The following is a 46,832-nucleotide window of genomic DNA, read 5'->3' as shown; positions in this document are numbered from 1 at the left end:
AGGTAAAACGGTGGCAGAGCGCCTGTTGCAGCCCAGCATCCGGACGTTTCTTCCTTTACCAGACAACTACGAGATTGTAGAAATTAACACGCCCAGGGGTATTGCTAACCGCAGCATCGCCAAAATTTCCCTTCGCGAAAAATACAACCTCAACCTGATTACCATAAAGCGCGCCTTCGAAGAAATACTGGACGGAAAAGCAACACAAGTAGAGCACATTATAGGTGTACCCAAAGCCGAAACCATCATCTACCCCTCCGACATCCTCATTCTGATAGGCAAAAAGCACGACATCAAACGCTTTATCGAGATTAACAGGTGAGCCAAACCCTTGCCAACCCTTGACACAGAATTGCCTCAAAACCTTTGGAAGGGCTTTTTCATTGGAATAATTGCTGGTTGTTGATTGGTGGTTGTTAAATGGTTCAATTGTTAAATGGTTGTTTCTGATAGTTTTTGGATGACTGAAGCAGCCCTTGACCATTTACAGTTAAAATTCCTACGGAAGGCCAAAATCATTAGAATAATTTCACAGCAAAAAGAGCTAATCTTAAACAATGTATTGCGTCAGGTAGCTACAGAGCGAACACCTTTGCCAGGTGCACCGATTGAAAATAAACTGTCGGGGGAAGGGGCACTCGATTTTTATTTTCTTGATTTTTTTGTTCCTTTTTGTATTAAAACAAACAGAACAAAGAAGCCAGCTATGAAATAATAACCTGCTACTATCACAGCAACAAAAGCAGCTATGCAAACTTAGGCTATAACGCCAGGAGCCTTTGCTGCTGCCTCTCGTTCAAAAGATTAAAAAAAACCAGCTACACAAGGGCACAAAAATTACCTAATAAGTGTCTATAAATAAATAAGCTCAGGAAACAGGTATCTTTCAGCTTTAAAAGATAAAAATTCTTACAGCTGATAGCATGATACTTGTGCGGTTTTACTTACATTTGTAGCTATATGCCTAAACCTAAAACTATTTGCTGTCATGTAAGGCATCTGCTGATGTCTCTTACACTGCTCTGGGCGCTTACGCTCAACGGGCAGGAAGTGATAGCGTTTAGCACTACGGCGAAGGCAAAAGCACCTGTAGCAACTACCAAACTGGCCACAACTCCTGATAAAGAGTCTAAAACGGTGGTGAAGCAGAAGGTGTCGCTGGAGGCAACTACCTCTTTTGTTGCCCTTAACCTGCACCAGGCTATTATTCCGGCTCCGGTGCAGTCGTTTGCAGCCCCTGCCGACGAAGAAATGAAATCATCCGGCCTTGCCCCTCCCGGCAACGGTTTTGTAGCGCAACTTTTTCCTGTTACCATTCAGCCTAACGCCCCTTAGTTAGACTGCCACCTACCCCTATTTCCTGATTTTCCGTGTACTGCGGAACAACTATGCCCCTGTTTGTAGTTTACAAGCACAGCTGGCCTGGTAATCTATCTAGTAATCTTATACTTACCCATACTTAAATTTCTTATTTACCAATGCGGAACAAAAATTTAATCATTGTCCTGACAATACTGGTATCGGCGCTCTGCCTCTACTACTTGTCGTTTTCGCTGATCTCGCGCAATGTTCAGAAAGATGCGGAGGCTTTTGCCACCGATGCACAAGGCAACATAGACTTGGCCAGACAGCAGACTTACCTGGACTCGATCTGGAAAGAGCCTGTGTTTATGAATTACACCTACGAGCAAATCAGCAGCAAAGAGCTTGGCCTTGGCCTCGACCTGAAAGGCGGCATGCACGTGGTGCTGGAGGTATCTCCGGTAGAAATCATTAAATCACTTTCTGGCAACAGCAAAGACCCCAACTTTGTGAAAGCCCTTGCCCGTGCGCAGGAACTACAGAAAAACAGCCAGCAAAGCTTTACCACCCTTTTCGGCGAAGCTTATCGCGAAGTTGACCCTAATGGTCGTTTGAGCCGTATTTTCTCTAACTCCGCTAACCGTGGCCGCATCAGCTACGAATCGTCTAACGCCGAAGTATTAAACGTAATAGACAAAGAGGTGGAAGATGCCATTGAACGCTCCTTTAACATTCTGCGTACCCGTATCGATAAATTCGGAGTAAACCAGCCAAATATTCAGCGCCTGAAAGGCAGCGGCCGTATCCAGATAGAATTGCCTGGTGTAGATAACCCGGATCGTGTGCGTAAACTGCTTTCGGGCATGGCCAACCTGGAATTCTGGGAAGTTTGGACTCCGGAAGAGTTTTCTCCTTACTTTGCTAAACTAAACGATTACTTAACGCAGCAGGAAAAAGCCGGTAAACTGAACATAGGCTCTACTGCTACTTCTAAGCAAGACGCACTCGCTAAAGCCGCCTCTCCTGAAGCAACAGTTGCACCTCAGGCAGAAGACGTGCTGGCACAAGCTGCCGCCACTGATACCACCACTGGCACTACCGACACAACTGCCCTGGCTCAGACTACTCCTGCAGCCGATGGCCTTGACTCACTTGCTGCTGAGCAAAGTAGCGTGCTGGCTCGCCTGTTTACCATGATGCCCGGCGGCTTAGGCGCCAACGTACGCGACACGGCTAAAATCAACGACCTCCTGACAAAAGCAGAAGTTCGTTCTATTTTCCCTTCTAACATGAAATTCCTGTGGAGCGTGAAGCCTGTTACAGGCGACAATCGCCAGGAGTTCGTGGAGTTCTATGCCATTAAAAAAGGCCGTGACGGAAAAGCCCCGCTCGGTGGCGATGCCATTAACGATGCCCGTCAGGATTTCGACCAAGGCGGCCGCCCGGAAATTACCATGAACATGAACCCTGCCGGTGCCAAGCAATGGGCTCGCCTGACAGGTGCCAATGTAGAGCGCCAAATTGCTATTGTTCTGGACGATAACGTATATTCTGCTCCGGTTGTAAAAGGCGAAATTACAGGTGGTAACTCTTCAATCAGCGGTAATTTTACGGTAGAAGAAGCACAAGACTTAGCTAATATTCTGAAAGCAGGTAAAATGCCAGCTCCTACACGCATCGTAGAAGAAGCCATTGTGGGTCCTTCTCTCGGTCAGGAAGCTATTAACCAAGGCCTGACCTCTACTTTAGCAGGTTTGCTGCTGGTGGTTATCTTTATGGTGGCTTACTACAGCCGTGGCGGTCTTATTGCTGACCTTGCCCTTGTGTTCAACATCTTCTTTATTCTGGGTGTACTGGCGCAGTTTAACGCAGCACTCACACTGCCTGGTATTGCCGGTATTGTGCTTACGCTGGGTATGGCCGTAGATGCGAACGTACTCATATTTGAACGTATGCGCGAAGAAGCCCGCAAAGGCCTGAGCATGCGCGAAGTAATCAACAAAGGCTACGACAAAGCGTTCATGACCATTTTGGATGCCAACGTTACTACTTTCCTTGTTGGCTTTATCCTGTACTACTTCGGTTCAGGCCCGGTTAAAGGCTTTGCTATCACCCTGATGATCGGTATCGTAACGTCTTTCTTTACAGCTGTATTTATCTCCAGGCTGTTTGTAGAAGCTACTTTCAAAAAAGGTGGAAAACTGGCTTTCTCTACGGCACTTACCGACAAACTTTTCAACAACATCAAGTTTGATGCTATGAAGTACAGAAAAGCAGCCTATAGTTTCTCACTTGCTGTATTGCTGTTAGGTATTGTAGCACTGGTAGTAAATGGCGGCCCTAACCTGGGCGTTGACTTTAAAGGTGGCCGTTCTTATGTAGTAGAATTCGATTCAGCAGTTCCGGCTTCTGACATCCGGTCTTCGCTGGTAGACAATTTCCAATCGGCTGGTACTGAGGTAAAAACTTTTGGAGCCTCTAACCGTGTGAAAGTTATTACAAGCTGGCTGGCAGACGACGAAAGCACTGAAGCTGACGAGAAAGTAAAAACGGCCCTGGTGCAAGGCCTGGAACAATATAACAACCTGAACCCCGAAATCCTGAGCTCCTCTAAAGTAGGCGCAACTATGGCAGACGATATTCAGAAAACAGCGCTTATTGCGGTGTTGCTGTCACTGGTAGGCATCTTCCTGTACGTGATGCTGCGTTTCAGAAAATGGCAGTTCAGTTTGGGCGGTGTGGTTGCCTTGTTGCACGATGCCCTCATGATTATAGCTATATTTGCTATTCTGGATATGTTCGGTATTTCGTATGAAATGGACCAGGTGTTTATTGCAGCCGTTCTGACTGTTATCGGTTTCTCCATCAACGATACCGTGGTAATATTTGACCGTGTGCGTGAATACATGGATGATAACCCACGATCACCGCTGAGAGATCTGGTTAACCCGGCCCTGATCAGCACCTTCAGCCGTACCATCATTACCTCCGCTACTGTATTCCTAGTAGTATTTGTATTGTTCATCTTCGGTGGTGAAGTACTGCGCGGCTTCTCACTGGCCATGATCATTGGTGTGCTGTTCGGTACTTACTCTTCCTTGTTCATTGCTACTCCAGTAGTAGTAGATACCATGAAAGAGAAGAAAGAACCAGCTGCATCGCTAAAGACAACGCCTCAGGCTCAGACAACAGCTCGTTAATTTCGATACTGCCTCACCAGGCAGTTCAACCTTACTACAAAAGGCAAGACCGGTTATCCGCTAAGGGTAGCCGGTCTTTTTTATAGCCCCCTACCCTTGACCTTTTCAAGCACAAAATGCTTCGGAAGGGCTTTTTCATTAGAATAATTTAGTTGCTGATTGTTAGTTGTTAGATGGTTGATTTGGGTAAATTCCAAATGAGTGGATGATAAAAATTTCAAACTCATAACCTTTAACTCTTAACTAATCAAAAAGTATCTCTGCCGCGAGCTTCCAGCTCGTGGTATTAAATGGAGCGAGTTTTCAACTCGCGTGGACCAGACTTTCAAATTAAAATCAGGATTTCCGGCAGGCATGCGTTGCCAAGATTCAGGAGAAGGTATTTTCTTCCATACATCAGGATGTATACACATGGCCTTTGTGCCTGCCTCCGCGAGTTGAAAACTCGCCATCATAAAAACCATGAGCTGGAAGCTCGCGGCAGCGACCAATTGACCAGCAACGTAAATTTAAAGATGCCTGGTTTTAACCACTCTCTCTACTGTTAGAAGTCTTCACAATAAAAAAGGTCCTGCCCCCGAAAGCGGGCAGGACCTTTTTTTATCAATAATATCTGTGTTTAAATGGTAATACCATCTGCCACTACTTCTCTTACTTCTGGTACCATACGCTTCAGCAGGTTTTCGATACCGGCTTTCAGGGTAACGGTGGCAGAGGGGCAGCCGCTGCACGAACCCTGCAGGTATACAGTTACCACACCATCGTGGTAAGACTTAAACGTGATGTTACCACCATCCTGCTCAACCGCAGGTCGTACATAGTTTTCGAGCAGATCGATAATCTTCTGAGATAATTCGGCATCTTCGGGGGTCGTATCTGCTCCGGCTGTTGCCTCTGTTTTAGCAACCGGCATCTCCGTAAAGATAGGGCCACCTGCCTCTACATAAGACTTCAGGAAGGCGCGCAGCTCCGGAATAAGCTTTACCCACTCTATAGAAGTACTTTTAGTGATGGTTACAAAGTTGCTGGCAATAAACACACGCGATACATAGTCGAAGTTAAAAAGCTCCTGCGCTAACGGTGAGTTCATGGCACTTTCGAGGTTCGGATAGTCTACGCTTTGGCCGTCAGGCAAAAACGCCACGTTCATCACAAACTTCATTGATTCTGGGTTTGGGTTAGCTTCAGCGTAAACTGAAACTACCTTTTCTTTATTTTCTATCATAGAATACGCTGTTTATATTAAAACTTTTCGAATGGTTTTAAAGTTTCCAAAATTACTTAATATTTATGAGAACTCCCATACCCCCCTTTCCTGCACATGTTTAAACACTAGATTGGGAGCATTATGTCTGCTTAACCGTAGCTATTTAGACTAGAAAATGTAACTTTGCGCAACTGTTAAATTTTTGTTTAGCTATAACACCACCTATTTAACATGCTCCAACAAATTACTATTCTGGCGCAGGCGCATCCTGCAGTGCCTGGTTTCCTGATTATCCCGTTCCTGATCCTCATCGGCATGATCGCCAGCGGGCCGATTCTGTTTGGCCATTTCTGGGAGCATAACTATAAAACAGTGGCTGTTACACTGGGGCTAACCGTGCTGGCTTATTACCTGTTTGTGCTGCACGATGTGCACATGCCTATACATACGTTCTTTGAATATGCCTCATTTGCCGTATTGCTGAGTTCGCTTTACATAGCAGCAGGCGGTATTTACATTAACATAAACGCCAATGCCACACCGCTTATGAATGTGGCACTTGTGGCAGTGGGAGCGGTGCTGGCGAACCTGGTGGGTACCACAGGTGCTTCTTTGCTCCTGATCAGGCCATTTATTCGCCTGAACGTGCATCGCATTAAACCGTACCAGATTATATTTTTCATTTTTATAGTGAGTAATGCAGGTGGCCTCTTAACACCTCTCGGCGACCCGCCCTTGTTTATCGGTTTCCTGAAAGGTGTTCCGTTTTTCTGGACACTGCAGCACCTGTTTATGCCCTGGATCTTATCAATAACCCTGCTTTGCCTGGTTTTCTTCCTGCTTGACCGACGTAACAAAGAAACTTTTGTTCCTCGACCTGAAGTGGTAGCAAAGAACGAAGCCAAAACGGAGTTCTACATCAGCGGCAAGCGCAACCTGGCCTGGCTTGCTGTTATTATCGGTGCTATTTTCCTGGACCCAAACGTAATAGAGGAGCTGCCGCATATTTACTATGATGGCAACAGGTTCTCTTTTTTACGTGAGATCATACAGTTAACGGCAGCTTTTTTCTGCTTCAGGTTCTCGAACAAAACCGCTCTGGCTGGCAACAAATTTAATTTCCACCCTATTCTGGAGGTAGTATTCCTTTTCTTTGGTATCTTCTTTTCTATGATGCCGGCATTGCAGCTTTCTGCCGAAATTGCATCTTCGCCACAGTTTGCACAGTACATTACACCAACATTCCTCTACTGGGCTACTGGTTCCTTATCTGGTTTCCTCGATAATGCTCCGACATATGCCAACTTCCTGTCGCTGGCTATGGCTAAATACGACATGGCTCAGAACAGCGTGGTGGAGGTAAGGCAGTTTGCCACAGGCACTGGTGTAGACCCAACAACACTGGTATTGCTGGAAGCCATCTCGCTGGCGGCCGTACTTTTCGGTGCGTTCACCTACATTGGTAACGGGCCAAACTTTATGGTAAAAGCCATTGCAGAAAGTGCTGGTATAAAAATGCCTTCTTTCTTCGCCTATATTCTGCGTTTCTCTATTCCGTTCCTGCTGCCTGTGCTTATACTCGTATGGTACCTGGTGGTGCATGTGCGCATATTCTAACCAGAGCAACAGCAAAGGCTGACATCAACAGGGCCGGATTCATCAGAGAATCCGGCCCTGTTTTTTTACAGAGAAAACCTGTGCAAGCGGTGATAAATTATTCAAATGAAAAAGCCCTTCCGAAGGCAAAAAGCATCCGGAAGGGCCAAGGGTAAATCAGCTTCAGCTTGAAATCAGCGGGCTTTAAGCAAGCTTGTTGGCCTTCTGGCGCATCAGGAAATCAGCTATAACCAGGGCAGCCATGGCATCTACAATAGGTACGGCTCTTGGCAACACACATGGGTCGTGGCGGCCTTTGCCTTTCAGAGTTATCTCCTGGCCTTCGTCGTTAATGGTTTGCTGCGGCTGCAGAATGGTAGCTACCGGCTTAAAGGCCACGTTAAAGTAGATATCCTGCCCGTTAGAGATGCCACCTTGTATGCCGCCAGAGCGGTTGGTTTTGGTGCGCACGCTACCAGCCTCATCGGTATAAAACTGGTCGTTGTGCTCAGAGCCTCTCATTTTAACGCCTTCAAAACCACTTCCGTACTCAAAACCTTTTACGGCATTTATGCTGAGCATGGCTTTTCCGAGTTCTGCGTGTAGCTTATCAAACACAGGTTCACCCAGGCCGGCAGGCACTCCTTTTATAACACAACTCACCACCCCACCAATGGTGTCGAGGCTGTCGCGGGCATCTTCAATCAGCTTAATCATTTCGGAAGCGGTGCTGCTATCCGGGCAACGCACAATGTTAGAGTCTATCAGGTTCAGGTCCAGTTCTGTATACTCCTGCTGCATCTTTATGTTCCCCACCTGCGATACATAAGCGGCTACCGTAATGCCATAGTGCTGCAGCATTTTAGCAGCCAGAGCACCTGCCGCCACACGTGCCACAGTTTCGCGGGCAGAGCTGCGGCCACCGCCCCGGTAATCGCGGGTGCCGTATTTGGCGGTGTAGGTATAATCGGCGTGCGAAGGCCGGAAGGCATGCTCAATGTGAGAGTAGTCGTGGCTTGCCTGGTCTTTGTTGTTAACAACCATGGCAATAGGTGTACCCTGTGTTTTGCCCTCGAAAATACCGGACAGTATGGTTACCTTATCTTCTTCTTTGCGGGGTGTGGTGATGTTTGACTGGCCAGGGCGGCGGCGATCCAGGGCATGCTGGATCTCTTCGGGGGTAATGTCGATACCAGCAGGGCAGCCGTCAACAATTACTCCTACTGCGGCGCCATGCGATTCTCCGAAAGTCGTTATCCGGAAAAGCTTACCGTAAGAATTGCTCATTATTCCTTATTTCTTAAAAAATACAACTGCCGATACAACCAGTAGTACCAGCAACACAATATTAGTGTAGCGCTTAATTTTGTCTACATAATGTAAACTTACCAAAGTATTTTCTTCATTCTCAATGATATTATAAAAAGCGCCCAAATTTCTTGACAAAATCAGATCGTCGCTGTCGCTTTCGCCGGTTATGCGCACAATCATTTGCGGCCTTAGCGTATCGTAGGCAGCCGTTTCGGGGTTAAAAAACACCCACTCAAAGGCATCGCTCAGGCTGTAATAGCCGGGTTGCCGCGCTACTGCCGGGTAAATAAAGGTTTTGATGCCTGTTATGCGGCCATCGCGCCTGGTTATACTCTGGTTCAAGTCAGAAGGGTAAAACTCCAAACCATCTATGGCGGCAGGTACAGGAGGCATAATAGCCGTCAGGTTGCCTTCTCCTTCAATTTCGAACTGGTACTTCAGGCTTTTGTTAACTGCCAGGTTGCTTTTTGAGATACTCTCGTGTAGAGTATAGCTCCCAACCGGCACTACATCGCGCAGGGGGTGTGGCGGCAGTTCCTTTACCAATATGTTGCGTTCGCGGGCTCTAAACGTTTTGTAGCCTTCTAACCTGTCGTCGGTAAGCAGGTTTGGGTTTTTGGCCACCTTGTATTTAATCATTTTCAGGAATAGCGCCGGAAAAACGAGCGGCTCCTTGGTGAGCGGGTACAAAACTGCTTCGTAAAGCTTAAACCGCAGAAACGGCTTATCTGAAATAGTAACCTGCTCCGGCGTAATTTCTCCTATCTCAAAAGTCTCTTCCCACACGTTTGGCTGTTTCAGCTGTTTCAGGATGCCCGTTAGCTGGCTGGCAAAGTCGTGGAAATCGAGCAGGCGCTGGTCTTCATTTGCCAGGTAAAAATAAAGCACCACGCCCACTCCTTCTCCCACAAATATTTCTTTTTTGCTAGTGTAGAGCGTCAGAAAGGCATTGTCTTCCATGTCCACAAATTCCTGTTCTGCTGCTATATCTTCATCGGCTTCTGCATCGGTTGTAGCCAGGTCGGGTGGAGCAGGACTTTGTGGGCCACCTGCTGCCATAGGCAACACCTGTATAAGTGTTCCTTTGGCTTGCTCTGTTTGCCCGTTCACTTTCATGGCAAATGGTTTCAGCTCAAATTCGCCTTCCTCAAAAGCTGCGTAATTCTGCGTAATAGTTAAAATGACAGTGGTTTTACCACCTACTATAATTGTTTTGGTAGATGAGAACTTCGTGCTTTTCTTAAATCCTTCTATGTCAGGAAAGGCTGAGATATCTTTCAGCTCCTGATCCTGCAGCTTCACTGAGATAGTAAAATACTGATTTATAGGCAGCTTACTTTTGCCAAGCTCTATGCTCACCTGCTGCGCCGCAGCAAAACCTACGCACGCGAAAAAAAAGAAAGCAAAGACAACTAAAAATCGCATATGCTATTTGTGGACCTGAATAAGCCGTGGTTAGTAAACACAGGAACAGCAAAGATAACAGATTATTGTACTCCCAAAGCCGGAAACTCTGTTTACTGCAACTCAGAACTGGTTCTGCCGCTTGGTGTAAAGGATAAAAGCAGGAAACCACTAAAAACAAGCTCCAGGACTAGTATGGAGGCACACTGAAAGAGCAGGCAGACAGGCTAAAACGTTTAACTATCGCCTTAAATTGTGTAAAGCAAATTGAATATTTTTTTTGATTTTCATTAACTGCTTGCTGCACCTATTGCTCAATTCGTAACCACATCAGTAACAAGCTGTAAGCATGATACTTACAAATATTAGTTAGTTTTCCTTGAGCTTATATACAATTTTTTATACCTTTACACTTACTAATTAGTCTTGTGACTTACCATACTTTTTAAGTAAAAACACGTATTTGTTAATAGAATCCATATATCATACATCTACAAAGAAATGTTAGAATACGTAAAAACCATCTTATTGAAAGTAAGTTTCGATAAGGCGCTGTTTGAGAAGGAGCTTAGAAAAGCTTTCAAAGTTCTAGTAGTAGAGGAGATAAAACAATTGAAACAATGGTGTTATGACAAGTTCTCAGGCATGTACTTACGCATCCTGAACCGTGTGTTCTCTAAAGCTAAAGTTTAGTTCTCCTCTTTGGTCGTACCTTGTACAAATTTAATATTCCGGAGCAGGCCATTATAGCCTGCTCTTTTTATGGCGGACTTCCTGAATAGCTGCGAAAACACTTCATGCGTCAGCTCCTGCCAATCTGCTTTTTTCAGGTGCTGCAGGTCCGGATGCGGCGCAAAAGCTGCTTCCTGGTGAGGCTTGCTGAACCTGTTCCAGGGGCACACATCCTGGCAAATATCGCAGCCAAACACCCAGTTCCCGAATTTCCCGTTCATTTCCTGTGGCAGTTGGTCTTTCAGTTCTATGGTGAAATACGAAATGCACTTACTGCCATCTACTACATAGGGCGCTATAATGGCATCAGTGGGGCAGGCATCCAAACATCGGGTGCACGAGCCGCAATAATCTTTAATAGGCCCGTCATACGTAAGCTCCAGGTCTATGATCAGTTCGGCTATAAAATAGAAACTGCCGACCTGTGGGGTAATCAGGTTGCTGTTTTTGCCTACCCAGCCCAGGCCGCTTTTCTTTGCCCAGGCTTTGTCCATAACCGGGGCAGAATCTACGAAGCAACGGCCGCCCACCTCTCCTATTTCGTCGTTGATGAAGTGCAGCAGTTCCTTTAGTTTGTCTTTGATTACAAAGTGGTAATCGGTGCCATAGGCATATTTCGATATTTTGTAATTGTCCTCTTCCTGCTGCTTTTCTTCAGGAAAATAATTGAGCAGCAACGACACCACCGATTTGGCACCATCTACGAGCAGACGCGGGTCCAGGCGTTTATCGAAGTGGTTCTCCATATAGCGCATCTGCCCGTGCATGTTCTGGTTCAGCCATCGCTCCAGCCGGGGAGCCTCCTCTTCCAGAAACTCCGCCTTCGAAACGCCACAATACATGAATCCCAGTTCCTGCGCCTTTTGCTTTATAAGGTATGTATGTTGGTCTTTCGTCAATCTTGAGGATTTTAGGGGTAGCTACATGTAAGAACAAAACTACGCTAAAATAAATCCGTTTGCACGTTTGTTCTTTGCTGGCTGCTGCAGCACCATTCTTCTCACCCTATTACTGTCAACTACCCTTTAGCCAATAAAGTGTCAAAACCCTTTGGAAGACCATTTTCATTGGAATAATTTGACTTGTTGCTGATTGTTAAATGGCTAAATGGTTCAATTGATAAATGGTTGTTTCTGATAGATTCTGGATGTATGACTGAGGTAGCCCTTGACTATTTAGTATCAAAAGTCCTCCGGAAAGCCAAAATCATTAGAATAATTTCACCGAAAGCTAACCTTTACTAATGTTTTGCAGCGGCAAGCTACAGCACAATCACCTTTGCCAGGTGCACAGAATGAGCCGGCACTGTTGGGGAAACATTCAGCGAGTGGGGGTGCAGGGGCCCTCGATTTGGCGAGTCTTGATTTTTTGGTTCTTTTTGTATCAAAACAAAAAGAACAAAGACTTAGGCAATAAAATAACCTATCGCTGCTATTAAAGCTGAAACAGCTACTATGCAAACTTTAATTAAACCGCCAGTAGCCAGTGCTTTTGCATCTCGCCCACAAGATCCTTACAGGATGACAAAAAGTGGAGGTGGTACAAGTAGAAATGAATATTTGTCGGCTACCGTACAATCAGCTATTTTTCCAATGAAAAAGCCCTTCAAAAGGAATATGGTCATTTTTATGCCAAGGGTTACCTCTTATAAGTTACTTGTTTAAACTCAAAGCTGCAGAGTAGTTTTCTGATGACTCCACCATTTTCCATTAGAACAGGAACTTCAGCAGCTTACTCAAAATAAAAAAGCAGGCCACAAAGCCTGCTTCTTAACACTTATTACAAACAGTTTACTTAAACTTCTGGTTGACTAAAAAGGCTTCCGCCCGTTACCTGCTGCGGCGGAATTTTACCTAAATGCTTATACGCAAGTTCAGTGGTTTCGCGGCCGCGAGCTGTTCTTTTTATATAACCCTCCTGAATCAGGAAGGGTTCGTAAACTTCCTCAATTGTTTCAGCTTCTTCGCCACAAGCTGTTGCAATGGTAGAAATACCTACCGGGCCACCTTTGTATTTATCGATAATAGTAAGCAGAATGCGGTTGTCCATTTCGTCGAGGCCGTTATGGTCTACGTCCAGCGCGTTGAGGGCAAACTTGGCAATGTCTACGGTTATGGTGCCATCGCCTTTCACCTGGGCAAAATCGCGGGTGCGGCGGAGCAGGTTGTTGGCAATCCGGGGCGTGCCCCGGCTACGGCGCGCAATCTCAAAAGCGGCATCGGCATGTATAGGTGCTCCGAGCAAGGCTGAAGATCGTTTCACGATGGTAGTAAGCAGTTCGGCATCGTAGTACTCCAGCCTGGAGTTAATGCTGAAACGGGCGCGTAAAGGTGCCGTAAGCAAGCCAGAGCGCGTGGTGGCGCCAATAAGCGTAAAGGGGTTCAGGCTTATCTGAACAGAGCGGGCATTAGGACCAGAATCGAGCATAATGTCGATCTTATAGTCTTCCATTGCCGAATACAGGTACTCTTCCACAATCGGGTTGAGGCGGTGTATCTCGTCTATAAACAGTACATCGTTCTGCTCCAGGTTCGTGAGCAAGCCTGCCAGGTCGCTTGGCTTATCGAGCACTGGGCCCGAAGTCATTTTAATGTTAGCATCCAGCTCTGAGGCGATAATGTGCGATAAGGTGGTTTTACCCAGGCCCGGAGGTCCGTGCAGCAGCACGTGGTCCAGTGCTTCTCCTCTGCGCCGCGCTGCCTGCACAAATATCTTCAGGTTTTCCACAATTTTAGCCTGACCTGTAAAATCGTGGAAACTGAGCGGGCGAAGCGCTTTATCTATATCACGTTCAGCTGGCGTTAGGCTTTCTTTTTCACCAGTGATATAATCTTCTCTCATGGTATTCTATAATCCTGTTTAAGCAGCAGTAGCTGTACTTAAAGGTAACAGTTTTGCCCCTGCTTTTGCTCCATTTCTGAGTACGAATTTAACTAATTTTGCTAATAATTTTATACATTTCACCCATTTATCTAATAAAATTAGCAAATATAATATTTTGTTAAATCCTGATTCAGCCAGATATTACTTAAATGCTTGAATACCTGTAATATCGGCTCCGGTAATGAGCAGATGTATGTCGTGGGTGCCTTCGTAGGTAATAACCGATTCGAGGTTCATCATGTGGCGCATAATCGGGTACTCGCCGGTAATGCCCATGCCACCATGTATCTGCCTTGCCTCACGGGCCACCTGCAGGGCCATATCTACGTTGTTGCGCTTGGCCATCGATATTTGCTGCGTCGTGGCTTTCCCTTCGTTTTTGAGCGTGCCTAATCGCCAGGCCAGCAATTGTGCCTTGGTAATTTCGGTGAGCATTTCGGCCAGCTTTTTCTGGATGAGCTGAAAGCTGGCAATCGGTTTATCGAACTGTACCCGCTCCAGCGCATACTTTCTGGCCGATTCGTAGCAATCTATGGCAGCTCCTATGGCTCCCCAGGCAATGCCGTAGCGGGCAGAGTCGAGGCAGCCGAGTGGGCCGCGTAAGCCTTCTATATTCGGAAACACGTTCTCTTTCGGCACCTTTACGTTATCGAACACCAGTTCGCCGGTGCAGCTGGCGCGCAGACTCCATTTATTGTGGATTTCGGGTGTTGAGAAACCTTCCATGCCACGCTCCACAAGCAGACCTTTTATGCGGCCTTCGTCGTTTTTGGCCCATACCACCGCCATCTGGCACTCTGGTGAATTAGATATCCACATTTTTGAGCCGTTGAGCAGGTAATGGTCACCCATGTCTTTTATGTTAGTCTTCATGCCACCCGGGTTCGAGCCAAAGTCGGGCTCGGTGAGGCCAAAGCAGCCCAGCCACTCGCCACTGGCCAGTTTAGGCAAAAACTTTTTGCGCTGCTCCTCCGAGCCATAGGCATAGATCGGGTACATCACCAGCGAGCCCTGCACCGAGGCAGTGGAGCGCATGCCTGAGTCGCCACGTTCAATCTCCTGCATAATTAGCCCATAGCTGATGTAGTCCAGGCCACCACCGCCGTATTCTTCCGGAATGGTAGGCCCGAACGCGCCTACATCGCCAAACTTCTTTACAATTTCTGAAGGGAAATGTGCTTCCTGCGCCCACTGCTCTATGTTCGGAGATATTTCATGTTTCACAAAGTCGCGCATGGTCTGCCGGATGAGCTTGTGTTCCTCAGTCAGTAAATCATCTATGTTAAAATAGTCGGGTGCTCCTGCAGATTCGTAGGCCATATTTTTGTTGCTGGTTGTTACTTGTTGATTGTTGTTTCTTCCTCTAGAACAGTACGTAAAAAAGCTAATCAGCAATAGCAACAAGTTAAGAATTCAGACAAAAAATCCATAAAAAAAGCCCCACCAACAAATTGATGAGGCTCTTCTGCAAAGGTTATCTGCTTTAAAACTTCAGGCCCAGCGAGAGCAGGAAATTGCGGGTGGCCTGTGGGTAGTAGTGGTTGTAGTCGTAACGGCCTGGGTCGCCGGCATACATCTCGCTCCAGGTGTAGCCATTTGCTTCGTACTTTTTGCTGAGCAGGTTGTTTACCAGCAGGGCCAGCTCCACTTCGCGCATAAACTGTGGCTTAACTGTGTAGCGCAGGCGCAGGTCCAGCACCTGGTAGCCGTTTATGCTGCGGTCGTTGCTGGAGGTGTTATCGAGGTACTGCCTGCTAACGGTTTTATAGAGCAAGGCTGCTTTCAGGCCACGCACCGGCTGCACTTCAATGCTGTGCGCAGAAATAACGGCCGGAGAGAACGATATATCCGTTTCTTCATACTCATTTTCCACAATGCCTTCTACATTATAGTCTTCGTCGTAGATATAGACAGTTTCGGTGTAGTTGCGGATCTTGTTGCGGCTCAGGGTCAGGTTACTGCGGAACTCCACAAAATCGTTTAAGCTCAAAGCTCCTGCCAGTTCAATACCGGCCCTGTAGCTGTCTTTTATGTTCGTTCTGAGACCGTTACCCACATCGTTCAGCTGCCCGGTCAGCACCAGTTGGTTCTGGTAATCCATATAATACACATTGGCATCTAAGGTGTAGCGCGTACCTGGTGTAGATTCCGTTACTCCGCCAGTAGCGCCACGCAAGCGGTAACCGGCTTCCAGGTTTACCATGCGCTCAGCCTGCGGCCTGATGCCACGCTCTCTGTCTTCATCCGATTGGTCTGTAAAGTCGGAGCGTACCGGCTCGCGGTTACCAACTGCAAGCGAGGTATAGAACGTTTGGTTGTCGGTGAGGGCATAGGTTACACCTGCTTTAGGGTTGAAGAAAGCGAAATCTGCTTCCTGGGTTACGTCGCGCCTGTCATCATCGAGGCCCTCAACACTGTAGCCGATGGTGCGGTACTGCAGGTCGCCGAACAGCCCCAGCTTCTGGCTCAGTTGGTAAGTGGCCTTTGTGTAGATGTTGAAATCTGTCTTAACGGCATTGTTATCGTAATAGCGGTGCCTGATGCCACTGGTAGAGGCATACTGCGCCCATATCACTTCGCCAAAATGATCACCATCATATTTGTTTACTCCTCCTCCCAAAGTTGTTACTAATCTGCGGTCGGTGGAGTAATAGTTAAAGGCATAGGTGGCGCCGTAAAAGTTATTATCGAGCCATTTGCGCTGTATCAGGTCCGATCGGCTAATGGTGGTGTCGCCAATAATAACCGGCGCAATATTGTAGTTAGACAACCGGCGGTTGGTGCGGTATTGCTCGTAGTAACCTTTGCCCCGCGTAAAGTGCAGCGCACCGCCAAAGTCGAAGTTGCTGCCAAAGGTTTTGGAGTAGTGCAGTTGGTAGTGGTCCTGTTGGTAATTGTCGGTTTCGTTGTCGTAGCTGAGGGAGTTGTAGGTGCGGTTGGTTGCCAGTATCTCCTCCGGCACGCCGTTCCAGGCCTGGTAGGTCTGCTCTACCCCAGAGAATGTCACAAACTTCAGGGTGCTGGTTTTGCCGTGGTAGCCTGCCGCCAGGTAGTACGATTTCAGGTCGGAGAAAGCCCGGTCTACATACCCATCCGAACTTATTTTAGAAAGGCGGGCATCTACTGTAAACTTATCGTTCAGGAGGCCGGAGCCGAACGAGAGGCTGTGGCGCCAGGTGTTATAAGAGCCGTAGGTGTTTAGTGCTTCTGCGTAAGCCTCACGGTTCAGGCCCAACGTACTCATGTTGATGCTCGCCCCAAAAGCTGCTGCGCCGTTAGTTGAAGTGCCTACGCCGCGTTGCACCTGTATATCCTGCACCGAGGTGCCCAGATCGGGCATGTTCACAAAAAAAGCGCCATGGCTCTCGGCATCGTTTATCGGAATGCCGTTTACGGTTACGTTGATGCGGGTAATGTCGGAGCCGCGAATCCGGATACCGGTATAACCCACTCCTGCCCCTGCATCTGAATTAACCACTACCGAGGGTGTCTGGTCGAGGAGGTACGGAATGTCCTGCCCGAAATTACGCTCTGCAATTTCTTCTTTGCTCACGTTGGTGTAGGTGGTGCCGGTTTTTTCGGTGGCACGGGTAGCGGTTACCACTACTTCGGAGGTACGTACGCTCTTGGGGTTTAGCCTGATGTCGAGGCGGCGACTACCCGATAGGTTTACCTGCCGCTCCGCTGCATCGAAGCCCAGAAAAGTAACCTGCACCGTATACGTTGTGCCTGCTGGCAGATTGCTGAATTCGTAGTAGCCGTTCTGGTCGGTGGTGGTGGCTGTGCCGCTGGCTTCTTTTAACAGTACGGTGGCACCGGGCAAGGCTTCGCCCTGGGTAGCGTTAGTAATGTGCCCGCTCAGTTTAACCTGGGCCAGCAACTGCAATGGCAATAGCATAACAGCCATCGCAACAAGAAAGTACTTCATGGGGTTGTAAAAAGCAATAGGTAAAACACTCAGGTCGGCCAGGGGGTAGCCTCCTGCTCTTTAGTTTTTATCCGTTTTCCCTTCGCCGGCATTACCCGGATCAGGTTCAATGGGTATAATCTCAGCCCGTATTTTAAAAGGCACCCCTAAACTGCTGCAAAAGTACTTCCTAATTCTGGCTAAAGCAAAGGTGCTGAAGCTGTAAATACCGGAACTATGACTATAGCAAGGGGGCAGCAGCTGTTTTTTTTAAGTAAAGATAAAAACCACTTACCCTAAAAGTACGTTCTAAATCATAAACAGACACTTAGCCCTCAGCTTCTTAGGAGTGTGAGGCTACACGTGTCGGTTTAAGATTTTTTTTATTTTTTAAGTTGAAATGTGATGATGATCAGTCTACTTTATACGTTTGCCTTGCTATCAATACTGGCGTATTATGCATTCTCGCCACACAAAAAATTCGACGTGCCGCCATCTACTGATAACGACGATGATGGGGGCGAACCAATTGGCGATGACTTACCAGATCTTGACCTCCCACCAGGCATATCATTACCTATAAATGATTTTGAACCTGAATATGACCTCCGAAGAATCAAAGTTCCTAAGTTTCCGGAACCTTCGTTGCAGTGACTACAAACTTAAATCCCCGGCTGATCAGCATCAACCGGGGATTCTTTTTTTAGATACTAGATTTTAGATGTTAGATTATAGATATAAGGCTTATTCGCTTTTCATCTGCTTTGCCCACACACTCGCAGGAGCTGCGTACGATGCGAGGTCTTTGCTGTTAACTTTTCAATGAACCATCTAACAATTTAGCCATTTAACAATTAAACAATCAGCAACTAGCAATCAACAAATAAATTATTCCAATGAAAAAGCCCTTCCAAAGGGTTTTAAGCCAAAAAGGGCCAAGGGTTGCTACAGCACTTCTATGCTGAAGGTTCTTTCGAAGGCTTGCTTGGGGGCAATATGCTCTATGCCTTCTTTCTCTTCGAGCTTGCCGGTATCGCCTTCGCTGCTGGCTACACCGCACCAGGGCTCCAGGCACACAAATGGAGCATTGTTGGGTTTTGCCCAGATGCCCAGGAACGGAAAGCCCTCGAAGGTGAGCTCCAGTCGGAGCGGATTGGTGTGGCTGGCCAGTTGCAGCCGCTGCGACTTTGTGTTCTTAAACACCAGGGCATCTTTCCGGAACAGGTCGTGGTGCAGCGGTAGCACCCGCTCCTGCTCCAGCACGCGCTCGGTGTCGCCGCTCAGTAGCCCCTGCTCGTTTAGCAGGTAGCGGCTCAGGGTTTCCTCCTGCTCAAATTCTATAAAGTAGTCGGTGTACTGCTCCTGCGGGTACAGCGGCACATTAAAGGCCGGATGCCCCCCGATAGAGAAATACAGTGCCTCGCTATCGTCGTTACGAACAAAGTAAGTAATGTCGAGCTTGTTGCCGGTTAGTTTATAGGCGATCAGGAGGCTGAACTTGTAAGGGTACTGCGCCAGCGTGGCCTCGTTCTGCTTCAGCTCAAATACCAGTTTATCCTGGTGCTCCTCTACCAGCTCAAACTCGCTTTGGCGCGCAAAACCGTGGCGTTTCATGTGGAAAGTCTGGCCTTTGGCCTCGTACTGCTGGTTTGGCAACTCACCTACAATGGGGAAAAGGTTGGGCGCGCGACCCGCCCAGAAAGCCGGGTCGCCCTGCCAGATCAGCTCCAGCTGCTCATCGAGCTTTACAAAATGGTTAAGTTCGGCGCCTTTGCTATCGACGCCAACTTTAAAGGTATCGTTCTGAATAAAATGTAACATATGTTGAGGTTTAAGACGCTGAAACAAAACCGGGTATGGTGATCAGCTTCAGTTCCTGTTGTTTTTAATTAGTTTATCTACGTGTTTTCGGGCCATCAGAAACCGCTCTTCCTGCAACCCGCTTATCTCTACAAAAGGCATCTGCAACTGCTGCAGCTCTTTTTTGTAGAGGTTGTAGAAGTACTGGCGCAGGTGCGGGTGCTCCCGTTGCGGATCTGGTTCCCAGGGCAAATCAACGCCCATGAGCAGGTAAAGGTTGTATGGTTGCTGCTCCAGTTTCTCCTGAATCCAGGGGGGGCAGTGGCCAAATGCGTTTTCACTCCAGATTTTCAGCACCAGCAGGTCGGTATCAGCAAAAAGCAAATTGTTGGCGTGCTGCTCCAGCCTCGCTTCCTGCGCCAGTTGCCCTTCGGCTATGGCTTCTATATCGGCCAGTGTATAAGGTCGGTTCAGGCTGCTGATGTAGGAGCGGGCATACTCTGGCACCCAAACGGTACGGTAATGCTGCGCGAGTTTTTCGGAGATGGTAGATTTGCCTGTAGACTCGGGGCCGGTTACTGAAATTCTGAGCATGCCGTGGCAGTGTTTAAGCTGGAAAGTAAAAGTAGCAGCAGGTAAAGGTAAACAAAGTTCTGCCACTGCAGCACTTTGGAGCAAAAGGAGGTTGCAGCCGAAGCAGGTTGTAAAAGGTTTGGCTTAGTAAACTCAAGTAAAACAGTTTATGCAGCCCCTTGGCGCTTTTGTAACGGATTTCCTTCTGAAGGCCATTTTCATTCGAATAATTTGATTGCTGATTGCTGATAGTTTATTTGTTACCTGGTTACTTGAAAAGTTAACAGCAAAGTCCTCGCAGCGTGCGCAGCTCCTGCGAGCGTCTGGGCAAAGCAGATAAACTTAAGACTGCTACAGCCAGGTTTATTTCTACATAAGTAAAGCTGCTTATTCAGCTGGCAATCGCCTTGGTACTCCCTATTTCTAATTTTTAATTAAAATGATGTAGCAGCGGCTTGTAAACTACAAGAGCTGTAAATCTATAGCAGACTTACAGCTCTTGTACCAATGCGGGAGTAAAAATTAATTTTCGGAAAAACTGTATCCATAGAAATTATAAACGTTTAATTCTTTTGGCCTTTTATCGCCATACTGCCTAAAATACACTCTCTTCGGGCTTTCGTCGGGCGATTCGTAGCCCCACTTTAGCCGGTTCACATACTTCAACTCTTCGGGTAATTCTAATTTCCGCTGCTTCATTTTTTTGCATGTTTAGGGGTTCCACAAGTTGTAACGCGAGTTCTAAAAGAATCTCTCTTTGTTGAGCTTATACCACATGTACGTAAGCTGCCGCTCCAGGGATTGACTTTCCTGAATATAATAAATTCTGGTTACTCAATTACAGGAACTTAAAATCTTTTTTTCTTGCCCGGCTCTCCTAAAACAGCTAAAACAGGCAATTGGAACATTTATTTACCGCAAAAGGCAGGCATAAAAAATCGTAATTACTTAAAAGTCAGAAATATACAAGCAAGCTCCATCTCTCACTTCTTTCTAGGGCAGCTACAGCCACTGCTGCCTCACTTTAAACCGGTATAACAAAACCAAATAACTCAAAGACAGGAGAATAAGAAGATTTCTAAATTATTTTCAGGCAGCAACAACACCTGCTGCCGGCCTAACAGCTTTCCTTTTCCAGGCGGCCAGTCCGGCAAAAGCCATGAGCAGCAGCACGACATAAAAAACCGATGTAAACACCAGCCCCTTCACAAAGTACAATGGCACAGAGGCAATATTGGTCCCGATCCACCAGTACCAGCTTTCGACCTTTTTCTTTGCCATAAGCCACATGCCTGTGTAGGCAGTGGCACTAGCCAGCGCATCGGCCCACGGAATAACGCCCGGGTAAAAGGCATCGCGTAAATAAACCAGGCTGAAGTAGATAAGGCCGTAGAGCATGGCAAAAAAACCGAGCTGCTGGAGCCACTGCTTTTTGGTGGCAAACGTAATATGCAGCACATGCTCGTCGGCTTTGTTTTTTCTGGCCCATAAAATCCAGCCATATACACTCAGTACCGAGTAATAAATATTAACACTGGCCTCCCCGATAAGATCAAACTTAAAGCTCAGGTACACATAGATTAGTGTACTAACCAGGCCAACCGGAAACACCCAGATGTTTTCCTGCTTCGAGAACCACACACTGGCGATGCCTGCTACTACGGCTAGGTACTCCAGCGGCGTGGTGTGCTGCAGACCTGCCACAAACTGCTGCCACACCTCTGCCAAGCCTGTAGCTGCAGGAGCACCTGCCGTTAAAAAAGGAAGTATCGTAAAATCCATTAAAAGAAAGAATGAGCTGGAGAAACAAGAATATCGGGTGCTAAGTTTGCGAATCTGATTTTAAGGGACAAAATTACATCCTGTAATAATCCGGATTGTTAAGCGAACCACCTATGAACGAAATTACGGTACAGGAGCTGAAGGCAAGAATGGCGCACCAGGGCAAGCTGCAACTGGTGGATGTGCGCGAGCTATCAGAATTTCAGATATGCAACCTGGGCGGCGACCTGATTCCGCTCGGAGAGTTGCCAAAGCAGGTTAACCGCATCAGGCAGGATGTGCCGGTGGTCGTTATCTGCCACCACGGCTTCCGGAGTGCGCAAGCCATTAACTACCTGAGCCAGCGCTTCGGCTACGAAAACCTCCTAAACCTGAAAGGCGGCATACACGCCTGGGCCACCGAAATAGACCCGGATATGAAAGTTTACTAAGGTAGAAAATTTAAAGTTAGAAAGTTAATAATACCCGCATAACCTCGCAGCGTCTTAGGCTACAAAGCAAATTATTCGAATGAAAACGGCCTCCAAAAGCTTTTCCCCCTAAAAAGGCCCAAGGGTGCAGATATACCAGAATCGATTCATTCACTCATCCATTCATCCACTCATTCAATCATTCAAAACACCATACCTCAGGCTAACAAATCGTCGGCTTTATAATATTTAAATCTACTAACTTGCAGAAATTCTTTTTAAGCTGAAAAATATTTTGTAGTTTTACGCGGCAAATAAGGACCCCTAAATTATTTGCCATGATCTCTGATCAGTCTAAAATTCTATTCGAAGCACTTACCTACGATGACGTGCTTTTGCTCCCGGCTTACTCCGAGGTGCTCCCCAAAGATACTGACACTTCTACCCGCCTGACGCGCAACATCAGGATAAACATTCCGCTCCTTTCGGCCGCCATGGACACGGTTACAGAAGCGGATCTGGCTATAGCCATGGCGCAGGAAGGCGGCATTGGTTTCATACACAAAAACATGTCTATTAAGAAACAGGCAGCCCAGGTGCGCAAAGTAAAGCGCTCCGAAAGCGGCATGATTCTGGACCCGATAACGCTGGAGCAAACCGCTACCCTCGGCGATGCCGTGCGCATTATGAACGAGAACAAGATCGGTGGTATTCCGATTGTGGATGCAGAAGGCAGACTGACCGGCATTATCACGAACCGCGACCTGCGCTTCGAGAAAGACCTGACCCAGCCTGTTGCCGCCATCATGACCAGCGAGAACCTGGTAACCGCCGAAAAAGGCACCGACCTGGCCAAAGCCGAAGATATTCTGCAGCAATACAAAATTGAAAAGTTACCTGTTGTAGATGATAGCGGCAAACTGGTGGGCCTGATAACCTACAAAGACATTCTGAAGAAGAAAGACCGCCCCTTTGCCTGCAAAGATGAATTTGGCCGTTTGCGTGTAGGTGCAGCCGTGGGTGTAACCCCCGACGTAATGGACCGCATCAAAGCCCTGGCCGATGCCGGAGTAGACGTTATCAGTATCGACACGGCACACGGACACTCGAAAGGCGTGCTGGATAAAGTGCGTGAAATTAAAACACAGTTTCCCGACCTGGAACTGATTGCCGGCAACGTAGCCACAGCCGAAGGAGCCAAAGCCCTGGCCGATGCCGGAGCCGATGCTGTAAAAGTTGGTGTTGGCCCAGGCAGTATCTGTACCACCCGCGTTATTGCCGGAATTGGTGTACCGCAACTTTCGGCCGTAATGGAGGCAGTAAGGGGCCTGGAAGGAACAGATGTACCGGTTATTGCTGATGGTGGCATTAAGTTTTCAGGCGATGTGGTAAAGGCACTGGCAGGAGGAGCCAGTTCCATTATGATCGGATCTTTACTGGCAGGCACAGAAGAGGCACCAGGCGAGATGATTATTTATGAAGGCCGTAAGTTTAAAACCTACCGCGGCATGGGCTCTGTAGAAGCCATGGAAGAAGGCTCGAAAGACCGTTATTTCCAGAGCAGCGAAGTAGACGTTAAAAAGCTGGTACCGGAAGGCATTGTTGGCCAGGTTCCTTTTAAAGGACATGTGGCCGAGGTACTTTACCAGTTGGTTGGCGGTTTAAAAGCTGGTATGGGCTATTGCGGCACGGCTTCTATAGAGGAGCTGCAAAAGGCCAAAATGGTAAAAATAACCGGAGCAGGTCTGCGCGAAAGCCATCCGCACGATGTTCAGATTATGCGTGAGGCACCTAACTACAGCCGCTAATAGGTTCAGCGACTGCAAGCCTTAAACATAAAGGTGCGCATAACCACTAATATTTTTCAAGCTGCCTGTTATACACAAACTGCCAATTACATGGTTATTTTGTTATAACAGGCAGTTTTATTTTTACAGCAGCAGGAAGACAAAACCATTTTTAAGACATCAGGTCATATAAAGTGAACTGAAAATTACAATGGTAGATATATTTGTCCCTGGCCACTGTACTCGTCTGTTTTGCTATTACCGAGCCTGAAACCGGCGTTTTTCAGGCAAATGTCGGCTAAAGCAGAAAACGCAAACATGCTCCAACCTCTGCCACAAAAATACGTTATGCAAGGTGTTATAAAAAAAGTCGTTCTGACACCTTGGCTAAAGAGAGAAAATTTTTCTTACCTTTCCCGGATTCTAAGTCTTCTGAGAGCTTGTTTACAGTTCGTTTTTGCAAGCGCATATTGTTTAGTAAGGGTTCTGGCGAAATAGTTTTGAGTGTCGTGGCAATGCTACAGGCGAAAAAAGCTTAGACGCAGGTTCAGATATAAACACCTTGCAGCGCAAGAGACTACATGTTAAACATGCTCTAATACCCAAATTCGGTCGCAGCTAAAACAAAACACGGTTTTCCGTTTTATGCTAACAAAAATTAACACAACCTATTTGCTAATTACCACGGCTGTTATCAGTTGGGCATTGCTATTGGCAAATTTGCTGCTTACAGCCGAAAGTCTGCAACAACAAGAGCTCTCGGAGCCTATGTTGCCGTACATCCACAATATTTTGCTGGTTATTTTTATTGTCTCTGTTTTTCTGGCGCAGCGCAACAGTGTGCTAAACCTCCGGAAAACTGATTTTTTAGGATACCTCTGGCATTTCTTTCTGAAAGCAGCCATAGGTGCCTACATCGCCCTTGCCATTTACATCGCCTATGTTCTTTCTACTGATTTTATTCAGATAACATCTCCGGTGCTGCTGCACCTGGTGTACCACACTTTTTTCGGTTTGCTCGTAGTTTTTCTGGGTAAAGGCTTTTACATCTGGCGCCAGTTACTGCTCTACCATAAAAACAAATTTCTGCAAATTGCCTGGGACTGGTTTGAGCTCCTCCTCTTTGGCACGCTCCTGCTCACGCTGCTCAATTTCGATTATACAAGCTACATTTTTCTGCCACTGCTCGCCTTGCTGGCGTTCTACATCCTGTTTCTGTGCACCAACCTGAAATGGGTAGCTTATCTTAACTTCAACAAAAAGAGCAGGGCGCTGGTACTGCTGGGGGCTATTCTGCTGAGCTGCTATATTTTTCTGTGGTTCTTTTACGAATTCAAAAGCAACACCCAACTGGCTACCGACTATACCCATGTAGGGTTTCTGCTGCTGGCCATGCTGTTTGTCGGGCTCTATGGGCTGGCTGCCTTCTTGGTGTCACTCTTCAGTCTGCCAACCTCCAGTGTATTCGAGCAAAAAAGCGAAGACCTGCTTAACTTTCAGCGGCTAAGCCAGTCGATACAGCAGGGGCAAAGTGAACAGCAGGTATACGACACCGTATTCGACAGCACCGTAAAAGCCTCTGCTGCCAGCGCTGGCTGGCTCGAGCTCGACAAGGGTACCGAAAAGCAGATTTCGCACATGCTCAACATTACCAAAGAGCAGATAGAGCGCATCAGGCACTTGTTGCTGGCCTTTAAGTACGATACCGATCATATTAACAACAACCTCGACCGCAACCCAGGTTTTAAGGAGCTGGAACTGCCCTGGCAGTCGCTGGTCATATTGCCAATTAAATCGCTGAAGCACCAGTTTGGCGTGCTGTACCTGCTCAAAGATATCGAGAACGGCTTTGACCGGGAGACCGTGAATGTGCTGCAAACCTTTACCAACCAGACAACCCTGACCATCGAGAACCTGCGCCTGGTGGCAGAATCGCTACAAAATGAGCGCTACAAGGAGGAACTTAAAATAGCCAGTACCGTACAGGAAAATCTGATACCGAAGACGTTTCCGAGCGACAGTTGGTTTGAAATAAGCACGCATGCCATCGCCGCCAAAGAGGTTGGAGGCGACTTTTACGACTTCCTGCAGCTAAGCGAATCCAGAATTGCCATTATTATTGGCGACGTATCTGGCAAAGGCATTACAGCGGCTTTTCATATGGCCCAGATGAAAGGAATTTTTCATGGCCTGATGCAACAGGATATGGCACCGAGCGAGTTTATGCGGCAAGCCAACAGCGCCCTGAGCCGATGCCTGGAGCGAACATCCTTTATTACTTCGTCGCTCTACATAATAGATTACCGCATGAAAGGCTTTGTGTTTGCACGTGCCGGCCATTGCCACACGCTCTATTACAATGCCATGATGCAGGATACGTTTTATTTCCAGACAGACGGCCTGGGTCTTGGCATAATTCGTGACCAGAGCTACAAAAACCACATCCGGGAAATGTTTTACGACTATAACCCCAGCGATGTGATGGTGATTTACACCGATGGCATTGTAGAAGCACGAGCCGAAAACAGTAACGAGGAGTACGGCGAAGAACGGCTGCGTTACATGCTGGAGCAGTGTTACCACCTGGAGGCCGAAGACATTAAATTTGCCATCATCAACGATTTACAAACCTTTACAGGTCCTAATACGATATATGACGACCAGACCTTACTTGTAATTAAGTTTAAGGCTGACCAACAAACAGTTTAACTGAGACGTACAGAATGCGATGAAAATTACAAACGAAATCAAAGACTCCACCATTATCATCACCCTCGATGGTGAATTAGATGCCAGCTCTTCTGTTATTTTAGACGAGGAGCTCTCTAACCCCGAAATCATGAAGTTCAGCAAGATTCTGGTTAATTGCGAGAACCTGCATTACATTTCTTCTGCTGGTTTGGGCGTGTTTATTTCGCACCTGCAGCGATTCGAAGATGCTCAGATAAAACTTATTTTCTTTAACATGCAGGACAAAGTGCGTAATGTGTTTGAGATACTGGGCCTTGACCTTCTCATGACCATCGTCTCTAATTACGAGGAAGCAATGACCATTGCAGATGAATAACTCGATTCGCGTAAACTGCTCTAAAAAAAACCTGAAGCTTATCCGTGATTTCGTCATGGAACATCTGCTTACGCTACAGCTAACAGATATCCAGATGAACCAGATCGTGCTGGCCGTTGATGAAATATGCGCCAACCTGATCATTCATTCCAACCACGAAGACCCTACCAAACACATCTCTCTTGCTATATCGGAGCAGAGAGGTATAGTTCGGTTCGAGATCACCGACAGAGGCATGGCTTTTAAACGCGCAGAGTACAAAGAACCTGATCTTCAGGAACACGTTCGGGTAGGGAAAAAGGGCGGCGTAGGGCTGGCCCTCGTAAACCGTATCATGGACAAAGTGGAGTTCAAAAGCATGGGCGACAAAAACACCTGCCTGCTCTACAAAAAAATTAAATAGTACTGCCAGCCACACTTTTACAAACCTTTCGGCGTTATCCGGAACAAATTCAGGTGCAAGAAGATTATGCTGACAGATTATAGCCCATCTGTCAGAAAAATTAACTAAAATTGCATTTCCTGAATCCGGAATTAACTTTGAAGTTTGTATTAAATCTTTCTATGCGCAGCAATTCCTTACTTGTTGCGGTGGCAGCCCTGCTTTTAGCCGGTTGTACCGCATCTAAGAAGACCGACACCAAAGAACCTGTTATTGCAACTCTTGGCGCCCAGCCCATCTACGCTTCGGAGTTCAGGTATGTGTACGATAAAAACAACAACGGCAACGACGATGCTTATAGCAAAGAAAGTATAAGCGAGTACCTGGAACTTTACACTAACTTTAAGCTGAAGGTAATGGAGGCAGAGAGCCGTGGGCTCGATACCACCATGTCGTTTAAAAGGGAACTGGAAGGATACAAGGAGCAGCTGGCACAACCTTACCTGACCGAAAAAAGCGTTACAGACAACCTGGTACAGGAAGCCTATGAGCGCCTTAAGAAAGAAGTAAACGCCTCTCATATACTACTTACCGTGTCGCAGGATGCAGACCCGCAAGACACGCTGGCTGCCTTTAACCAGATTATGGAGCTCCACAAACGAGCCGCCGCTGGCGAAGACTTCAGCAAATTAGCCAGAGAAAACTCACAAGACCCATCGGCAGCAGAAAACGGAGGTAACCTGGGTTACTTTACAGCCATGCAAATGGTATACCCCTTCGAGGATGCTGCTTACAAAACAGCTCCGGGCCAGATTTCGCAGCCGGTGCGTACCCGCTTTGGTTACCACATTATTAAAGTGAACGATGTGCGTCCGGCGCAAGGCGAAGTAAAAGTTGCTCATATTATGGTACGTTCTACGCCCGGCATGCCTAAAGCCGATTCGCTTGCTGCCAAACAACGCGTAGATGCCATTTACAAACGCGTGCAGCGCAACGAGAACTGGGACAAACTGGTAGCCGAGTTCTCAGAAGATGCCAACTCAGCAGCAAATGGTGGCGAGCTGCCCTGGTTCGGCACCGGCCGCATGATTCCTGCTTTTGAAGATGTTGCTTTTAAACTGAAAAAAGAAGGAGAAATTGCCCCACCTGTAGCCACACCGTATGGCTGGCACATTATTAAAATGATCGAGAAAAAAGGGCTGCCACCTTACGAAGAAATGGAGCAGTCGCTCCGTAACAGAGTAGCTAAAGACTCCCGTTCTGAGCTAAACAAAGCAGCTTTTCTGAAGCGCATTAAAACCGAGAATAACTTTACAGAAGACGCTGCCGCAAAAAGCCAGGCGCTCAGCAAAGCCAACGACAACCTGCTGCAAGCCACCTGGGACTTTGACGCTGCCGACAAAGCCAACAATACCCCATTGTTCTCCATACAAGGCAAACCATACACCACCTCCGACTTCTATACCTATGTAAAAGCAGAGCAACGCCCCCGTACAAAAGGATCTGCGGCGCACCACATGAACCTGCTCTACGATGCCTTTGTAAACAAAAGCCTGCTGGATTTTGAGAAGGCGAACCTAGAAAATAAACACACCGACTACCGCATGCTCGTGCAGGAGTACCACGATGGTATTTTGCTGTTCCAGTTGATGGACGAAAAGGTTTGGTCTAAGGCTGTAGAAGACACAACCGGTCTGAAAGCATATTTTGAGCAGAACAGAGAGAAATACCAGTGGGGCCAGCGAGCCGATGCTACTGTTATAAGCGCAGCCAGCAAAGACGTATTGGCCAAAGTGCAACAACAGCTTGCTACACGCAAGTACGAGGTTAGCACTAAGCCAGCCGATGTGCTGTTTGCAACAAATAAAGCAGAACTTACAAAAGAAGCCACTGCACCTCTCGATGAACTGGCAAACCGCCTGCAGAACAACCCTCGCCTGACCTTAACCATACAGGGACACGCAGATGCTCGCGAAGATGCTGCCAGTAAAGATCTGGCTCAGAAACGCGCCCAAGCCGTGCAGGCATACCTGGTGCAAAAAGGCGTTGCTGCCGCACAAGTAACAATGCAGGCGCTCGGCAAAACAAAACAAGCTGGCCCAGATAATACCGAAACCGGCCGTCGTCGTAACAGAAGGGCATCTTTTGTACTTTATTCTTCTGACCTGAATGTGCTGGCTGAGAATATGAACAAAGAAAACCCGCTGAGTGTACAGATAACAGAGAAGAAGTTTCAGAAGGGCGAGAACAAAGCACTTGACCAGGTGAAATGGGAAAAAGGCACTTACACAGTTCAGCAAAACGGTCGTGAGTACCTCATCATAATTTCTAACATACTGGCACCGGAGCCAAAACAATTAAGCGAAGTAAGAGGTGTGGTAACGTCTGATTACCAAAACCATCTGGAACAGGAGTGGATTAAACAACTCCGCGAAAAATACCCGGTATCTGTCAACCAGGCAGAGGTAGGCAAGCTTATTTCGCAATAAGCTCCTGTTTTTTCTTAACATAGAATAAAGAAGTTAAATTTGCGTTTACTTTAGAAGCGCATTGCACAACATGATTCATATCCCAAATTTAAAAAGAGTAGCAGCCGGCCTTGCCTTCGTGCTTATTTGTTGCCTGCTGGCTTCTGCCACCACTTTTGCCCAGACCCCTGTGCAGCGGAAGATCGATGGTATAGTTGCTAAAATAGATAACCATATTATTCTTCGCTCAGAAATGGAGTTTACATACCTGCAGTACCTGGCTCAGTCGAAGCAGCAGGATGCTCCGGGCCTGAAATGCGAACTGCTGGAATCGATGGTGCAGGATAAGCTGTTGCTTGCCCGTGCGGAGATCGACTCTGTTACGGTAGAAGAATCGCAGGTGAATGGCGAACTGAACGAGCGTGTAAACTATATTGTGCAGCAGGCCGGAGGTGTAGAGCGGGTAGAGCAATACTACAACAAAACACTAAAGCAGCTGAAAGATGACCTGCGCCGCAGCATTAAGGAGCAGTTGGTGGTGGCCAAAATGCAGCGCCAGATCTACGAGAAGGTAACCGTAACGCCCAAAGAAATCCGTAACTACTTTAATGCTATTCCTAAAGACAGCCTTCCTTATTTCTCAAGTGAAGTGGAGATAGGGCAGATTGTAAAATTTGCCCAGGTAAGCAAGCAGCAGAAAGCTGTAGCGCGCCAGAAGCTCGAAGATATAAAAGCCCGTATTGTAGCCGGCGAAGACTTTGCCACTCTTGCCAAGCAGTTCTCTGATGATGTTGGCTCTGCACAAGATGGCGGTGAGCTTGGTTTCTTTAAAAGAAAAGAACTTGTACCAGAATACGAAGCAACCGCTTTAAAGCTGGAGCCCGGCCAGATCTCGAATGTGGTAGAGTCGCAGTTCGGTTTCCACCTGATACAGCTGATCGAGAAAAGAGGCCAGGAATTTAACTCCCGCCATATTTTAATTAAACCAGCCACAGCCACCATAAACGTGGAAGAAGCTGTGGCCGAGATGGACAGCATCCGGAACCTGATTGTAAACGATAGCATGACCTTTGCCAAAGCGGCCAAAGAACTCTCTGACGATAAAAATACAAAAGACAATGGCGGCATGTTAACCAACCGTGCCACCGGCGACACGTACTTCCCGATGGAGCAGGTAGACCCAGCTATTTTCTTTGTAATTGATACGATGAAAGTAGGCGATATTTCGCAGCCTATTCCTTACAAAACACCAGAAGGTACAGATGCGGTGCGTATTATTTACCTGAAATCTAAAACAGTTCCGCACTTAGCCAACCTGCGCGACGATTACCAGAAAATATCGAATGCCGCCATACAGGAGAAAAGAGGAAAAGCAGTAGATACCTGGTTCAAAAAGAATTTAGATACCGTATACATCCAGATCGATCCGGAGTTCCAGAGTTGCCAGATACTCCAATCTGTAAATCAATAGCATACGTAGCTGGTAACAAAACCCGGTAAGACTGGCAGCAACGGCTTTTAGGCCCGATCTGCCAAACATAATCTTGACTCATAACTTAGAGATACTTATATGCAGCAATACACTTCTGACAAAGAAGCAGCCGATGCGCTACATCGCTCTTACCGGGAGCTCACATCCGAAATTTCTAAAGTAATAGTTGGCCAGGATGAAGTGGTGCGGCTGGTACTTACAGCTGTTTTTTGTCAGGGGCATTGCTTACTCGTAGGTGTTCCGGGTCTTGCTAAAACTCTTTTGATCCAGACGATTGCCTCCTCGCTCGACATGTCGTTTAACCGGGTGCAGTTTACGCCCGACCTGATGCCGACAGATATTGTAGGCGCTGAGACACTGGATAAAGACCGTAACTTTAAGTTCGTGACAGGCCCGGTGTTCGCCAACATTGTTTTGGCCGACGAAATAAACCGGACACCTCCAAAAACCCAGGCTGCCTTGCTGGAGTCGATGCAGGAGTACTCAGTAACAGTGGCCGGCAAGCGTTACGACCTGCCAAGGCCGTTTTTCGTGCTGGCAACCCAAAACCCGATTGAGCAGGAAGGAACCTACCCGCTGCCGGAGGCACAACTCGACCGCTTTATGTTTAACATTACACTTGGTTACCCGAGTTATGAGTCGGAGCTGCAGATTGTAAAAAACACCACAGGGGCCCTTAAAACATCCCTCAACAAAATTCTGCACGCCGACGAGATTGTAGCCTTTCAGCAGTTGGTGCGCCGTGTACCGGTAGTAGACAATGTAGTGGAGTATGCCGTAAAACTGGTGCACAAAACCCGCCCTAACACGCCACACGCCGCTACACAAGCTAACCAGTTTCTGGAGTGGGGCGCTGGCCCAAGAGCATCGCAGCACCTGATTGTAGGCGCCAAATGCAATGCCCTGCTCAACGGCAAGTACTCACCAGATATTGAAGACGTGCAGGCAGTAGCTCTGCCTATTCTGCGCCACCGGATTGTCCGTAACTTTAAAGCCGAGGCCGAAGGCGTTACCGTAGAGCAGTTGATTCAGGATTTGCTGTAGGTTAATTGTTGGTTGCTGATTGCTGAAAGGAAATATAAAAGTACCTTGCTTACTCCTCCTGATTCTCAAAACAAGCCATATAACAATCAACAAATAACAATCGGCGACCAAATTATTCTAATCAAAATGCCCTTCCAAAGCTTTTAAAGCAGAAATAGTTCAAGGGTAGGCTACAGCTAATCCTGCTGTTATGAATTTTTGATGTTGGCTACTCCATTTATCTGTGTATTTTTGTACCTTAAATTCTGACAAAGAAAATCAATAATCTTCTCTATGGAAGCGGCCGCCTTACTATTCAACCTGAAAGACAATATAAACAAGATCATCGGAGCGTTTAACAGCAAGCTTGAAACGCGCACGATGCCGTATAATGTCTCTATTCCTTTGGAAGTAGACTTGCTGGCTGGCATCCTACGTTTGCATGGCTTAAACTTTACATCGGCTACAACCGGAGCAAAGCGACTCGAAGATTTCCAGGGGTGGTTCCTGCAGCACGAGCAGCAGGCTACTGAGGTGATGCACCATGTGCTGGAAGACAAAAGAGCCTACATAAAAACAGACCAGGGCACTGTGCTGCAGAAAGAGATGCTGATCAGGAGGCTAGAGTTTTTTAACGAAACCGCCCACACCCTGGTAGTAATGATGCAGCAAAAGAACTTAAAAAGCCCGAAGCACCACATCTACCCTTACCTGACTTCATCAGTAAATTAATAAAAGCAAAGGTCAGCGATATTGTGTCGCTGGCCTTTGCTGCTTTAAGCGGGTTAAAACTTTTTACTCCCTAATGGAAGTATGGCCATCCATGCTGTGCTTTAGATCCAGGTCACCTTCCGGCTCCTGCTTCATCGACGAATCGGCCTTCTCTCCTATAGGTCCTTTGCCCAGGGTAATGCCACCATCTACCATATACACAGCTCCTGTAACATAAGAAGCTTCCGCAGAGGCCAGAAAAAGGTACACGTTGGCTACCTCTTCCGGTGTGCCCAGCCTGCCTATAGGCGTAGCTATTTTGTTTGTCTTCTCCATCTCTTTATCCATAGGGCCGGTGCTGGCGTGGGTCCAGGCGGTATCTATGGGGCCGGGGCCTACGCAGTTGCAACGTACGCCAAACTGCGCCTGCTCTACGGCCAGGCCACGCATAAAGGCATGGTTAAAGGCCTTGGTGCCGCCATAGGCCGCGTTTTGCGGAATACCTACCATACCTGCCTCAGAGCCGGCAATTACAATGTTACCTTTGGTTTTCTGCAGCTCCGGCAGCGCCGCCTTCGACATAAGAAAAGTTGTTTTGTTGTTATGCCGTAACATGTAGTCGAAGGCTTCCTCGGTATAGTCTGTTACTAAGTTCACTTCCGGGAACACGCCCGCATTGTTAATCAGGATATCCAGCTTGCCAAACTCCTGCACCGTAAGTTCCACACATTTTCTGGCATTAGCCTCTACCGAAAGGTCGCCGGTAAAGGCCACAGCTTTGCCGCCTGCTTTCGTAATTTCGTTGGCCACTTCCTCTACCGAGTCTTCCGGGAAACCCGCTACTACCACCCTGGCACCTTCGTTGGCAAACTTTTTACAGATAGCTTCGCCTATACCACTGCCACCACCCGTTACAATGGCAACTTTGTCTTCTAGTCTTTTTTTCATTTGTTTCAATAGCTTAATGTATTGTTTGAGCACCTCCTACAAAAGAGGTACTTAAGTTTACGACGAGGCACTTGCTTTGTTAGTACACAGCAGGCATGGCACCACGGCTTTCCATCGTTTTTGGCTGGTTAGCGTACGTACTACAAATGCCTGTCTGTACATAAATTTAGGAAGGAACCTGTATCATGAGCTATTTATACAATGTACTGTCGGAGTCGTTTAACGAGCGGCTGGAGACGAAGCAGCTTGTTCTGCGGCCCTATGAAGAGGGAGACGAATCGGATTTTATGCGCGTGATGCTGGAAAATGGTGCTCTTCTGAACCCGGCATTTGGCAACCGGCTGGCACGCGTAAAAGTACTGGACGATGCCCGCACACAAATGAGACAGCTCCGCACCGATTGGGAAAACCGGAAAGTGTTTGATTTTGGGGTGTGGCTGAAAGAAGACAAAACCTACATCGGCGACATTACTCTGAAAAACCTGGATTACAAAATTCCGAAGGCAGAGCTGGGGCTGTATTTTACGGAGTGGCCTGCTACCAGGTCACTTGCCTTACAGGCAATGCAGGAGGTTGTAGTGTTTGGCTTCAGAAACCTGTCGTTGCAGAAAATCTATTTGCGATGTACCGAAGCCAATGCCATTTTAGGAGCACTTGCATTAGAAGCCGGGTTTCAGCTGGAGGGCACCCTCCGCAGCGACTACCGTGGCGCCACCACAAACGAGTTGCTAGACCTGAGCTACTACGGCATCACCCTCCCCGACTTTGAACAATTACAGCAACTGAAAGAGGCAAAGTCTAAAGTGCTGGCATAAATTCTCTTTTCAGGATGCTAAGCACATTTAACTTAGTTATGCCGAGTAAAGGAGCAATTATTCCAATAGAATTTGCCTTCGGAAGGTTTTTGGGCAAAATATTGCCAAGGGTCTGCCCGGCAGTTTTACTTGCATGTACTCAGGCCTTCAGAAGTTACGAGTTACAATATATTTTTAATCGAAGCTTCTCGAATTAACAATTCAACCATTTAACCTTCAACAACAAACAACCAGCAATTATTCAAATAAAAATGGCCTTCAGAAGCCAATTCAGTGTTTTTTGTTCAAGGGTAACACACACCTACTTCTTCTTTGCTACAAAAAAATCAGTATCGAAGGTTAAAAAGAAAGTATTCGAGAACTCCAGCTTCGGGTTGTCCAGATCCAGCACCGGCTCCAGCCGGAAAGTCAGGTGCAGGTTCTCCAGTATTTCAACATCCTTCATTAGCCTTAGAATAAGCAACCTCCGTTCCTCCTGCACATAATCAGGGTTTTTGTAGGTAGTAGAGGCCGATTGATACAGCCTGCCGCCCAGCTCGCTGATATAGCCACTTCCCTGCCAGTAACTAAGCATAACATCCTGATACTTGGTGTCGATGCCTGCATTGAGGTAAAGGCCGCTTCCGCTCTCAAAAGGCAGCAGAAACTCGTTCGAGAAATCTTTGAAACCCACGATATAGTTTTTAGTGTAAATCCGCTTCAGAAAGTTAAAGGGGTATGTCTGCTCCACCTCCAGCCCTGCAGCTGCGTTCACAACGGTTAGTAACGGCAGGTCGTTGTTATCTATCTGGCCGCCCTTGTGCTGGGCCGTAAACTGCAGGGGCAGATGTATCTTAAATGTATGGTCCTGGCCCCACTTGCCTTCTTTGTTCAGCAGCGCCACAGCAGCACTTATACCGCCTTCTACTTCTTCACGGTTTGGGTCGGCTACATAAATCATTTTGTTCCAGTTAAGCCAGGCATCCATTCTAAAGCGGTTGGTGTGGTAAAGGTACTGCAGGCCATTCTCGATACGATCTAGAATAACACGCTCAAAATCGAAGAGGGGCTCTATGTAGCCATGGTTCAGGTTGCCCTCCAGCGTGCCGAACAGAAACGCCCAGTTCTCTTTCTGAATTTTTACCGTAAAAGTAGGTTGAATGCTTTGGTAGCCCGATGCTCCAAAATCTTTCCAGGCAAAAAGGCCGGCATCTATACGCACAAAAGGCGCCGGCTGGTACGACAAACTTGGGTTAAGCTGGTAGCCAAATAAGGTATAACCATCGGCAATGCCGTTAAAGTACTCGTTGTTTTTAGAGAAGCCCGATGCAAACACATTTATCCTAACCTGATTAGCATTGGCCGCTGTTACGGGTAACTTCTGCAGCAGCGCATCGTTGTTGAGCTGGGCATTAACTAACTGACTACTAAACAATACTATTAAGATTAAAACCAGCCTAAAAAAATACATAAATTTTAGAGAAAAAGGGGACAAAACACTACCTGCTTTTGTTAAGAACTAGCAGCAAAGATCAACTAAAAAAATTAGCAAATTAGTTGTTTGCTTTTTTGCTAATTGGCTGCAAAAGTTGTAATTTCACATCAATATAAAGCTATTTAATCAAACACACATGAGCGTAAGCAACGAAAAACTTAAAGCCCTGCAGCTAACCATAGATAAGCTCGACAAAACATACGGCAAAGGAACCGTTATGAAGTTGAGCGATAACAAAGTGGAGGACATACCTGCCATTTCTACAGGTTCGCTTGGGTTAGATATCGCTTTGGGCATAGGCGGTTTGCCACGTGGCCGTGTCATTGAAATATATGGACCAGAATCATCTGGTAAAACGACGCTTACCATGCACGCCATTGCAGAAGCACAAAAAGCAGGCGGCCTGGCAGCTTTCATCGACGCCGAACACGCATTTGATAAAGCTTACGCCGAAAAACTTGGCATCGATACCGAAAACCTGCTGATCTCTCAGCCAGACAACGGGGAGCAGGCTCTTGAAATTGCCGACCACCTTATTCGCTCTGGCGCCATAGATATTATTGTAATCGACTCTGTAGCGGCGCTTGTTCCAAAAGGAGAACTCGAAGGCGACATGGGCGACAGCAAGATGGGTTTACAGGCCCGCCTTATGTCGCAGGCGCTTCGTAAACTGACAGGCACCATCAACAAAACCGGCTGCTGCTGTATCTTCATTAACCAGCTACGCGAGAAAATTGGTGTTATGTTCGGTAACCCCGAGACAACTACTGGTGGTAACGCCCTTAAATTCTATGCTTCCGTACGTCTCGATATTCGCCGTATCGGGCAAATTAAAGAGGGTGCCGACAACATTACCGGTAACCGCACGAAAGTAAAAGTAGTGAAAAACAAAGTAGCGCCTCCGTTTAAAGTAATCGAGTTCGACATTATGTATGGCGAAGGCATCTCCAAAGTTGGCGAAATTCTGGACTTAGGCGTTGAGCTGGAGATTGTACAGAAATCTGGTTCTTGGTTCTCGTACAATGGCAGCAAACTGGGCCAGGGTAGAGATGGCGTGAAGCAGATTCTGCTCGACAATCCTGAACTGATGGACGAGATCGAAGCTAAAATAAGAGCTATTGTAAAAGGCGAGCCAGCCAAAGTTGCTGCTGCCTTAGAAGATACTCCTGCAGAATAAGGCTTGTTTTAAAATAAGGTTAAAAACAAAAAAGGTGCTACTCCGTTAGCACCTTTTTTGTTTTAGTGGTGTTGAATAGCAGAATAAAAGTGTTTAATTTTAGTTGAAAAGGAAAAAACATTTGGTATAATAGTTGATTCTGTGAGCTATAACGTCCTTATACATAAAACCATGAGTAAGATATTTCCGGCCTTATTATTACTAGTAGTTGTACTGTCTGGTTTTGTGGCAAGCGATACCCTTCGCCACATTCCTAACCAAAGCTTTTCGACCGGCGAAGTCTTAAAATACAAAGTGCATTATGGACCTATAACGGCAGCAGAGGCAGTTATAGACACCTCGCCTACGCTGCAATATGTAAATGGCAGGCCTTGTTACAAGGCAACCGTTTACGGCAAAACCACCAGCTCTTTCGATTTTTTCATTAAGATAAGAGATACCTGGCAGTCTTATATAGACACAGCTGCTATACTGCCTCAACGCTCGTTCCGCAACATAGAAGAAGGAAACTACCGCAAAAGAGAAACCGTGGACTTTAACCACCACACCAAAACGGCTTCGGTAGAAATGAAAAAACGAAACAAAGACAAGCACACCGGCACCCACAAAATACCCGATAACGTGCAGGATATTGTAAGCGGTTTTTACTTTTTGCGCACCCAAAACTACGATAAGCTGAAAGTAGGCGACAAAATAAACGTAAAAGGTTTTTTTGATGAGGAAGTTTTTGACATGGTGGTTACCTACAAAGGCCGCGAAACAGTTAGCACCAAAGCAGGCAACATAAGAGCTATAAAACTGATACCGAAAATGCCAAGTAACAAACTCTTTCAGGGCGAGGATGCCATTTCGGTTTACCTATCAGACGACAACAATAAAATACCTGTACTTATACAGGCAAACATGTTTGTAGGCTCGGTTAAAGTAGATCTTTATGAATACAAGAACTTAAAGCATAAGATGTACCTAGCCAAAAATTAACGAAAGCCAGCCGCACCAGGCTGGTTTTTTGTTGCGGTACACACTCAACTTAGTGGCAGGTATGTTAAGAAAATATTAACATTTCGTAAACCTACTATATTCTAGCTGGTACCAGCGTATATTTGTTTCAGGAGAAAGTACATCCTGACATACCTTTACCTGGATTAACATGATGGAAACAGCCAGATTAAACGTGCATCATCAACAACAACGAATGAGTGTGCCAACAGCATTACACTACAAAATACTGGTAGTAGACGATGACCCAGACATTGTGGAACTACTGGAATACAACCTTCAGAAAGAAGGATACGACGTACAGCAGGCAGAGAACGGCCAGAAAGCCATCGAAAAAGCACTGGAGTTTAAGCCCGATGTTATTTTAATGGACGTGATGATGCCTGTAATGGATGGTATTGCCGCCTGCCGGCAGCTCCGCGAAATGCCTGATTTCCGCCACACGCATGTTATCTTCCTGACGGCCCGCTCCGAAGAGTTTTCGGAAGTAGCTGCTTTTGATGCCGGTGCCGACGACTTTATAACAAAGCCTATTAAGCCGCGTGCCCTCCTTAGCCGCCTGGCTGCCTTTGCCCGCCGCGATGCGCAACAGGAAGAACAGGATAAGGTAATCGAAATTGGTGGCATGCGCATAGACCGCACCAGCTTTGCCGTTTACAAAGGCGACGCCAAAATAACACTGCCTAAAAAGGAGTTCGAACTGCTGGCCTTCCTGGCAGCTACTCCTAACAAAGTATTTACCCGCGAAGAACTTCTAAACAACATCTGGGGCAGCGACGTGTATGTAATTGCCCGCACCGTAGATGTGCACATCAGAAAGGTGCGCGAGAAAATCGGGGAAGACAACATCAGAACCATTAAGGGTGTAGGGTATAAATTCAACACCGACTGATCTTAACGCCAACACTCCTCCGACCCTTGGCTATTTTTACCTCCAAAAGCTTCAGAAGGCCATTTTTATTAGCATATTTTAAATGTTGCCAAAGAGGTAAACATTGCTTTTGGAGCCAGGAAGAGAAGATTATAATTAAGTGCATGAGAAGATGAGGCTATAAAACAAAAACTCCTCCTCTCATGCACTTCTCTTATTAGTGTCTTAGCTATGTAAGGCAGGCACAAAATACAATCCTATCCTACTTTTATTTCAGAAGAAACGTGTATCTTAATACCTGCTTCTTAAAATCTGCATGAATTTAAACTCGCGTACGCTTGCCATTTTAATATCTCTGGCGGTGGCAGTTATGCTGACCGCCTTTCTTGCTTTTGTCGATATCCTTTCGGAAGAAGGCGTGATAGTAGCCCTGATTGCCGTCTGCATCTCTTGTTTCTTCTTTTTCTACCTCTCCTACGAGGCCCTGGTTTTCAGGGAAATAAAGAACGTATACACCAGCCTTGAGAAGCTCCGGAAACAGGATTTCAAAAAAGTAGAGACCCGATCTACGTTTACTGCCGATCCACTCAAAAAAATAAAAGATGAAATTTACCAGCTGGCAGAGGGTAAGCAGCAGGAGATAGACGAGCTGAAACAGCTGCAGGCCATGCGCCGGGAGTTTCTAGCCGATGTATCGCATGAGCTGAAAACACCAATTTTTGCTGCGCAAGGCTTTATTCATACCCTCCTGGATGGAGCCGTAGACGACCCCCACGTGCGCGACAAGTTTCTGCAGAAAGCAGCCAAAAGCCTCGATAGCCTTGAGACGCTGGTGCAGGACCTCATCAGTATATCGCAGTTCGAGAAAGGCGTGGTAAAAATGCAGAAGAAGAACTTCGATGTAGTGGAGCTGGTACAGGAAGTGTTTGAGCAACTGGAGCAGAAGGCAGCCTCACGCCAGATTAAACTGCACCTCGAGGTGAACCCCGGCGAAAAAATAATGCTCTTCGCCGACCGGAACCGCATTTGCCAGGTTTTTGTAAACCTCGTAGACAACGCCATAAAATATGGCAGGCCCGAAGGTAACATCTGGATCTACTTTACTGAGAACCGCAAACGCTACACCATTACCGTAAAAGATGATGGCAGGGGCATTGGCGAAGAGCACATTAACCGCATTTTTGAGCGCTTTTACCGCATCGACAAAAGCCGCGCCCGCGATACCACCAGCACCGGCCTCGGCCTGGCCATCTGCAAACACATTGTAGAAGCACACCGCTCCTTTATTGCCGTAAAAAGCGAAGTAGGCAAAGGCACCACACTCCGTTTCAAGCTCCTCAAAGCAAAAGAATAACACCTGCTACCATTGGCATAAAAAGAGCTTTTTGCCTTCTGAAGGCCATTTTCATTAGCATAATTCGAGGAATAACTCTAAAACTCAGAAGGCACCTCTACACCTGAAGCTGCTGCAGGTAGGATGCTCCCACAGGCACGTAATTGCCCTGGAGGCAGACCTGGTGGCGCTCAATTTTATCTATTTTGTCTTTGGCTACAATGTAAGAACGATGCACGCGGGTAAACTTATCGGCAGGCAACAGCTCGGTTAGCTCAGCTATGGTCATACGCGAGAGCAGCCGTTTGCTCTCCAGCACAAAAGTAATGTAGTTGCCGGCTGCTTCCATGTACAGTATTTCGTTGTAATGCACCTTTACCTGCTCGTAGCCGGTTTTAAGGAAGAGGTAATCTTTGGGAACAGCCGCCTGGCTTCGTAACTGCAGCAACTCCTGCGCCTTGTTACAGGCTTTCACAAACCTGGCCAGCGAAAAGGGCTTCAGGAGGTAATCGATGGCATCCAGTTCAAAGCTGGTAACGGCATGCTCAGAGTAAGCAGTAGTAAAGATAACAAGCGGCTTCTTCTGCAAACTGGTTACAAACTCCAGCCCTGTTATGTCCGGCATTTTTATATCCAGGAACAACAGGTCAACAGACTCATGCTGCAGGTACTCCAGCGCCTTAAAGGCATCTGTAAAGCAGGCTTCGAGTTCTAAAAACGGAACTTTGGCCGCATGCGACCGCACCACCTCCAGCGCCATCGGTTCGTCGTCTATTGCAATTGCCTTCATATCTGTTATCTGTTGTTGCTGTTGCCGCTGCCTAAAAAGTATTCTGAAACGTGGCTATCATAAATCTATACATTTTTAAGCTCACATCTACCACAAAATCAGGAACGGCATCGTCGGGAGTAGGTGCAGAACCCATAGTTGTGCAATAGCTCTCTGGTAAGGTGGGTACAGGTTCTTCTATAATACCGGAACTGCTTCTACAATTAAAATAATACGTTTTTGTTTGAGAACCATCTGCTCCAAGGGTGCTATTGTTAAGTAAGCACAAAGTCATATCACCTCCCGGAGGTACCATACCTGCCTTTGCATGTGCATTTTGGAGTGTCTTGTATTGCCGGGCAAGTGCCTTCTTAAATAGGCCATTCCGGACATCGGCAGTTAAGGCAGCGTAATAGTTAAAGAAAACATCGTTTGGTTGGTTCATCAGGAAAAAAGCAGCCAGCTCCTGATCCAGGTTGTTTCTGATAAACTCCAGCTGTACGTGCCACAAAAAGCCGTTTATTTCGCTACGCGTTGTAAAGAGCTGTTGAATTACCTCCCCGTTGCCGTTTATTGCCAGCAGTGTATCCAGCCCCAATTCAAGCGAGACAGCCTCAGAAATAGTCTGAATGTATTTTTTCCGTACCTGCCCGTACTGCTCGTTAAACTCAGAGCCGCTTACCTGGTAATCAAGGTAATAATCTTTCAGCTTTCCTTTTATAGTTAATTTATTTGAGGGTGTTACCAGCATAACCAGGTAATTGGTTGCAGGCCGGAAAAGCGTGCCATCGAGCCTTGCCAACTCGCCTTTCTTTGGAAACAGGTACAGTAACACCGGCTCCTTTATCCGCAGGTCAAGATAAAACTTCCCGTCAATAGAAAAAAGGGTATCCTGCATGGGCAGTTCCTGAATTCCCAGATTGGCTACCGGCATGTACTTCACCAGAATAGTATCATGGCCCAGGCCTGCAATGTTTCCTTCGATGGTGTGTTTTTCGCCTGCTGTACCAGTATAAGGTTTCAGTTGCTTTCCTGATAAGATGAGTCCTGCTAGCAGGAGAAGAAGCGACAGGTTGCTTATCCGTTTCATACTATACAAGTTAAAGTGTTCCCATTCCTGCTAATTACATGCCGCTACAGCTGTATTGTAAGGTGCACAAAAAACTCTTCTGAAGTTTCTCTTATTATTAGCTCATGCCGCTCGGGGTACAGCAGTGCCAGGCGCTGCCTCACATTCTCTAGCCCCACGCCCGACTTGTCTTTTTCAGGGTCCAGTTCCTGCCTGCTGTGGGTGCTGTTGTAGACATCAAAGTAGAGCTTGTCCTGGTCGTAGTGCAGTGTTACCTTAATCCAGGATTTTTGCTTCAGGCTGATACCGTGCTTAAAGGCGTTCTCCACAAACGGAATGAGCAGCATAGGCGCAATAAATTTCTCATCGAGCACATCTTCTATTCTTGTCTGGATCACAATATCGGGCGTAGTAGAAACCCGCAACGACTGTAACTCTATGTAGTTGCGCATGTACTCCAGCTCTCGGGTGAGCAAAATTTTATGCTGGTGGTTCTCGTGCAGCATAAAGCGCATCATATCGCCGAGCATTTGTATACCTTGTGCCGTGCGCTCGCTGTTCTCCTGCAGAGCGGTGCCGTAAAGGGTGTTCAGAGAGTTAAACAAAAAGTGCGGGTTAATCTGAGACCGCAGAAACTGCAAATCAGCAGTGGTTTGCCCTAACTCCTTTTTCAGCGTAATAAGCTGGCTCACATCGTTCTTGGTACGCCTATATACTAACCACGACAAAGTGCCCACCACCAGCAATTGCCCTATCCAAATCGCTACAAATAAGCCTGGCTCAAATTCATTTATCAGTCCGCTGAAGACCAGGGCAAAGGGCAGAAACAACAGGAGCGAGTACGAGAGCAGCTTACTGAAATATGCCCAGAACTGCCTTCTGTCTTTCTCAAACTCCGGCAGGAGCCAATACCTGTTGAGCGCGTACAGCAGATAAGCATAAGGCACCATAGTAAACCAGAAAGCTCCGAAAGCACGTGCCTCACGATCATCAAAAGAAACTACAAAAAGCAGCAGAATCCCAAACCAGATGCCTCCCACCACCTGAAACTCGCGCTTAATGGCCGGAGGAAATGTTTTGCCGCCGGCAGCCCGAATGGTATAAGTTCGCAAAGCGTTTTCTTTCAGAAAAATATATAGTGCAAAGCTGCCGAACAATAGCACCACCAGTACCAGGTTCTTTAAAAAGAAGTAACCAAAACCCACTTGCATATAGCCTTTAAACCAGGTGTCGGTAACAGAGAATGAGACCACTGTTCCTATATATACCAGCAGGCCGAGCAGTACAGTTAAGGTATAGTCGTGCTTTAGGTACAGCTTGGGGTAAATGTAAAAGTTTATGAGCAGGAAAGAGAGGTAAATAGTAAGGTAGTACGATAGCAATGGGTAGGTCCGGTGCTTCAGGAAGTCGAACCACAAACCATTTTCGTTAAACCTGTAGCCATATTGATGAAGCATGTCGTGGTAGTCGTGGTTGCTTAGTACAGCCGCTGCCTCCTGCACAAAACTGAAGATGAAGAAGATAATAACTACGGTTACTACCCAAAACTCTATTTTCCTGTGATGTATCATGTTTTCTGTTTCTTATGATACAATCTTACAGGTAAGTTTGCACCCCTGAAAATAAATGTGATGAATACCGAAAAAGATGTGATGAATCGGCTTAACCATTACCTTAGAGAAGCACATGGGGCAAAAGCAGGTATAAATTAACAGTAGCGAACTACAGAGGTTGCTGACAGGTGGCGTCTCTTCTGGTTACAAAATATCGGACACGTGAAATTTCCGTATCTTTGCACCATTGCACAGCAGGTTTGTTAGCTGTGCCTGGTTTTATAGCAGACAAGATGAAATACCCGGTTTTTAAAGACCTGATTATACACGAAGACGAAGATTTTGTGGTGGTGAACAAACCACCTTTTCTGGCCACACTCGAAGACAGAACGCCCAACACCACCAACCTGCTAAAAATAGCCCGGCAGTACAACCCGGACCTGCAGGCCTGCCACCGCCTTGATAAGGATACCTCAGGCTGCCTGGTGCTTGCCAAAAACCCGGAGGCCTACCGCCACCTTTCGATGCAGTTCGAGGCCCGCGAAGTATACAAAGTGTACCATGCCGTGGTGTGGGGGCAGCATAAATTCGAGGACCAGCTCGTGAGCCGCAACATCCTGACAAGTGCCAAAGGTGTGGCCAAACTCGCCCCGCAAGGCAAACCAGCCGACACGTATTTTACTACGCTAGAGAATTTCAGTCGGCATACACTGGTAGAGTGCGTGCCGGTAACAGGGCGCCTGCACCAGATACGCGTGCACCTGGCTTATTTAAAAGCCCCTATTGTGCAGGATGAGCTGTACGGCGGAGAACCTTTGTATCTGAGCAGCCTAAAACGCAAATTTAACCTGAAGCAGCAAACCGAGGAGCAGCCACTTATCAAGCGGTTTGCCTTACATTCCTTCAACATCGGGTTTACACTCCTGAATGGCGAAAAAATAAAGATAGAAGCACCTTACCCAAAAGACTTTGCGGTGCTGGTAAAACAGCTGCAGGCTTATAGTTAATTTTTGGGACACAAGACGCAGGACACAGGCCCTTAGATTTTGTTACTATCCTTCGCTCAACAGCTGCTCCTGTTGCTGCATTTGAGCGAAAAGGATATTTTCATTCAAGTAATTTTGCCTGAATCAAAATTTAAATAACAAAAGAATCAAGAGAACAAACCTTGAAACATTGTAACCAGAAAAGTCCTGTGTCTTGTGTCCAACGTCTTGTGACTTATTTCAACACCTGTAGTACAATTTTACCAGTGTTTTTGTTTGCCTCCATGTGCCGGTGCGCCTCTGCCACCTCCTGCCAATCATACACCGAATCGATAACAGGTTTTAGCTCGCCGGATTTAAATTTTTCTACAGCAAAGTCGCTTAGCTCCTGCGTGAGATGCACCTGGTAGGCACGGGAGCGAGAACGGAGCGTGGAGCCGGTTATCTGCAGTCGCTTTGCCAGAATCTTCCGCACATCCAGGTTTTCTACTTTACCGCCACCTAAAGTCGCCAGCATCACCAGCCGCCCATCGGTTCGGAGGCAATCGAGATTATCAGAGAAGTACGGACCAGAGATAAAATCAACGATCACATCTACTCCTTCATTTTTGGTATACGCTAGTACTTCTTCTTTAAAAGAGGTGTTTTTATAGTCGATGGCTTTGTCGGCTCCCAGCTCCAGGCACACCTGGTGCTTTTCGGCAGAAGCCGTTACAAGCACCTCTGCTCCCATAGCCTTTGCCAGCTGAATGGCAGCTGTACCCACACCACTTGCCCCGGCATGGATGAGCACCCGCTCCCCTGCCTGCAGCCTGCCCAGCCACACCAGCGCCTGAAAAGCTGTTAAAAACACTTCCGGTATAGCTGCTGCCTCTTCCATAGATAGGTTTTCCGGCACAGACATGGCCATGGCTTCATCTATAACAGCATACGCAGCATACCCGCCTCCCGGAAGCAGGCCAAATACCTTATTGCCGGGTTTAAAGGTTTTACATTCCGCTCCTGCCGCCTCTACCACTCCTGCTACCTCGAGCCCCAGCAAAGGGCTTGCTCCTGCCGGTGGCGGATATTTGCCCTGCCGCTGTAAAGTGTCGGCGCGGTTCAGGGCAGTAGCATGCACCTTTAAGAGCAGTTCGTGTGGCTTTGGCTCCGGCTTCGGGTACTCCCCCAGCTGCAGTTGCTCCGGACCTCCGGGTGTTTTAACAAGTATGGCTTGCATGGCTTTCAGTTTTAACTTTTGCTGATACAAAAAAGACGATGGTAAAAGCAGAAGGTTGTAAGGTACTGTTTTTACCCTTGGCGCATTTTACTCCAAAAACCTTCGGAAGGCTGTTTTTATTAGAATAATTAGATTAATGGTTAAATTGCTAAATGGTTGATTTGTTGATGTGGGGATGAAGGTAAGTTCCGTGATTTAAGATATTGGAGTGGAGAAGATGAGCAACAAGTATTCAAACTTTGCCTGACTTTTAACTCATAACTTTAAACTCTTAACTAATAAAAGCCTGAGCGGCTGCTTTTGGCGGAGCAGCTGCTCAGGCTTGGGTTCATAGTTTTATTTTGTTAGAAATAGATATAGGTATTTGGTAGCGCCTGCCGAATACGCTCTTTTTCGGCATCTGAAAAATTGTTCTCTGTCAGCAGCAAGGTTTGCAGTTTTTTTAATTTGCCGATGTTGGCGGGCATGGTTGTAAGCTGGTTAAAGCTCAGGTCCAGCAACTGCAGGTTCTCCAGGTTCGTTACCGACTCCGGCACCTCCTTCAACTGATTATGGCCGAGCAACAGACTTTGCAGGGTTTTA

The 46,832-nt window shown here is 46.9% G+C and carries 39 protein-coding genes and 1 riboswitch; of the genes, 21 read left to right on the top strand and 18 right to left on the bottom strand.

Annotation, left to right across the window (positions count from 1 at the left end):
* From FVR03_RS12995 to secDF, 4 genes are all read left to right on the top strand, one after another.
* On the top strand, window positions 1-322 hold a 322-nt coding region (locus FVR03_RS12995; RefSeq protein WP_304608223.1), incomplete at its 5' end, for a TrkA C-terminal domain-containing protein.
* A 114-nt stretch (window positions 323-436) separates the two neighbouring features.
* On the top strand, window positions 437-715 hold the full coding sequence (locus FVR03_RS12990) for a hypothetical protein (protein ID WP_147922184.1): 279 nt from the start codon (window positions 437-439) through the stop codon (window positions 713-715).
* A gap of 290 nt (window positions 716-1,005) precedes the next feature.
* Window positions 1,006-1,335, top strand: coding sequence for an RNA methyltransferase (locus FVR03_RS12985; RefSeq protein ID WP_147922183.1), 330 nt, complete (start codon window positions 1,006-1,008; stop codon window positions 1,333-1,335).
* Between the two features lie 143 nt (window positions 1,336-1,478).
* Window positions 1,479-4,502 (top strand): protein translocase subunit SecDF, encoded by a 3,024-nt coding sequence (secDF, locus tag FVR03_RS12980; protein WP_147922182.1) that lies wholly within the window; start codon window positions 1,479-1,481, stop codon window positions 4,500-4,502.
* A gap of 619 nt (window positions 4,503-5,121) precedes the next feature.
* Here secDF and FVR03_RS12975 read toward each other — a convergent pair.
* The gene (locus FVR03_RS12975) at window positions 5,122-5,727 is read right to left on the bottom strand and encodes a NifU family protein (RefSeq protein ID WP_147922181.1); all 606 of its coding nucleotides are present in this window, start codon (window positions 5,725-5,727) and stop codon (window positions 5,122-5,124) included.
* A gap of 213 nt (window positions 5,728-5,940) precedes the next feature.
* On the opposite strand from FVR03_RS12975, the gene FVR03_RS12970 reads away from it, so the two are divergent.
* The gene (locus tag FVR03_RS12970; RefSeq protein ID WP_147922180.1) at window positions 5,941-7,326 is read left to right on the top strand and encodes a sodium:proton antiporter; all 1,386 of its coding nucleotides are present in this window, start codon (window positions 5,941-5,943) and stop codon (window positions 7,324-7,326) included.
* Between the two features lie 183 nt (window positions 7,327-7,509).
* On the opposite strand, the gene aroC is transcribed toward FVR03_RS12970, so the two are convergent.
* Both aroC and FVR03_RS12960 read right to left on the bottom strand, forming a co-directional pair.
* Window positions 7,510-8,592, bottom strand: a complete 1,083-nt coding sequence (gene aroC, locus FVR03_RS12965) for a chorismate synthase (RefSeq protein WP_147922179.1) — start codon at window positions 8,590-8,592, stop codon at window positions 7,510-7,512.
* 6 nt (window positions 8,593-8,598) lie between these two features.
* Window positions 8,599-10,041, bottom strand: coding sequence for a BatD family protein (locus tag FVR03_RS12960; RefSeq protein WP_147922178.1), 1,443 nt, complete (start codon window positions 10,039-10,041; stop codon window positions 8,599-8,601).
* 480 nt (window positions 10,042-10,521) lie between these two features.
* Here FVR03_RS12960 and FVR03_RS12955 point away from each other — a divergent pair, with 480 nt between their 5' ends.
* Complete coding sequence (locus tag FVR03_RS12955) at window positions 10,522-10,713, top strand: hypothetical protein (protein WP_147922177.1); 192 nt, start codon at window positions 10,522-10,524, stop codon at window positions 10,711-10,713.
* Here FVR03_RS12955 and queG read toward each other — a convergent pair.
* The 8 genes from queG to pnuC form a co-directional block, all read right to left on the bottom strand.
* Window positions 10,710-11,651: a tRNA epoxyqueuosine(34) reductase QueG gene (gene queG / locus FVR03_RS12950; RefSeq protein ID WP_147922176.1), complete on the bottom strand. Its 942-nt coding sequence runs from the start codon at window positions 11,649-11,651 to the stop codon at window positions 10,710-10,712. The genes FVR03_RS12955 and queG overlap by 4 nt on opposite strands.
* 895 nt (window positions 11,652-12,546) lie before the next feature.
* Window positions 12,547-13,593, bottom strand: coding sequence for a Holliday junction branch migration DNA helicase RuvB (ruvB, locus tag FVR03_RS12945; RefSeq protein ID WP_147922175.1), 1,047 nt, complete (start codon window positions 13,591-13,593; stop codon window positions 12,547-12,549).
* A gap of 183 nt (window positions 13,594-13,776) precedes the next feature.
* On the bottom strand, window positions 13,777-14,955 hold the full coding sequence (locus FVR03_RS12940) for an acyl-CoA dehydrogenase family protein (RefSeq protein WP_147922174.1): 1,179 nt from the start codon (window positions 14,953-14,955) through the stop codon (window positions 13,777-13,779).
* 163 nt (window positions 14,956-15,118) lie between these two features.
* A complete protein-coding gene (locus FVR03_RS12935) occupies window positions 15,119-17,563 on the bottom strand; it encodes a TonB-dependent receptor (RefSeq protein WP_147922173.1) in 2,445 nt (814 codons plus the stop codon).
* A 60-nt stretch (window positions 17,564-17,623) separates the two neighbouring features.
* Window positions 17,624-17,721, bottom strand: a riboswitch (TPP riboswitch).
* 766 nt (window positions 17,722-18,487) lie between these two features.
* The gene (locus tag FVR03_RS12925; protein WP_147922171.1) at window positions 18,488-19,363 is read right to left on the bottom strand and encodes an aldose 1-epimerase family protein; all 876 of its coding nucleotides are present in this window, start codon (window positions 19,361-19,363) and stop codon (window positions 18,488-18,490) included.
* Window positions 19,364-19,411: 48 nt separating this feature from the next.
* Window positions 19,412-19,936 carry an AAA family ATPase gene (locus FVR03_RS12920; protein WP_147922170.1) on the bottom strand — a complete coding sequence of 175 codons (525 nt, stop codon included), beginning with the start codon at window positions 19,934-19,936 and terminating at the stop codon, window positions 19,412-19,414.
* A gap of 501 nt (window positions 19,937-20,437) precedes the next feature.
* Window positions 20,438-20,614 carry a hypothetical protein gene (locus tag FVR03_RS24420; protein WP_187270157.1) on the bottom strand — a complete coding sequence of 59 codons (177 nt, stop codon included), beginning with the start codon at window positions 20,612-20,614 and terminating at the stop codon, window positions 20,438-20,440.
* A 390-nt stretch (window positions 20,615-21,004) separates the two neighbouring features.
* Entirely contained in the window at window positions 21,005-21,697 is a 693-nt protein-coding gene (pnuC, locus tag FVR03_RS12915; protein WP_147922169.1) for a nicotinamide riboside transporter PnuC, read from the bottom strand.
* A 113-nt stretch (window positions 21,698-21,810) separates the two neighbouring features.
* Here pnuC and FVR03_RS12910 point away from each other — a divergent pair, with 113 nt between their 5' ends.
* The 9 genes from FVR03_RS12910 to FVR03_RS12870 all read left to right on the top strand — a co-directional run bounded on the left by FVR03_RS12910 (window position 21,811) and on the right by FVR03_RS12870 (window position 33,058).
* Complete coding sequence (locus FVR03_RS12910; protein ID WP_147922168.1) at window positions 21,811-22,128, top strand: rhodanese-like domain-containing protein; 318 nt, start codon at window positions 21,811-21,813, stop codon at window positions 22,126-22,128.
* Window positions 22,129-22,445: 317 nt separating this feature from the next.
* Window positions 22,446-23,915, top strand: a complete 1,470-nt coding sequence (gene guaB, locus FVR03_RS12905) for an IMP dehydrogenase (RefSeq protein ID WP_147922167.1) — start codon at window positions 22,446-22,448, stop codon at window positions 23,913-23,915.
* 624 nt (window positions 23,916-24,539) lie between these two features.
* Complete coding sequence (locus FVR03_RS12900) at window positions 24,540-26,603, top strand: GAF domain-containing SpoIIE family protein phosphatase (RefSeq protein ID WP_147922166.1); 2,064 nt, start codon at window positions 24,540-24,542, stop codon at window positions 26,601-26,603.
* Between the two features lie 19 nt (window positions 26,604-26,622).
* Window positions 26,623-26,961, top strand: a complete 339-nt coding sequence (locus FVR03_RS12895; protein ID WP_147922165.1) for an STAS domain-containing protein — start codon at window positions 26,623-26,625, stop codon at window positions 26,959-26,961.
* Window positions 26,954-27,364 carry an ATP-binding protein gene (locus FVR03_RS12890; RefSeq protein WP_147922164.1) on the top strand — a complete coding sequence of 137 codons (411 nt, stop codon included), beginning with the start codon at window positions 26,954-26,956 and terminating at the stop codon, window positions 27,362-27,364. The genes FVR03_RS12895 and FVR03_RS12890 overlap by 8 nt, the downstream gene beginning before the upstream one ends.
* 137 nt (window positions 27,365-27,501) lie before the next feature.
* Window positions 27,502-29,832, top strand: coding sequence for a peptidylprolyl isomerase (locus FVR03_RS12885; protein ID WP_255474208.1), 2,331 nt, complete (start codon window positions 27,502-27,504; stop codon window positions 29,830-29,832).
* 70 nt (window positions 29,833-29,902) lie between these two features.
* On the top strand, window positions 29,903-31,282 hold the full coding sequence (locus FVR03_RS12880) for a peptidylprolyl isomerase (RefSeq protein ID WP_147922163.1): 1,380 nt from the start codon (window positions 29,903-29,905) through the stop codon (window positions 31,280-31,282).
* Window positions 31,283-31,381: 99 nt separating this feature from the next.
* Window positions 31,382-32,347, top strand: coding sequence for an AAA family ATPase (locus FVR03_RS12875; protein WP_147922162.1), 966 nt, complete (start codon window positions 31,382-31,384; stop codon window positions 32,345-32,347).
* A 273-nt stretch (window positions 32,348-32,620) separates the two neighbouring features.
* On the top strand, window positions 32,621-33,058 hold the full coding sequence (locus tag FVR03_RS12870; RefSeq protein ID WP_147922161.1) for a hypothetical protein: 438 nt from the start codon (window positions 32,621-32,623) through the stop codon (window positions 33,056-33,058).
* Between the two features lie 63 nt (window positions 33,059-33,121).
* On the opposite strand, the gene FVR03_RS12865 is transcribed toward FVR03_RS12870, so the two are convergent.
* Window positions 33,122-33,985: an SDR family NAD(P)-dependent oxidoreductase gene (locus FVR03_RS12865; RefSeq protein ID WP_147922160.1), complete on the bottom strand. Its 864-nt coding sequence runs from the start codon at window positions 33,983-33,985 to the stop codon at window positions 33,122-33,124.
* A 185-nt stretch (window positions 33,986-34,170) separates the two neighbouring features.
* On the opposite strand from FVR03_RS12865, the gene FVR03_RS12860 reads away from it, so the two are divergent.
* Complete coding sequence (locus tag FVR03_RS12860; RefSeq protein WP_147922159.1) at window positions 34,171-34,800, top strand: GNAT family N-acetyltransferase; 630 nt, start codon at window positions 34,171-34,173, stop codon at window positions 34,798-34,800.
* Window positions 34,801-35,101: 301 nt separating this feature from the next.
* On the opposite strand, the gene FVR03_RS12855 is transcribed toward FVR03_RS12860, so the two are convergent.
* Complete coding sequence (locus FVR03_RS12855; RefSeq protein WP_255474206.1) at window positions 35,102-36,214, bottom strand: lipid A deacylase; 1,113 nt, start codon at window positions 36,212-36,214, stop codon at window positions 35,102-35,104.
* 196 nt (window positions 36,215-36,410) lie between these two features.
* Between FVR03_RS12855 and recA the strand changes: the two genes are divergently transcribed.
* The 4 genes from recA to FVR03_RS12835 all read left to right on the top strand — a co-directional run bounded on the left by recA (window position 36,411) and on the right by FVR03_RS12835 (window position 40,675).
* A complete protein-coding gene (recA, locus tag FVR03_RS12850; protein WP_147922158.1) occupies window positions 36,411-37,451 on the top strand; it encodes a recombinase RecA in 1,041 nt (346 codons plus the stop codon).
* A gap of 171 nt (window positions 37,452-37,622) precedes the next feature.
* On the top strand, window positions 37,623-38,432 hold the full coding sequence (locus FVR03_RS12845; protein WP_147922157.1) for a DUF3108 domain-containing protein: 810 nt from the start codon (window positions 37,623-37,625) through the stop codon (window positions 38,430-38,432).
* A 220-nt stretch (window positions 38,433-38,652) separates the two neighbouring features.
* Window positions 38,653-39,342 (top strand): response regulator transcription factor, encoded by a 690-nt coding sequence (locus FVR03_RS12840; protein ID WP_439651045.1) that lies wholly within the window; start codon window positions 38,653-38,655, stop codon window positions 39,340-39,342.
* 295 nt (window positions 39,343-39,637) lie between these two features.
* Window positions 39,638-40,675: an ATP-binding protein gene (locus tag FVR03_RS12835; protein ID WP_147922156.1), complete on the top strand. Its 1,038-nt coding sequence runs from the start codon at window positions 39,638-39,640 to the stop codon at window positions 40,673-40,675.
* 97 nt (window positions 40,676-40,772) lie between these two features.
* Here the strand turns inward: FVR03_RS12835 and FVR03_RS12830 are convergent, their stop codons facing one another.
* From FVR03_RS12830 to FVR03_RS12820, 3 genes are read right to left on the bottom strand one after another with little or no spacing between them, the layout of a single operon-like run.
* Window positions 40,773-41,444, bottom strand: coding sequence for a LytR/AlgR family response regulator transcription factor (locus FVR03_RS12830; protein WP_147922155.1), 672 nt, complete (start codon window positions 41,442-41,444; stop codon window positions 40,773-40,775).
* Between the two features lie 31 nt (window positions 41,445-41,475).
* Window positions 41,476-42,513 carry a DUF4369 domain-containing protein gene (locus FVR03_RS12825; RefSeq protein ID WP_147922154.1) on the bottom strand — a complete coding sequence of 346 codons (1,038 nt, stop codon included), beginning with the start codon at window positions 42,511-42,513 and terminating at the stop codon, window positions 41,476-41,478.
* A gap of 44 nt (window positions 42,514-42,557) precedes the next feature.
* Window positions 42,558-44,063 carry a sensor histidine kinase gene (locus FVR03_RS12820; protein WP_147922153.1) on the bottom strand — a complete coding sequence of 502 codons (1,506 nt, stop codon included), beginning with the start codon at window positions 44,061-44,063 and terminating at the stop codon, window positions 42,558-42,560.
* A gap of 275 nt (window positions 44,064-44,338) precedes the next feature.
* Here FVR03_RS12820 and FVR03_RS12815 point away from each other — a divergent pair, with 275 nt between their 5' ends.
* Window positions 44,339-45,052 carry an RluA family pseudouridine synthase gene (locus FVR03_RS12815; protein ID WP_147922152.1) on the top strand — a complete coding sequence of 238 codons (714 nt, stop codon included), beginning with the start codon at window positions 44,339-44,341 and terminating at the stop codon, window positions 45,050-45,052.
* A gap of 214 nt (window positions 45,053-45,266) precedes the next feature.
* Here the strand turns inward: FVR03_RS12815 and FVR03_RS12810 are convergent, their stop codons facing one another.
* Window positions 45,267-46,250 carry an NAD(P)H-quinone oxidoreductase gene (locus tag FVR03_RS12810; RefSeq protein ID WP_147922151.1) on the bottom strand — a complete coding sequence of 328 codons (984 nt, stop codon included), beginning with the start codon at window positions 46,248-46,250 and terminating at the stop codon, window positions 45,267-45,269.
* A 344-nt stretch (window positions 46,251-46,594) separates the two neighbouring features.
* Window positions 46,595-46,832 (bottom strand): leucine-rich repeat domain-containing protein (locus FVR03_RS12805; protein ID WP_187270156.1); only part of this gene is annotated, 238 nt, incomplete at its 5' end.

It is taken from the genome of Pontibacter qinzhouensis (assembly GCF_008017455.1).
Lineage (GTDB): Bacteria > Bacteroidota > Bacteroidia > Cytophagales > Hymenobacteraceae > Pontibacter > Pontibacter qinzhouensis.
This window is presented reverse-complemented; position numbering and strand designations above follow the sequence as displayed.

Excerpts from the sequence above, each read along its gene's own strand:
- FVR03_RS12830 (WP_147922155.1), bottom strand. The coding sequence starts at position 41,444 with ATGAAGGCAATTGCAATAGACGACGAACCGATGGCGCTGGAGGTGGTG.
- FVR03_RS12820 (WP_147922153.1), bottom strand. The coding sequence starts at position 44,063 with ATGATACATCACAGGAAAATAGAGTTTTGGGTAGTAACCGTAGTTATT.
- FVR03_RS12815 (WP_147922152.1), top strand. The coding sequence starts at position 44,339 with ATGAAATACCCGGTTTTTAAAGACCTGATTATACACGAAGACGAAGAT.
- secDF (WP_147922182.1), top strand. The coding sequence starts at position 1,479 with ATGCGGAACAAAAATTTAATCATTGTCCTGACAATACTGGTATCGGCG.
- FVR03_RS12990 (WP_147922184.1), top strand. The coding sequence starts at position 437 with ATGGTTGTTTCTGATAGTTTTTGGATGACTGAAGCAGCCCTTGACCAT.
- FVR03_RS24420 (WP_187270157.1), bottom strand. The coding sequence starts at position 20,614 with ATGAAGCAGCGGAAATTAGAATTACCCGAAGAGTTGAAGTATGTGAAC.
- FVR03_RS12845 (WP_147922157.1), top strand. The coding sequence starts at position 37,623 with ATGAGTAAGATATTTCCGGCCTTATTATTACTAGTAGTTGTACTGTCT.
- FVR03_RS12920 (WP_147922170.1), bottom strand. The coding sequence starts at position 19,936 with ATGCTCAGAATTTCAGTAACCGGCCCCGAGTCTACAGGCAAATCTACC.
- FVR03_RS12860 (WP_147922159.1), top strand. The coding sequence starts at position 34,171 with ATGAGCTATTTATACAATGTACTGTCGGAGTCGTTTAACGAGCGGCTG.
- FVR03_RS12890 (WP_147922164.1), top strand. The coding sequence starts at position 26,954 with ATGAATAACTCGATTCGCGTAAACTGCTCTAAAAAAAACCTGAAGCTT.
- FVR03_RS12955 (WP_147922177.1), top strand. The coding sequence starts at position 10,522 with ATGTTAGAATACGTAAAAACCATCTTATTGAAAGTAAGTTTCGATAAG.
- pnuC (WP_147922169.1), bottom strand. The coding sequence starts at position 21,697 with ATGGATTTTACGATACTTCCTTTTTTAACGGCAGGTGCTCCTGCAGCT.
- FVR03_RS12865 (WP_147922160.1), bottom strand. The coding sequence starts at position 33,985 with ATGAAAAAAAGACTAGAAGACAAAGTTGCCATTGTAACGGGTGGTGGC.
- FVR03_RS12810 (WP_147922151.1), bottom strand. The coding sequence starts at position 46,250 with ATGCAAGCCATACTTGTTAAAACACCCGGAGGTCCGGAGCAACTGCAG.
- guaB (WP_147922167.1), top strand. The coding sequence starts at position 22,446 with ATGATCTCTGATCAGTCTAAAATTCTATTCGAAGCACTTACCTACGAT.
- FVR03_RS12985 (WP_147922183.1), top strand. The coding sequence starts at position 1,006 with ATGTCTCTTACACTGCTCTGGGCGCTTACGCTCAACGGGCAGGAAGTG.
- FVR03_RS12970 (WP_147922180.1), top strand. The coding sequence starts at position 5,941 with ATGCTCCAACAAATTACTATTCTGGCGCAGGCGCATCCTGCAGTGCCT.
- FVR03_RS12895 (WP_147922165.1), top strand. The coding sequence starts at position 26,623 with ATGAAAATTACAAACGAAATCAAAGACTCCACCATTATCATCACCCTC.
- FVR03_RS12870 (WP_147922161.1), top strand. The coding sequence starts at position 32,621 with ATGGAAGCGGCCGCCTTACTATTCAACCTGAAAGACAATATAAACAAG.
- FVR03_RS12835 (WP_147922156.1), top strand. The coding sequence starts at position 39,638 with ATGAATTTAAACTCGCGTACGCTTGCCATTTTAATATCTCTGGCGGTG.
- FVR03_RS12875 (WP_147922162.1), top strand. The coding sequence starts at position 31,382 with ATGCAGCAATACACTTCTGACAAAGAAGCAGCCGATGCGCTACATCGC.
- FVR03_RS12825 (WP_147922154.1), bottom strand. The coding sequence starts at position 42,513 with ATGAAACGGATAAGCAACCTGTCGCTTCTTCTCCTGCTAGCAGGACTC.
- FVR03_RS12940 (WP_147922174.1), bottom strand. The coding sequence starts at position 14,955 with ATGGCCTACGAATCTGCAGGAGCACCCGACTATTTTAACATAGATGAT.
- FVR03_RS12925 (WP_147922171.1), bottom strand. The coding sequence starts at position 19,363 with ATGTTACATTTTATTCAGAACGATACCTTTAAAGTTGGCGTCGATAGC.
- FVR03_RS12935 (WP_147922173.1), bottom strand. The coding sequence starts at position 17,563 with ATGAAGTACTTTCTTGTTGCGATGGCTGTTATGCTATTGCCATTGCAG.
- ruvB (WP_147922175.1), bottom strand. The coding sequence starts at position 13,593 with ATGAGAGAAGATTATATCACTGGTGAAAAAGAAAGCCTAACGCCAGCT.
- FVR03_RS12880 (WP_147922163.1), top strand. The coding sequence starts at position 29,903 with ATGATTCATATCCCAAATTTAAAAAGAGTAGCAGCCGGCCTTGCCTTC.
- FVR03_RS12910 (WP_147922168.1), top strand. The coding sequence starts at position 21,811 with ATGAACGAAATTACGGTACAGGAGCTGAAGGCAAGAATGGCGCACCAG.
- recA (WP_147922158.1), top strand. The coding sequence starts at position 36,411 with ATGAGCGTAAGCAACGAAAAACTTAAAGCCCTGCAGCTAACCATAGAT.
- FVR03_RS12960 (WP_147922178.1), bottom strand. The coding sequence starts at position 10,041 with ATGCGATTTTTAGTTGTCTTTGCTTTCTTTTTTTTCGCGTGCGTAGGT.
- FVR03_RS12900 (WP_147922166.1), top strand. The coding sequence starts at position 24,540 with ATGCTAACAAAAATTAACACAACCTATTTGCTAATTACCACGGCTGTT.
- aroC (WP_147922179.1), bottom strand. The coding sequence starts at position 8,592 with ATGAGCAATTCTTACGGTAAGCTTTTCCGGATAACGACTTTCGGAGAA.
- FVR03_RS12975 (WP_147922181.1), bottom strand. The coding sequence starts at position 5,727 with ATGATAGAAAATAAAGAAAAGGTAGTTTCAGTTTACGCTGAAGCTAAC.